29 protein-coding genes and 1 pseudogene are annotated in these 43,107 nt (G+C 69.6%); 9 read left to right on the top strand and 21 right to left on the bottom strand.

Annotated features, from left to right (window positions below):
• Nucleotides 1–450: 450 nt before the first annotated feature.
• The 4 genes from ONA70_RS11370 (at nucleotide 451) to ONA70_RS11355 (ending at nucleotide 3,945) form a co-directional block, all read left to right on the top strand.
• Entirely contained in the window at nucleotides 451–705 is a 255-nt protein-coding gene (locus ONA70_RS11370) for a UxaA family hydrolase (RefSeq protein WP_265006346.1), read from the top strand.
• Nucleotides 684–1,844 (top strand): UxaA family hydrolase, encoded by a 1,161-nt coding sequence (locus ONA70_RS11365; RefSeq protein ID WP_265006345.1) that lies wholly within the window; start codon nucleotides 684–686, stop codon nucleotides 1,842–1,844. Before ONA70_RS11370 ends, ONA70_RS11365 begins: the two co-directional genes overlap by 22 nt.
• A gap of 98 nt (nucleotides 1,845–1,942) precedes the next feature.
• Entirely contained in the window at nucleotides 1,943–2,920 is a 978-nt protein-coding gene (locus ONA70_RS11360; RefSeq protein WP_265006344.1) for an NAD(P)-dependent oxidoreductase, read from the top strand.
• Nucleotides 2,917–3,945, top strand: a complete 1,029-nt coding sequence (locus ONA70_RS11355; protein WP_265006343.1) for an Ldh family oxidoreductase — start codon at nucleotides 2,917–2,919, stop codon at nucleotides 3,943–3,945. Before ONA70_RS11360 ends, ONA70_RS11355 begins: the two co-directional genes overlap by 4 nt.
• Before the next feature lie 64 nt (nucleotides 3,946–4,009).
• Here ONA70_RS11355 and ONA70_RS11350 read toward each other — a convergent pair whose 3' ends face one another.
• The 12 genes from ONA70_RS11350 to ONA70_RS11295 all read right to left on the bottom strand — a co-directional run bounded on the left by ONA70_RS11350 (nucleotide 4,010) and on the right by ONA70_RS11295 (nucleotide 23,284).
• Nucleotides 4,010–4,921 carry a dihydrodipicolinate synthase family protein gene (locus ONA70_RS11350; protein WP_265006342.1) on the bottom strand — a complete coding sequence of 304 codons (912 nt, stop codon included), beginning with the start codon at nucleotides 4,919–4,921 and terminating at the stop codon, nucleotides 4,010–4,012.
• Nucleotides 4,915–6,084 carry a galactonate dehydratase gene (dgoD, locus tag ONA70_RS11345; protein ID WP_265006341.1) on the bottom strand — a complete coding sequence of 390 codons (1,170 nt, stop codon included), beginning with the start codon at nucleotides 6,082–6,084 and terminating at the stop codon, nucleotides 4,915–4,917. The genes ONA70_RS11350 and dgoD overlap by 7 nt, the downstream gene beginning before the upstream one ends.
• A complete protein-coding gene (locus ONA70_RS11340) occupies nucleotides 6,081–7,199 on the bottom strand; it encodes an ABC transporter ATP-binding protein (RefSeq protein ID WP_265006340.1) in 1,119 nt (372 codons plus the stop codon). The genes dgoD and ONA70_RS11340 overlap by 4 nt, the downstream gene beginning before the upstream one ends.
• Nucleotides 7,199–8,032, bottom strand: a complete 834-nt coding sequence (locus tag ONA70_RS11335) for an SDR family NAD(P)-dependent oxidoreductase (protein WP_265006339.1) — start codon at nucleotides 8,030–8,032, stop codon at nucleotides 7,199–7,201. The genes ONA70_RS11340 and ONA70_RS11335 overlap by 1 nt, the downstream gene beginning before the upstream one ends.
• The gene (locus tag ONA70_RS11330; RefSeq protein ID WP_265006338.1) at nucleotides 8,032–8,844 is read right to left on the bottom strand and encodes a carbohydrate ABC transporter permease; all 813 of its coding nucleotides are present in this window, start codon (nucleotides 8,842–8,844) and stop codon (nucleotides 8,032–8,034) included. Before ONA70_RS11330 ends, ONA70_RS11335 begins: the two co-directional genes overlap by 1 nt.
• A 92-nt stretch (nucleotides 8,845–8,936) precedes the next feature.
• Nucleotides 8,937–9,782, bottom strand: a complete 846-nt coding sequence (locus ONA70_RS11325; RefSeq protein WP_265006337.1) for a carbohydrate ABC transporter permease — start codon at nucleotides 9,780–9,782, stop codon at nucleotides 8,937–8,939.
• 217 nt (nucleotides 9,783–9,999) lie between these two features.
• Nucleotides 10,000–11,319: an ABC transporter substrate-binding protein gene (locus tag ONA70_RS11320; RefSeq protein ID WP_265006336.1), complete on the bottom strand. Its 1,320-nt coding sequence runs from the start codon at nucleotides 11,317–11,319 to the stop codon at nucleotides 10,000–10,002.
• 455 nt (nucleotides 11,320–11,774) lie between these two features.
• On the bottom strand, nucleotides 11,775–14,447 hold the full coding sequence (locus tag ONA70_RS11315) for a LamG domain-containing protein (protein WP_265006335.1): 2,673 nt from the start codon (nucleotides 14,445–14,447) through the stop codon (nucleotides 11,775–11,777).
• A 319-nt stretch (nucleotides 14,448–14,766) separates the two neighbouring features.
• A complete protein-coding gene (locus ONA70_RS11310; protein WP_265006334.1) occupies nucleotides 14,767–18,072 on the bottom strand; it encodes a glycoside hydrolase family 2 protein in 3,306 nt (1,101 codons plus the stop codon).
• Between the two features lie 73 nt (nucleotides 18,073–18,145).
• Nucleotides 18,146–20,161 (bottom strand): alpha-L-arabinofuranosidase C-terminal domain-containing protein, encoded by a 2,016-nt coding sequence (locus tag ONA70_RS11305; RefSeq protein ID WP_265006333.1) that lies wholly within the window; start codon nucleotides 20,159–20,161, stop codon nucleotides 18,146–18,148.
• 105 nt (nucleotides 20,162–20,266) lie between these two features.
• Nucleotides 20,267–22,675 carry a glycoside hydrolase family 2 protein gene (locus ONA70_RS11300; protein WP_265006332.1) on the bottom strand — a complete coding sequence of 803 codons (2,409 nt, stop codon included), beginning with the start codon at nucleotides 22,673–22,675 and terminating at the stop codon, nucleotides 20,267–20,269.
• Nucleotides 22,676–22,813: 138 nt separating this feature from the next.
• A complete protein-coding gene (locus ONA70_RS11295; protein ID WP_265006349.1) occupies nucleotides 22,814–23,284 on the bottom strand; it encodes a YeiH family protein in 471 nt (156 codons plus the stop codon).
• Between the two features lie 20 nt (nucleotides 23,285–23,304).
• Here ONA70_RS11295 and ONA70_RS11290 point away from each other — a divergent pair, with 20 nt between their 5' ends.
• Nucleotides 23,305–23,580, top strand: a complete 276-nt coding sequence (locus ONA70_RS11290; RefSeq protein WP_265006348.1) for a LysR substrate-binding domain-containing protein — start codon at nucleotides 23,305–23,307, stop codon at nucleotides 23,578–23,580.
• An 11-nt stretch (nucleotides 23,581–23,591) separates the two neighbouring features.
• Here the strand turns inward: ONA70_RS11290 and ONA70_RS11285 are convergent, their stop codons facing one another.
• Together ONA70_RS11285 and ONA70_RS11280 are read right to left on the bottom strand one after the other, a co-directional pair.
• The gene (locus tag ONA70_RS11285; protein ID WP_265006331.1) at nucleotides 23,592–24,458 is read right to left on the bottom strand and encodes an SMP-30/gluconolactonase/LRE family protein; all 867 of its coding nucleotides are present in this window, start codon (nucleotides 24,456–24,458) and stop codon (nucleotides 23,592–23,594) included.
• 76 nt (nucleotides 24,459–24,534) lie between these two features.
• Nucleotides 24,535–27,897: a glycoside hydrolase family 2 TIM barrel-domain containing protein gene (locus tag ONA70_RS11280; protein WP_265006330.1), complete on the bottom strand. Its 3,363-nt coding sequence runs from the start codon at nucleotides 27,895–27,897 to the stop codon at nucleotides 24,535–24,537.
• Between the two features lie 88 nt (nucleotides 27,898–27,985).
• Here ONA70_RS11280 and ONA70_RS11275 point away from each other — a divergent pair, with 88 nt between their 5' ends.
• Nucleotides 27,986–30,274 carry an NEW3 domain-containing protein gene (locus ONA70_RS11275; RefSeq protein WP_265006329.1) on the top strand — a complete coding sequence of 763 codons (2,289 nt, stop codon included), beginning with the start codon at nucleotides 27,986–27,988 and terminating at the stop codon, nucleotides 30,272–30,274.
• Between the two features lie 148 nt (nucleotides 30,275–30,422).
• On the opposite strand, the gene ONA70_RS11270 is transcribed toward ONA70_RS11275, so the two are convergent.
• From ONA70_RS11270 to ONA70_RS36935, 3 genes and pseudogenes are all read right to left on the bottom strand, one after another.
• A complete protein-coding gene (locus tag ONA70_RS11270) occupies nucleotides 30,423–31,454 on the bottom strand; it encodes a hypothetical protein (protein WP_265006328.1) in 1,032 nt (343 codons plus the stop codon).
• A 119-nt stretch (nucleotides 31,455–31,573) separates the two neighbouring features.
• Nucleotides 31,574–32,833, bottom strand: coding sequence for an Nramp family divalent metal transporter (locus ONA70_RS11265; protein WP_406601183.1), 1,260 nt, complete (start codon nucleotides 32,831–32,833; stop codon nucleotides 31,574–31,576).
• A gap of 317 nt (nucleotides 32,834–33,150) precedes the next feature.
• Nucleotides 33,151–33,336, bottom strand: a pseudogene (locus tag ONA70_RS36935) (RHS repeat-associated core domain-containing protein); the annotation flags it as partial.
• Nucleotides 33,337–33,736: 400 nt separating this feature from the next.
• Between ONA70_RS36935 and ONA70_RS11260 the strand changes: the two are divergent.
• Nucleotides 33,737–35,161, top strand: coding sequence for an alkaline phosphatase D family protein (locus ONA70_RS11260; RefSeq protein ID WP_265006327.1), 1,425 nt, complete (start codon nucleotides 33,737–33,739; stop codon nucleotides 35,159–35,161).
• 163 nt (nucleotides 35,162–35,324) lie between these two features.
• On the opposite strand, the gene ONA70_RS11255 is transcribed toward ONA70_RS11260, so the two are convergent.
• Together ONA70_RS11255 and ONA70_RS11250 are read right to left on the bottom strand one after the other, a co-directional pair.
• Nucleotides 35,325–35,741 (bottom strand): YeeE/YedE thiosulfate transporter family protein, encoded by a 417-nt coding sequence (locus tag ONA70_RS11255; RefSeq protein ID WP_265006326.1) that lies wholly within the window; start codon nucleotides 35,739–35,741, stop codon nucleotides 35,325–35,327.
• On the bottom strand, nucleotides 35,741–36,397 hold the full coding sequence (locus tag ONA70_RS11250) for a YeeE/YedE family protein (protein ID WP_265006325.1): 657 nt from the start codon (nucleotides 36,395–36,397) through the stop codon (nucleotides 35,741–35,743). Before ONA70_RS11250 ends, ONA70_RS11255 begins: the two co-directional genes overlap by 1 nt.
• Nucleotides 36,398–37,413: 1,016 nt before the next feature.
• Between ONA70_RS11250 and ONA70_RS11245 the strand changes: the two genes are divergently transcribed.
• A complete protein-coding gene (locus ONA70_RS11245) occupies nucleotides 37,414–40,272 on the top strand; it encodes a M36 family metallopeptidase (RefSeq protein ID WP_265006324.1) in 2,859 nt (952 codons plus the stop codon).
• A 125-nt stretch (nucleotides 40,273–40,397) separates the two neighbouring features.
• Here the strand turns inward: ONA70_RS11245 and ONA70_RS11240 are convergent, their stop codons facing one another.
• Together ONA70_RS11240 and ONA70_RS11235 are read right to left on the bottom strand one after the other, a co-directional pair.
• Complete coding sequence (locus ONA70_RS11240) at nucleotides 40,398–41,321, bottom strand: LysR substrate-binding domain-containing protein (RefSeq protein WP_265006323.1); 924 nt, start codon at nucleotides 41,319–41,321, stop codon at nucleotides 40,398–40,400.
• Between the two features lie 51 nt (nucleotides 41,322–41,372).
• Entirely contained in the window at nucleotides 41,373–42,458 is a 1,086-nt protein-coding gene (locus ONA70_RS11235) for a YeiH family protein (protein ID WP_265006322.1), read from the bottom strand.
• 208 nt (nucleotides 42,459–42,666) lie between these two features.
• Between ONA70_RS11235 and ONA70_RS11230 the strand changes: the two genes are divergently transcribed.
• A partial coding sequence (locus ONA70_RS11230; protein WP_265006321.1) for a low temperature requirement protein A occupies nucleotides 42,667–43,107 on the top strand: 441 nt, incomplete at its 3' end.

The raw sequence follows: 43,107 nt of genomic DNA, 5'->3' as shown, positions 1-43,107 counted from the left end.
CTGGCCGGGGCCAGCGGCGAACCCGCGCTCCCCAGAGCCGGAAGGACGCGGCGCTGGCGACCACTGCGCCGCCTGCCGCCGGTCAACCGCCGACAGGCGATCACGCTCTCGGAACACCTTCATCATCACGCTTCCTCGCGGCTCGACATCATGCCGCCACCATTAGCCGTCATATCCCATCGGTTTACTAGGGTATCCCGAACGATAGGACGCCCGGCCGGGATCCCGAGGCGGGGAAGCCGGCACAGATCGTGGTCGAGACCAAGCGGGCCACCAGGAACACACCCTGCCGCGACCGTTTCACACATCGAAGGCCGGCTCCGTTGACAGGCAAACGACAGGGCGAATAATGTAGGCCCTCCTGACGGAGGTCAGACCACTTACCGCGACGATGGGATGGGGATGGCACACACGAATCCGGACTTCTTGGCACACCTGGGGGGTGATGCCGTGGCCGTAGCCGTGAAGGACGTCGAACCGGGCCAGGCCCACGTGGCCTACCTCGATGACAGCGCGCCTACGACTATCGACGTCAACGCACCGATCCCACTGGGGCACAAGGTGGCACTGCGGGCCGTCGCCGCCGGCGACGACGTCACCGAATACGGGCTGCGCGTGGCCATCGCGAGTGCCGACATCAGCAAGGGCGACTACGTCCACACCCACAATGTGAGGAGCGCCCGATGGCACAACAGCGTCGCCTGACCGGTTACCGCCGGCCCAACGGATCGGTCGGCATCCGCAACCAGGTGGCCATCCTCCCCGTGGACGACCTGTCGAACGCCGCGGCCGAGGGCGTGGCCAAGCTCGTCCCAGGAACGCTGGCCCTGCCGCACGCCTTCGGGCGCCTGCAGTTCGGTGAGGACCTGGACCTGACGTTCCGCACCCTCATCGGGGTGGGCTCCAACCCGAACATCGCGGCGGTGATCGTGATCGGCATCGAGCCCAACTGGACCAACCGCGTCGTGGAGGGCATCGCCAAGACCCGCAAGCCGGTCGAAGGCTTCTCCATCGAGGGATCCGGCGACCTGAAGATCATCGAGCGGGCGTCGCGGCTGGCCAAGACGTTCCTGCAGGACGCGAGCGAACTGCAGCGCGAACCGGTCGAGCGTTCCGAGATCCTGCTGACCACGAAGGACGGCGAGTCGGACACGACGACCGGACTCGGCTCGTGCCGGATCACGGCGTACCTGAGCGACCGGTGGGTCGACGCCGGCGGCACCATGATCTTCGGCGAGACCAGCGAGCTGACCGGCGGTGAGCACCTGATCGCCGAGCGCTGCATCAACGACGAGGTCCGCGCGCGCTTCCAGTCGTTCTACGACGGCTACATCGAGATGATCGAAGCGACCGGCGCCAACCTGCTGGGATCCCAGCCCACGCAGGGGAACATCGCCGGCGGCCTGTCGACCATCGAGGAGAAGGCGCTGGGCAACATCGTCAAGACCGGAACGGCGCCCATCGTGGGTGCGCTCGCGCCGGCCGAGGCTCCGGAGCGGCCCGGCCTCCACTTCATGGACACGTCATCGGCCGCGGCCGAGTGCGTGACCCTGATGACCGCCGCAGGCGGTGTCCTCAACCTGTTCCCGACCGGTCAGGGCAACGTCATCGGCAACCCGGTCCAGCCGGTCATCAAGATCACCGCGAACCCCAAGACCGCCGCGTCGATGGCCGACCACATCGACGTCGACTGCTCGCCGCTGCTGACCCGTGGCCAGTCGGTCGAGGAGGCCGGCGATCAGCTCATCGACCTCGTCGAGCGCACGATCAACGGCCGCCTGACCGCCGCCGAGTCGCTGGGGCACCGCGAGTTCACCTTCACCAAGCTGTACCGCAGCGCGTAAGCAGGATTCCGTTTTCCGACTACCCGAGCCCGCGACACGTCTCGCCCGAGCCTGGCGTGGCGTGTCGCGGGCTTCCGCCTACTACAGGAAGACTTACCGTGAGCGCACCTGCCCCCGATGTCGTCGTCACCGAGGACGTGTGGGACGAACCCCTGCAGAAGCTGGCCACCGAGCTGGCCATCGATCGCCGGCCGGATGCCTGGCGGACCCCCGAACTCCTCCCCGAGATCCTGACCGGAGCACGAGCGGTCGTCGTCCGCAACCGCACCCGGGTGACCGCGGACCTCCTCGCCGCCTGCCCCGACCTCCAGGTGGTCGCCCGCGGGGGCGTCGGGCTGGACAACATCGACGTCGACGCGGCCAACGAGCTCGGCGTGGTCGTCGTGGCGCCGCTCGGCGCCAACGCGATCAGCGTCGCGGAGCACACCATCGGCCTCGCGCTCGCACTCGCCCGTCAGACGGTGCCGCTGGACCGCGCCAGCCGCGCCGGCCAGTGGGACCGCCGGGCCGGCCGCGAACTCTCCGGCCGGACCTGGGGGCTGCTGGGAGCAGGGGCGACGGGGCGCGCCTGCGCCCGGGCCGCCGCCGCGCTGGGCATGCGGGTGGTGGCCTACGACCCGTACGTCGCGCCGGACCATCCCGAGGTCAGCAAGCTGGGGATCCGCCTGGTCGGACTGGCGGAGCTCGCGGCCGAGGCCGACGTGCTGAGCTGTCACCTCCCGGCCACCCCGGAGACGATCGGGCTGATCGACGCCGCGTTCCTCGGCGCGATGCGACCGGACGCCCTGCTGATCAGCGTGGGCCGGGGCGAGGTGGTGGACGAGGAGGCGTTGGCCGACGCGCTCGCCGCCGGGCGCCTGGGCGGTGCCGGGCTCGACGTCCGAGCGACGGAACCACCGGCACGAGGCAGGCTCGAGGAGTTCGACAACGTGATCCTGACCCCGCACATCGCCGGCATCACGGTGGAGAGCCAGCGCCGCATCATCGGTATCCTGGCCGCCGAGATCGGCACGATCCTGGGCGGCGGCCTCGCCCGGTACGCCGTCGGCTCGCACAACCGACCGGGGCGCTCATGAGTCTGACAGTGGGACAAGCACGGTACGCCGCCGGCGCCTTGCTGGAGGCGGCCGGGATGAGCCGGGAGAACGCCGAGGTGACCGCCCGGGCCATCGTGCTCGCCGATGTCTGGGGCGTCGGATCGCACGGGTTGCTCCGCCTCCCCTACTACCTCGAGCGTTCGTGTGCCGGCGGATATCCCCCGGCCGCAGACCTGCGGGCGGTGACCGACAGCGGCCCGCTCGTGGTGTGGGACGGCGGCGGCGGGCTCGGCCACTGGCAGTTGTGGACCGCCGCGACGGTCGCCAGCGAGCGAGCCGCCCGGTACGGGATCGCCGCGGCCGCGGTCGGGAACTCGGGGCACTGCGGGGCGCTGGGCGTCTACACGCTGCCGGCGTTGGAGCGTGGCCTGCTCGCGCTCGTCTTCTCCAACGGGCCCGCGGTCATGCCGGCGTGGGGCAGCGCGACGCCGTTGCTGTCGACGTCCCCGCTCGCCGCCGGGATTCCCTGTGCTCCCCGGGCCGCGATCGTGGACATGGCCACCAGCGCCGTCTCCCGGGGCAAGATCGCCTCGTACGCCCAGCGCGGTGAGCCCCTGCCGGCCGGCTGGGGCCTGGACGCGCAGGGCAATCCCACCGAGGATGCCCAGTCAGCGCTGATGGGCATGCTGTCGCCGCTGGGCGGGGCCAAGGGCTTCGCGCTGGCGTTCCTGGTCGAGTCCCTGAGTGCCGGGCTGGTGGGCCCGACCCTGTCTGCCGACGTCGCCGACATGTTCGACCCGGCGGACGCGAAGACGCCGCAGAGCATCGCCCATCTGGTCGTGGTTCTCGATCCGAGCAAGTTCGACGTGGCCGGCGGACCGGAGGCCGGCCGCCGTCTGACGGATCTGGCCGACCGGGTCCGGTCGTCCGGTGCCCGCGTGCCCGGGGCGGCCCGCAGGCTGCCGGACGAGATCGACGACGCCGAGGTCCTGAGCCTGGCCCCGAGCCTGGAAGCGGACCTCAGGTCCTGGGCCGTACGCCTCGACGTTCCCGCCTTCTCCTGACCGCTGGAAGCCCAAAAGGCTCCCTGGCCGAAAACGGCCAGGGAGCCTTTTGCCGGATGCGGGGCTATGTGTCTTCCGCCAGGAGACCGGCGGCCCGCAGGTCGCCCCGCATCTGGTCGAGCGCCGCGTCCGGCAGGTGCGAGGCCGGCGGGACGAGATACGGCGAACAGACGCCCACCAGGTGCAGCGCGGCCTTCCAGCCCGCCGGCGGACTCCCCTTGCGGCAGGCGGAGACGATGGCCGTCAGCTCCCGCTGGAGTTCCAGGGCGCGCCCGAGATCCGACGACATCAGCTCGAGGATGCGGACGCCGAGATCGGGTACGAGATTCGCGCTGGCCGCGATCGTCCCGTGCGCGCCGGCGAGCGCGCTCGGGACGAGCATGGTGTCCGTACCGGTGTAGACGACGAACTCGCCCGCTTGGGCCTTCTCGCCGGCGACGGTCACCACCGCCTGCAGATACTCCAGGTCCCGGCTGCTGTCCTTGATTCCGGCGATGTTCGGGTGGTGCATGAGGTGGGCCACCACGTCCACCGGGAGGGGCGCCCGGGAGAACGCCGGAATGTTGTACAGGACCAGGGGAACGGGCGATTCGTCGGCCAGTCGCGTGTAGAGACGGAGGATCTCGTCGGCGGTGAGCGGGAAGAACGACGGCGGGGCGACCAGCGCTGCCCGGGCGCCCAGTCGCCCGACCTGGTCCAGCTCCGCACGTGCGTCCTCGAGCGACCCGACCGGGACTCCCGGAAGGACCGGCAGCCCGCCCGCCTGCGCCACCACGCGGCGGGTGATCTCCAGTCGCTGTGCCGTGGTCAGCCGGGGGCCCTCCCCGGTGGAACCCACCGGGGCTATCCCGACTACCCCACCGGTCAGGACGCGGTCGACCAGCCGCTCCAGCGACGCCTCGTCGAGGCTTCCCTCCGCGGTGACCGGGGTGGCCAGCGCGACGAGGGCCCCCGAGGGCAGCACTTCGCTCACCATTCGGCCAACCTTCCGTCGGCGTGGCGCCAGTCCGGGTCGTGCAGCGTCCAGTCCGGCGACTTCGTGACCTTCGCCTCGTCGATGTCGATTCCCAGGCCGGGGCCGCTGGTGACGGAAAGATGGCCCGCCGTCGGAGTCAGCGGGGCCGAGTCCACCAGATAGTCGAACATCTCGGCCGCCGGCAGCCCCTCGAAGCCCTGGTTGTAGTGCAACCCGAAGCTCTGCTCCTGGACCACGACGTTGTTGGCGGCGAAGCCGACCTGCAGCGAGGCGGCGAGCGAGATGGGACCGTTGGGGCAGTGCGGAGCCATGGCGACGTCGTAGGCCTGCGCCAGGTGGCCGAGCTTCGCCAACTCGAAGAGACCGGTGAGTGAGACGTCGGGCTGGATGATGTCCACGACCCCGTGCTGCAGGAGCTTGCGGAAGTCGGTTCGGGAGGTGAGCCGCTCCCCCGTCGCGATCGGGATCGAGCAGTCGGGCGAGATGACGTGGCTCAATTCGTCCTCCAGGCCCGGCCCGAGCGGCTCCTCGATCCAGATCGGGTGGAAGGGCTCCAGCTCCCGGATCAGGGTCTTGAGCATGGCGCGATGCACCCGCCCGTGGCAGTCGAGGGCCACGTCGATGTCGTACCCGACGGCGTCGCGGATGCTGGCGATCCGCTCGACCGCCTTCGTGACGCTGGCCCGGGAGTCGAGGTAGTCGAGCTCCTCGGCGGCGTTCATCTTCACCATGGTGAATCCCTGGGCGATGCGTTGCCGTACGTGCTCGACGACGCCCTCGGGCCGGTCACCGCCGACCCAGGCGTAGATGCGGGTCCGGTCGCGGACCGCGCCGCCCAGGAACTCGTAGACGGGTAGCCCGTACCGCCGGCCCTTGACGTCCCACAGCGCCTGCTCGATACCCGCCGCCGCGGTCGCCAGGATCGCGCCGTCCCGGAAGAAGCCGCCGTTGCGCATGCGAAGAGTCAGATCCTCGATGCGATCGGGGTCGGCTCCCAGGATGTTGCCGGCCAGGTCCTCGATCGCGCCGCGCACCGCCCGGGCGCGTTTCGGCACGATGGCCTCACCCCACCCGACCAGTCCCTCGCTCGTCGCCAGTCGGACGAAGATCCATCGCGGGGCCACCAGGTGCGTCTCGATCGAAACGATCCGGTCGCGGCTCACCGGCGGTCCTCCGGACGCAGGGCCACACCGGTGTCGGCATCGAAGACGTGCAGGCCGCCGGTCGGTTCGATAGCGAGCGTGATCTTCTGGCCGACGTCCACCTGGCTGGTTCTCGGCAGCTTGGCGACCAGACCGACCCCGGCGGAGGTGAGCAGGACGTGCTTCTCCGAGCCCAAGGGCTCGATCACGTCGACGATGCCCTGGAGCCAGGACTCGCTCTCGTCCTCGGTGAACGAGTCGGCGACCAACCGGAGCGCCTCGGGCCGTACGCCCACCACGACCTCGCTCGTCCCGGCGGGCAGAGCGCCTGCCAGGTCGCTCGGGAGGCAGACGTGCAGGCCTTCGCCCGTGACCTTCGTCGTGCCCGGCTGCCGGCGCACGGCTCCCGGCAGGAAGCCCATCGGCGGGGTTCCGATGAAGCCTGCCACGAACCGGTTGACCGGCCGGTCGTAGAGCGCCTCCGGCGTGTCGACCTGCTGGATCACCCCGTCGCTCATCACCGCGATCCGGTCGCCCATGGTGAGGGCCTCGACCTGGTCGTGCGTGACGTACACGGCGGTGGCGGTGACCGTGCGATGCACCTTGAGGATTTCGCTCCGCATCTGGGTCCGCAGGTGGGCGTCCAGATTGGACAGAGGTTCGTCCAGCAGGAAGACCGCGGGATCCCGGACGATCGCCCGGCCCAGCGCGACCCGCTGCCGCTGCCCACCGGACAGCTGGCGGGGCTTGCGGTGGAGCAGGGCGCCGATGCCCAGCATCTGCGCCGCCTCGTTCACCTTCCGGTCGATGTCCTGCTTCGGGATCTTCCGGCGTCGCAGGCCGAAGGCCATGTTGTTGTACACGGACATGTGCGGGTAGAGACCGTAGTTCTGGAACACCATGGCGATGTCCCGGTCGCCGACGTCGATGTCGTTGACCAACCGGTCCCCGAAGTAGATCTCGCCGTTGGTGGCCTGCTCCAGTCCGGAGATGATGCGCAGCAGCGTCGTCTTCCCGGACCCCGACGGGCCCACCAGGACCAGGAACTCCCGGTCGGAGATCACGAGATCGCAGCTGCGGAGTGCCGTCTCCGCACCGAACGTCTTCTCGATTCCACGGAGCGTGATGCTCGTCATCAGTGCACGTCCTCAATCTGCCCAGGATAGGTGCTCATGCCCGCTGCCAGCGGATCTGGTCGGCGGCTCAGGCTCCGCCCGCCGTCAACGGTCAGGGTCGCCCCGGTGATGTAGGAGGCCTCGTCCGAGGCCAGGAACGCGACGGCGTTGGCGACGTCCTCCGGTCGGCCGGGCCGCTGCAACAAGGTGGGACTGCTGTTTTGGTCGGAGCTGGTGCCCAGGCCGGCGCTGAGCCGTTCCGTGGCCATGGTCGGCGTTTCGATCACACCGGGGGCCACGGCATTGACCCGGATGCCGACCGAGCCGAGTTCGACCGCCAGGACTCTGGTCAACGCCGTCAGCCCGCCCTTGCTGGACACGTACGAGACGTGCGTGGTCAACGGCAGCCGCTCCTGGATGCTGGTCACGTTGATGATGGAGCCGGCGCGGTGCTCGGTCATGGCCCGAGCGGCGTCCCGGCTGAGGAACACCGCCGCCGTCAGGTTGGTGTCCATGACCCGGGACCAGTCCTGGGCGGTGAGGTCCACCAGGCGCAGGCGGGTGCCGACCGACGCCGCGTTGTTGACGAGGACGTCCAGGCGGCCCCAGGCGCTCAGCGCCTTGGCCACCAGCTCGTCGCGTCCGTGCGGATCCGCGAGGTCGACCCGCTCGAAGCGGCAGGACCGGCCCGCCTCCGTGAGCCGGGCGGCGAGGGCGGTGCCCGCGTCGCCGTCGATGTCCGCGATCGTCACCAGCGCGCCGTCGGCGGCCAGCCGCTCGACGATCGCCCGACCGATGCCGGCCGCGCCGCCGGTGACGAGCGCCGCCCGCCCGGCCAGTCGCTGCGAGCTCATCACGTGCCTCCCAGCGCGCCGGCCGTCATGCCGCGAACCATGTACTTCTGTACGGCGAAGAACGCGATGACCAGCGGCAGGCTCGTGACGGTCGTCGCGGCCATCATGCCGCCCCAGTCGAACTGGAACTGGCCGTTGAACGTCTGCATGAGCCCCGGCGGCAACGTGAGCTTCTCCGTATCCGTCACCAGCGTCAGGGGATACAGCAGGTTGTTCCAGGAGTTGATGAAGATGATGACCGCGGTCGTCGACAGGCCCGGCAGGCTCAGCGGCAGGACCACCCGGAACAGGATCCCCAGCCGGGAGTAGCCGTCCACCCTGGCGGCCTCCTCGATCTCGCGGGGAACCGAGTCGATGAAGCCCTTCATCATCCACGCGCCGAACGGGAGCGCGAACGTGGTGTAGCCGAGGATGAGGCCGGTGTACGTGTTCAGCAGGTGCAACTTGAGCATGAGCAGGTACAGCGGGCCGATGAGCACGGCGAAGGGCAGCATCTGCACGGCGAGGATCGACAGGCTGAAGCCGCTCCGCAGCCGGTAGGCGCCGCGGGAGAAGCTGTAGCCGGCCAGGGCACAGATGAAGGTCGCGCCGATCGCCGTGACCACGGAGGTGACGACGCTGTTCAGGAAGAAGTCGGTGAACGGCATGCTGCCCGTGATCAGGCCGGTGTAGTTGTCCACCGTCGGGTCCTGCGGAACCATCGTCGGATTCAGCGCCGTGACCTCGGTCTTGGTCTTGAACGACGCGGTCACCATCCAGTACAGCGGGCCGGCGACCGTGGCCAGGCCGATCGCGATGACGATGGTGGACACCGCGGGAATGGTGCGGATCCGCCGGAGCCGGCGCTCATCGGGCCGCGGCGAGGTGCGTTGCGTGTCTCTCTGCTTTTCCTGCAATACCTGGGTCACCGGCTGACGCCTCTCCTTCGGCGGAGGAACCACCCCGAGATGAACATGAGCACGACCAGCCAGATGACGCCGATGGCGGAGGCATAGCCGAGGTTGTAGCTCACGAAGACCAGCCGGTACAGATAGATGGTCAGCGTGGTGCTGCTGTATCCGGGGCCGCCCTGGGTCATGGCCCAGATGAGCGGGAACTGGTTGATGTTCTGAATGGTCATGATGACCGCGGCGATGACGCCCGGGCCGGCCAGGAACGGCAGCTTCACCTTCCAGAGCATGACCCAGGCGCCCGTCCGGTCGATGCGCGCCGCCTCGATGACCTCGTTGGGTACGGACCGCAGCGCGGCGGTGAACACCAGCAGGAAGAACGGGGCGGTCTGCCAGATGTTCGCCACCGTCGTCGCGAACAGGGACCATTGGGTCGAGCCGAGCCACGGTACCGGCGAGTGCGCGAGCCCGCTCTTCATGAGCAGGTCGTTCACCAGCCCGCCCCGGTCGAGGAACAGGAACTGGAAGAGGAAGGCGGTGACGATCACCGGGACGGCCCACGGCGTGAGCAGCACTGCGCGCAGGAACCGCCACGGTCCCTGCAGGTTCTCGGTGGCGAACGCGAGAGCGAGACCGCCCAGTCCGCCGCCGACAAGCGAGACGACCGCGAAGATGGCGGTGTTCTTCAACGACTGCCAGAACACCGGATCGTGCCCGATCTTGGAGAAATTCCCGGTGCCGACGTACGTCGCGCCGGCGTCCCCGGTGATGAGGCTGTAGTCGAAGACGGACAGCATCACCGCCCGCACGATGGGGTATCCGATGACCACCACCAGGATCACCATGGCGGGTACTGCCATCCAGTCAAGCCACGGGTAACGGCTACGCCGCTGGCCCGGCCGCGGATACTTCGCCCGCAGCGAGGTGGAAGTCACTTCTTCGCCTTTCCTTTCCGAGCCTTGTCGATGGGCCCGCTTTCCGTGTCGGACGGCTGTCGCCACCGGCCGGCCCATGCGACCAGTGATGGCACGCGAGTGGCCCCCCACCACGAGGGCGGGCGGGCCGCCGGCGTCGGATCTACTGGAGGGCTCCCTGGAGCTTCGACTGCATTTCGTCCGCGACCGCGGTGACCGGCTGGTTCCCGGTCATCATCTGCTGCACGCCGACCATGATCGGGTCATACGCCTTGGCGTACTTCGGTCCCCACGGCGGCCGCACCATGGTCGGCGCGACATCGTCGCGGAAGGCCTTCAGCGCGGAGTCCTTCTCGACCAGGGCGTTGACCGCATCGCTGGGCTTGGACACGGGCGGCAGCGCGCCCTTGTCGGCGACCACGTGGTTCAGCGCCTTCTCGTTGCGCGTCATCCACTGGATGAAGGTCCAGGCCGCGTCCTTCGCCTTGGAGCTCTTCATGATGGCGAGCTGGTGGTCCTGCGGAACGCTGAACTTCTGGCCGCCCGGCCCGGCCGGGAGGGTGGTCACGCCCCAGGTGTCCTGGAACGTCTTGTCATCCATCTTCGAGGCCGACTTCATGGTCGGTTCCAGGATCGGCTGGTCCCAGCTGAAGGCCACCTTGTTCTGGGCCGCCAGCGGGCGGAAGTAGCCGATCTTCTGGTTCACCTCGGTGTAGTGCTCGGTGGCGAGGGTCCGCATGAAGTTCAGGTAGTTGGCCATCTCCGGGGTGGTCGCCTGCGCGCCGCTGCTCGCGATCGGCTCGGCGCCGAAGGTACGCATCCACGACCAGTTCACGTCCAGCCCGAAGACCCGGTTCGTCGAGTCGACCCCGAGCGGGATCACGCCCGGCAGCTTCGCCTTGATGGCCTTGAGGTCGGTGAGCAGTTCGTCGATGGTCTTCGGCGGGCTCTGCGGATCGAGGCCGGCCTGCGCCATCAGCTTCTTGTTGTACCAGAAGCCGACCGGCTGAACCGCCCACGGAACCGCGACCAGCTTGCCGTCGACGCGGCTGACATCGGCCACGTTCTGCGGGATCTCCGCGAGGTAGTCCTGCCCCGCCCTGGTGTCCAGCGGCTCGAGCGCCCCCGCCGCGTTGAAGTCCGCGGTGTAGTTGCTCGCCGTCTGGACGACGTCCGGCGCGCTGCCGGACTGAACCTGGAGCAGTACCTTCTGCTCGATGTCGCTGAACGGGATCGGCGAGATCGAGACCTTGATGTTCGGGTGCTCGGTCTCGAACTGCTTGACAAGATCTAGCGTCGACTGCCTGGTCGCCGGCTCCGCGGCGTCCCAGGAGGCGAAGGTGAGCTTCGTTGTTCCATCCGAGGCACCGCTACCACCACCGCAGCCCGCGAGGCTCAGGGACGCGACGGCCAGGGCAGCGGCCATGGCCGTCATGCCGATCCGCCAGCGCCGCAGCGGCCGGCTCGTCCGGAGGATGGTCATGCGAGCCGAGGGTCGAATCGTCATCGGACCTCCACTGTCATCCAGAGGCCTTTGGTCTGACCTCTGGTCTCGGTAGACTGCACAAATATCAGCTAGATGTCAATGGGCCGCCGCCAAGGCGACCGATTGTGACGTTCAGGTGTCCTGCATGCGGGACGGATCGGGCCGATTGTCGGCGCCTGACGTCCGCGATTGCTGAGGTCATACCTCAGTTACCAAGAACTTCTGGCCTGCGGACGGCACGCGGCCTCGGGCCTGCCTGGCCGCCCGAGCAGCCGGGCAAGGCGTTCCCGGGCGGCCGGGCAAGGCAGCGAGGGCAGGCGGGCAGGGCGCCGGCTGCCCGCGCGGCAGCCACGCGTCGGCGCGAGCGACGCGTGGCTGCCGTCACCGGCGACAACCGCCGGAACCTGGAGCTGGAAGCACCGAATCCGCTCGTGCGGAACCGGCTCGACCTGTCATTCGTCGGTCAGCCGCACTCCGGACCCGTCGCTGACGATCGTGTAGGACTGGCCGTTCAGGGTGACGCCACGGAGTCTCGCGTCGACCCCGCGCGGCGTGGCCGGATCCCGCAGCGTCACGCCCTCGCCGTCCGGCGAGTATCCGAAGAAGTCCTGCAGGATGACCGAGGTGAAGGCACCGCCGTTGTTCTCGTTGTACTGCTGCCGTGAGATTCGCGGAATCACCCGGCCTGACCGCCCGAACGCGAGGGCGCCGCCGTTCCGGCCGGCTGCCCAACGACCGCCGACCACGCTCTGGACGGTCCCGGTCACGACGTCGATCGTGTCGTCGCCGCTGCCCTCGTCCATCGGCAACCGCAACACCAGCGCCGGGTCGTCGGCACCGTGGGCGGCGTCGGCCGCGTACAGGTCCGCGATCTCGGCCGCGGACAGACTCCGGTTGTACAACCGCACCTCGTCGACGGCCCCGGTGAACCTCGACTCCGGGTCCACCGGATCGGCACCCACGATCAGGTTCGTACCCGGCGCGGGCCCGAGGCTGCCGCGGGCCGCCGTCGTACCGCTCAGCACACCGTCCACGTAGACGGCGACGCGCTGCCCGTCGAAGGTTCCGACGACCTGGTGCCACTCCCCCACCGGTACGGTGGCCGTGCTGACCGCCTGCCGGAAGGTGGTACCGACGGCGACGGCGAACGAGATGACACCGGCGCCGCCTCCGCGCAGGGCGTAGCCCAGGCTCGGCGCCGTCTTCGGGAACCACGCTCCGGCGAAGCCGACCTTGGCGACGATGCTGCCCGCCGACGTCTGCGCCGGCCAGACTTCCGCCTTGATCCAGGCGACGACCGTCACGCCGCCCACCGGGTTGAGGTCGGCTCGATCCCACACGACGACCCGGCTCGGCTCGGACACCAACTGGTGGGACTGGGAGAACGGACCCTCCGCGCCGACGCAGTCGAATTCGGTCAGCAACCGGCGCATGAGCTCGTAGTTCCCGAATCGGCCGGCGACCCCGGCCGCCAGCGCGGGCCAGGCGTCGTACGCACCGTTGGAGCCGTGGTCGGGCCGCAGGGAGTCCGGCGCGTTCGGGTCGGACGGCGAGAGGGCCCGCAACCAGCCGCCGGCGAGCAGCTCACCGGTGAGGAACGCGGTCATCTCGGCGCGCATCGTCGGCGTGAGATCGTCGGCCAGCAGCCTGCCGATGGTGTCGCAGTCGTAGATGTGCCGCACCGCGACCCGGGTGCCGTCGTTGTGCACGCTCTGCCACACGCCCTCCCCCGGTACGTACAGGTCGAGCACCCGAGCGGCCAGGTCGTCCGCCTGCGCGCGCAGCTGGCCCGCCACGCCGGTCTCCCCGCGCCGCTCGCGTAGCTGGGCGACCTGCCGCATCATCCACACATTCGCGGCGTTCAACGACGGCACCTGGTTGACGTAGTTCGACACCTGCTCGAGCAGGTTTCCGCGGGCCCCGTAGTCGGCCAGGCCGGTCGCGGCCACAACCCGTTTCTGCCAGCTGAGCGCGATGGCCTGCAGGTGGTCCAGGACGGCGAGCCCGGCGACCGGCTCGTCGAGGAAGGCGAGATCGCCGGTGAACGTCACGTAGGTCAGCAGCATCGTGAAGACCGACAGGTCGTTGGCGCTGTACCACGGCCCGACCAGTTCTCCGCTCACGGCGTCGACGGCATAGCCGTCCTCGATTCCCAGCTCCAGCCACCGGGTCACTTCCGCTCGCGCCACGGCGGGGTCGAGCAGCACCAGGAGGGGCGCGAAGAGCGCGGTGTCCCAGAAGTACACCGTCGCGACGCCCCATTGCGGGCCGGCGGTGACGTACGTGCGCGGCGAATGCTGCGGGTAGTTCGTCCGCTCCAGGGCGAGGACCGAGACCACGCCCCGGTAGTAGAGGTCGTGCAGCGCCGGGTCCGCCGTGTCCAGGACCGGCAGGCTGCCGGAGAAATGGTCGTTGTCGGGCTTGAACGCGTCCGCGAACCGCTGCTCCCAGCGGACCTTGGCCTGCGTGAACAGTGCCGGGTACCGGGTCCGCGCGGCGATCGCGGCCGCGGTGGCCCCGTCCGCGTCCCCGGCCGCCGCCACCACGATGCGGATGGTGCGCCGCTCGCCGCCGTCCAGCGACAGGGCCCAGCCGGCCGATCCGGAGCTGCCGGCCGGAGCCAGCTCGTCCGGTTGGTCGGGGAAGGCGAAGGCGGTCGCGGCGGCGCTCTTGCTGTCGGTCACGGTGAGCACCCGTCCGCCGTCGGCGAGCTGCCCGCTCCAGGCGGAGAAGTTGCCGTACTGCCGCGGAATCGTCCACTCCCAGGTGCCGGGGTAGGAGCGCAGGTAGCCGCCGAGGTCGAGATCGACACGTGCGTCGGCGGGTCCGGCACCGGCGTTCGTCAGTTCCAGCTCGAGGAGGACGAGCTGCTGTTCGAAACCCATGCGTACGGTGGCCCGCAGTTCGATGGTCCCGACCGTCGTCCGGCGGACCACCTGGTAGGGATACCACCGGCTCTCGTGCGCCTGGACGTTGACGCCGTTGAGCGCCAGACGGGCGCACTCGCCGCCGAGGGAGAGCGGGGGGAAGGACAGTTCGGTGAACGACAGCAGGTTCGTCGCCGCGTGCAGCGAACCGGAGAAGTTGTTCACCGAGGGCAGGTTGAGCAGGGTAGCGGTCGACATCCACTCCCCGGCCAGGGCATCCAGGGTGGGGACGGCGCGGCCGGGCGTGCCCGGCGGCGATCCGGCCGCGGCCGGCGCCTGGCCGAGCGCCGCCGGGGCCGCGAGTCCGGCCGCGGTGATCGAGAGAGTTCGAAGGAATGCCCGGCGGGTGATTTCGGCAGGCCATCGCACGAGGGGTACCAGCCTTTCGCGAACGGTGGGGCCGTGACGTCACGGCCGGGGATGCGCGCCGGGGCGCCGCTGGCGGATCCCTGGCAACGCAGGACGAAGAGGCAGCCTGCGCGGGCTGTCGGGCCCGCGCAGGCTGTCCATCCAGGTACTAACCACCGACTCCGATCGCGAAGACGTGCACGCCGCGGATCCGGCCGTTGGGCGCGACGATGCAGCCGTCGATGAGCGCGACCGCGGCGACCTCCTTGCCGCTGTCGATCGGAACGCTCTGGTAGAAGACGTACATCGGGTTCTTCTTCACGCCGTTGTCGGAGTTGTAGTACGCCGTGGTGGCGATCAGGTCGGTCCCCGGCATCGGCGCGAAGGTGTTCCGGTCGATCATGAAGGAGAACTTCGTGCTGGTGCCGTCCGTGTACAGGACCTTCCCTCGCGCCACGCCCGTTCCGTAGGAGCTCGCCGCGAGGAACCCGAGGGTGGAGCCCCGGCCGGACACGGCGACGGTGTTGCCCAGCGCCAGCATGTTGTCCGGGCGCCCGGGCTCGGTGTCCGGCCAGGTGAACGTCACGCCGTCGTGCGTGACGGTCGCTCCGGGGGCGAGGCCCACGGCGGCCAGCGCTTCCCGGGAGTAGCTGTTCCCATTGTTGTCGAAGTCGGCGGCCGAGGGGTTCGCGTCGGCACTGATACCGGCGTTGTCGTACGCCTCCGGCGCCGTCGTGGCGAGGTACACCGGCGCGGTCATCTGGGTGGCGCTCGCCTGCCCCCGGATGGCGTAGGCGGCCTGGGCGGTCAGCGTGGTCGGCGCCGCGGGGGTGACCGCCGCGGGCGCGGTCACCCGCCACTGCCGCGTGGCCGAGAAGCCGGGAGCCACGTCCGAGGACACTCGTCCGGCCAGCTCCTCGACCGTCCATCCGTCGGGCGTGCGCAGCGACAGCTCGGTGTTCTCGAGCACCTGGGACGGTAGGCCGCCCGGATTCGGGTGTACCTCGCCCTGGGGGGACGCGGCGGTGATGCGTACGGAGCCCACGCCCAGCGTCGGGTGGCTCGCCCGCACCGTGATCTCCCCGGGGAGCCCGGCCAGCGTGCGGACGTAGACGGCTCCGGCGCCGCCGTTGTCGCCGAACGGGAAGGCCGCGTTGGTCACGGTCGCGGTGACCGTGGCCTGCTCGCCCGGACGGACGAGCTCCGGGGTCGACTTCACCTCGAGGGTCACGACCTCGCCCACGTACGCGCCGGGCCCCACCACGTCGAGGGTCACCAGGCCGTCGGCGTACGGCCGGGGCGCGCCGTACTTGTCGACCGCGCGGAAGCCGACGCGGGTGCCGTCGGATCCGTCGGCCACCAGTTCCGTGTCATCGGCCCACACCAGGAGGCGATCGCCCGCGGGATCCCCCGCGAAATTCCGGGAGAGCACCAGGTTGCCCGCCACGTAGCCGTCCAGCCGCAGTTCCGGCTTGGCCGACCCGTCGATTCCAGTGGTGTCGAGGTAGAACGGCGGATAGGCCAGGTACGGGAATCCCGCGGCGTCGGGCGTGAGGGTGGCGTAGTGCGTCCCGTCCAGGTACGCCTCCAGCCGGTCACAGTTCGACCAGATCGTGGCGGCGGTCCCGAGACTGGTGACCGGTGACGTGGGCCCGAAGTCCCAGTAGAACGAGGGCTGGATGACGGGCCGTACGTCGGGGCTCACCTGCGACTGGTAGAACGCGGCCCCGGGCTTGGGAATCCGGAAGGTGTCGGCGACACCCGGCCACTTCATGCTCTGGAACGTGTTACCCGCCAGGGAGTCGTAGTCGAAGCCGCACCAGCCGAGCAGGCCGGTGTACCCATTCCTGGACCGGGCGGTGTTGTGCACCTGGGCGTGCAGGCGGGCCTGCGCCGCCTGGACGGCCTGGGTGTCGAACCGGCGGTAGCCGGGCGGACCGGCGAGCGCGCCGACGGATTCGCTCACCAGGTAGGGAATGCCGGCGGGCGGCGCGGAGATCGTCGCGTTGCCTCGCGAGTTCCCGTAGTCGTCGTAGGAGAGGACGTCCTGCACCCAGTTGGTCAGACTGCGCGACGTGCTCGACCCGGAGGTCTGGCGGGTGCCGTCCAGCGCGTACGTCAGGTTCTTCGTCCGGGTGTAGAGCTCCGGGTTGCGGTCCGACTCGTTGACCTGGGGAGCCCAGATGATGATCGAGGGACGGTTGCGGTCCCGGATGACCATGTCGTGGACGTTCTGCACGACGAGTTCCTGGAACGCCTCGTCATCCGGGAGATAGCCCCACCCGGGCGTCTCCTCCCACACCATGATGCCGAGCTCGTCGCACGCGTCCAGGAAGGCCGCCGCCTGGGGGTAGTGGGAGCAACGGACCATGTTGACGTTGAAGTCGTGCTTGAGGATCAACGCGTCCTGCCGTTGCACCCGGTCCGGCATCGACATGCCGCCGTACGCGTAGACCTGGTGACGGTTGAGGCCGAACAGCTTGAGCCGGTTCCCGTTCAGGAAGAAGCCGTCGGTCCGGAAACGCGCCTCGCGGAAGCCGATGCGCCGGGCGAAGTCGTGTACCGGCTGGCCCCCGATGCGCAACGTGACGACGACGTCGTAGAGGTTCGGGTGGTCGGGGTCCCAGAGCTGGACGTCGGTGAGCCCGCCCAGCGTGAGGTTCGCCGTCACCTGGCCGGACTGGCTGATCTGGACCGGCGCCGAGACGCTGCCCACCTGAGTCCCGCGGTAGCTGAGGACGACGTCGAGTTGCGCCGGGCCGGGCAGGCCGAAGGCGGCGTCGACCGTGCACTCGACCTCCACCCGGCGGGAGGCGGGGACCAGGACGTCCATCGGCTTGGCGAACACGTCCGCGATGAAGACCTGCGGCACCATCCGCAGGGACACGTTCCGGTACAGGCCACCCGGCTCGAAGTAGTCGACCGTGGGAGCCCCACCGTCGTTGCCGTCCGGCGGGACGTTCTGCCAGGTCGCATCCAGGTCCACGGCGAGGACGTTGTCGCGGTCCGTCAGGAGGTCGGTCAGTTCGTAGCTGAACGGCAGGTACCCACCCTGGTGTGCGGGCAGGGCGTGTCCGTTGAAGGTCGGCCGGGCAGTGGTGAGTGCTCCGGCGAAGTCGACGAACGTCCGCATCTGGCCTGAGTTCGCCGGCGCGTCGAAGTGTCGGCGGTAGGTCCACACCTTCTGCCACTTCGTGTAGTCCCACTGCCGCCAGCCGAGCGGGGCGACGCAGTGCGGAACGTTGACCGGGGCGAAACCACGGTCGTCGAAGGAAGGCTGGGCGCTGCCCTCGGACGAAAGCCCGAACAGCCAACCGAAGTTGAGCGACATCGTCCGGGCGGCGGAACCCTGAGCCGCTCCGGAGCTGCCGCCGGTGCCGGTGGCGGCATCGGCGCGGCCGCCGCCGAGATAGCCCCAGCCGGCTACGGTCAACGCTCCGAGGGCGGTCGCCCGGAGGAATCCACGGCGGGCCATCTTCTGCCCCGTTGACTGCTCTGGGGCTCCATTCGTTTCGGCACTCACGGGAGAAACACTCTCCTTACACTGGTCAGTCGACCGGGACGGGGTTCAGCTGGAACGTCAGCTCGATCAGGCTCACGGAGTGAGCGGGGAAGGTGGCGGTGACCTGGCCGGAAGTCGCTTCCAACGGCCTCCGGTGCAGAGACACCGCCGTGGGGTTGTCTGGTGTGTTGTAGGAAAGTGCGGAGTCCGCGTTGAGCGTCGTGACGGCGCCGCGGAGAAGCTGAGTGCCGGCGGCCGTGATGGTGGTGGGCACCGCCGTCCGATCGGACTGGTTGATGACCACGAGCGTGATGGTGTTGCCGCTGTGGGCGGCGACGGTTTCCAGGACCGGAAGTTGGGTGCCGTCCCGGAGTGAGAGCGCGGGTATCGCGTCGGACTGCACGGTGACCTGTTGTTGACCGCCGAGCGGCCGGAACAGTTGTTCCACCAGGGCCGCCGGCTCGACAACGGTGTCGGGGCCGGGCCCGACTATCGCGGAGTTCACGTTGACGTTTCCGTTCGGCACGGTGGAGCCGAACGGCGAGCCGGCGAGCAGGTACTGCTCGGCGAGCGGGACCCCGAGATCGACCCATTCCCGGAGCAGACCGGCGAGAAGCAGACTCTGTTGCAGGGTGAGGTGGTACTTCGGCTCGAAGGTCGGATTCGAGCTCTGCAGTTGACCGAACTCGGTGAGGACGATGTCCACCTCGGCGGCCCTGGGCCCGGCGGCCTGGTCGATCTTCGCGCGTAGCTTCCGCACCTGATCGGCCAGGACGTCGGGCATGGCGAGCAGTTCGGAGTTGTAGTCCGCTTCGGGAAGGCTGTTGGAGATCTGGCCCTGCGCACGGCTGTTCCCAGGGCGGACGTACGGGTGGGTGGCGACGCAGTCGTAGGGGTAGGTGGATCCGAGGTTCTGGAAGTAGGCGCCACCGGCGGTCGGGTCGCTGGACGAGCCGAGGCACACGTGGATGGCCGGGTTCACGGCCTTCATCTCGCGGTAGAAGTCCACGAACCCGGGATGGGGTCCCGAGTCGTAGCTGGCCGTAATTGAGGATCCGGCCGGAGGAATGGCGCCGTGGACGCCGTCTCCGAAGACAATCTGACCCGTTGCGGCGTCGAGGCGGTAGACCGTCGCGGTGGACGCGGCGTCGGAGAGCGATGCCACCTGCGTCCACGGCTGGCCGCCGACGGAGACGGTGACGCTGGATGGTGCCACCGGCGGATAGTCGACGTACTTCTCCTGCGCCGGCTCGCCCGTACTGACCGACGCGGCCTGGCTGCTGTCGGCCCCGTCCCCGACGGGCTCGTCGGTGAATCGGGTGGTGCCGCCGAAGTCGTAGAGACAGGCCTTCACGTTGTCCACGGGGCAGGCACCGTTGGCGTACGACACGAGCGACCCGCCCAGCCATCCGGCATTCGCCTGGGTGTTCACCTCATTGCCGACCTCCCACCACGGGATGTCGTAGGGCGCCGGGTGACCGTTCTTGGCCCGCAGGCCGGCCCAATACTTTGGGTCGGCGGGGTCGGTGATCGGCCGGCCCGGTGCCGGCAGCGTCATGTAGGCCACGTAGTCCCGCGCGTCCTGCAGCGACTCCGAGTGGTTGAGGATCACATTGCCCGTGGCGCCGGTGAGCTCCATCAGTTGCCCGAACTCGTCCGGTCCGAGCTGCGATTGTTGCGAGCCGTTGCCGAAGAAGGTGTTCGGCTGGCGGTCCTGGAGTGGCCCGATCGCCCGCTTCCAGTGGTAGAAGGAAGCCAGTGTGCCACCGGGGAAGCGCTGAGCGCCGTACCCGACCTCCCGCACCTGGGTGAGGAAATGCGGGTAGAACAGCGTGGTATCCGGCTTCATGAAGTCGGACTGGGCGTTCCAGCCCACGTTCGAACCGAACAACTGCGGGTGGATGAACCGGATCGGACTGTTGATGTCGACCTGGAGGCTGGCCTGCCCACCGGCTCGCGCCGGAGCCGGCGGTCCGATGACGGTGAGCAGAACGACACTCAGCGCGGTGCCGACGGCCAGCGCCGCGACGCCCGGGCGGGGCCGGCGGTGGAATTTGACCATGGATACTGCTCCGCTCGATGGGGGTAGGGGAGCTACGGGATCAGCCCGAGCGCGAAGATGTGGATGTGGTTGGCGATTCCGGGGTGCACCGCGGGGGCTACCGGGTCACGGTGTGCGCTGGACAGTGATCGCGACCTCCTGGGTGCCGAGCGTGGGATGGGTGACCCGGAGCAGGACGCTTCCCACTCCCCCTTCCCGCGAACGGATCCAGATGGCGCCGGCGCCGCCCGCGTCCCCGAAGGCGAACGGGTTGTCGCCGATCAGCTCGGCCGGTCCGTCGATGGCGAAGGCCACGTCGCCGGTGACGAACGGCCGGGGCGCGGCGTACCGGTCGACCGCACGGAAGACCACCCGCGTGGCGTCGATGCCATCCCCGTCGATCTGCTCGTCGTCGACCTCGACCGCCAACTGGTCGAGTGAGCGGTCGGCCGAGAAGCGGCGAGAGATGACCCGGGCACCGCCGATGAAGCCGTCGATCCGCAACTCAGGTAGCCGGTTCGCCCCGTCCTCGACCGTCAGGTCGGCGAAGAACGGCGGGTAGGCAAGGTTGGCGAACGACTCGCGGGCCGGCTGGACGGTCGCCAGGAGCTGGTCGTCGACGTAGACCTCGAGCGTGTCGCAGTTCGACGCGATCAGGGCGTTCGCGCCCGGGCCGTCCGGTGACTTGGGGCCGAAGTCCCAGTAGAACGCCGGTTCCAGCACGATGCGCTCGCTCGGCTTGACCTGCGACCGGTAGAACGACGCCCCCGGCTTGGGAATCCGGAAGAGGTCGCACACGCCGGGGGTCTTGACGTCGCGGATCGAGTTGCGCGGGGAAAGGTACTCGAAGGCGCACCAGGCGATGAGGCCGGCGTACCGCGGATCCGCTCCCGCGGCGTTGTGGACCTGCGCGTGCCGCAGCGCCTGGGCCTGCTGATCGGCGACCGGGTCGGTGCGCAGGTACGTCTGGGTGAAGTCGCCGAACGGCCGCTTCTGCCCCACCGCCTCGCTGATCAGGTAGCGCGGGGCGCTCGGCGGGGTCAACGTGTTCATGTCGTCGCGGTAGTCGTTCTGGCCCCGGACGTCGACCTGCAGTTTCTGGGAGCCGTTGTACGCGCCGGTGGTCTGCCGCGACGGGTCGAGCCGGTGCGCCAGATCGTTCAGGCGGGTCTCGAACGCCGCGTTGGCCGCGCCCTCGTTGATCCGCACCGCCCAGAGGATGACCGACGGGTGGTTCCAGTCCCGACGGATCATCGCCTCGACGTTCTCGGCGGCCACGTCCTGCCAGGCGGCGTCCCCGACATACTGCCACCCCGGCATCTCGTCCCAGACCAGGAGCCCGAGCTCGTCGCAGGCGTCCAGGAAGTGCGGCGACGGCGGGTAGTGCGAGCTCCGGATCATGTTGACGTTGAGCTCGTGGCGCAGGATCTCGGCATCGCGGCGCTGCACCCGGGCGGGCATCGCGTAGCCCACATACGGGAAGCTCTGGTGGCGGTTGAGCCCGAACAGCTGCAGGCGCCGCCCGTTCAGGAAGAACCCCTGCTCGGTGAACTGCGCCTCCCGGAAGCCGACCCGGGTGGTGTATTCGTGCACCGGCTTGCCGCCGTCGTTGTCCGCCACCCCCTCACGGAGCCGGACGTGGACGTCGTAGAGCCGCGGGGCGTCGACGTCCCACAACTCGACATCCCGGAGCCCGTCGATCGAGAACTGGACCGTGTCCTGTCCGGGAGGCACCGTCGCGGTGGCCTGGCCCAGCAGCTGCTCGCCGTCGCGGAGGTCGGCTTCCACCACGAGCGGTCCGTCCAGCTCGCCCTGCAGGTAGCACCGGATATCGAGGGCCCGGTCCTCGGTCAGCACGCGCACCGGCCGGGCGTACACGTTCTCGAGGAACGTCCGCGGCATCAGGCGCAGCGAGACGCTGCGGTAGAGGCCGCCGAACGTGTCGAAGTCGACCCGTACCCGGGCGGGGTCGTTGCCGAACTTGCCGCCGAACGGCGGGATGTCGGCCCGGGTACGCCGTGAGTCGACCTCGACCGCCAGGACGTTGTCGCCCTGCCAGTCGACGTACGGCGTCAGCTCGAAGGTGAACGGGGTATAGCCGCCCCTGTACTCGCCGAGACGCTGGCCGTTGACGGTGACCGTCGAGGCCGCCACCGAGCCACCGAAGTCCACGAACACCCGCTGGCCGCGGGCGTCGGGCGGCAGCGTGAAATGGCGGCGGTAGATGGAGATGAACTCGTACGGCGACCGTCCACCCGCGTACTCCCCGGGAAAGTCCGGCGGCCGTACGTCGTGCCACGACAACCGGGTGTTGGAGTGCGGCAGGGTGACCAGCTCGAACCGGGAGTCGTCGAACCCGGGCAGCACCGACCCGGCGACGGCTTCCCCGCCGAACAACCACTCGTGGTCGAGCGGGATCACCCGCCCGGCGGGGCCCCGCGACACCGGGCTCGTCGCGGCCCACGCCGACGACGAGAGCGCCGCCGCGCCCAGGAGTCCCACCCCGCCGGCCCGTAGGACGTTTCGCCTGCTCACCGGTCTATCAGAGATCCACTTGTCTCGCATAGGTGCCTCCTGGGCCGTGTCGATCAGAAGTCGAGCGTGTTAGGTAATCCTCATGGTCTGTGGTCAGTGGTTATACCTCTCGGCCCGGCAGGGGTCAAGAATGTCGATCTAGCGCACGAGCGCCACCCCGCCGAGCGCGACCAGCGCGATGAGAACGGAGGACACCGCGCCCAGGGCGACGCCCGGCCACCCGGTCCGCAGCAGCGCGCGCAGGCGAACCGCGGATCCCATGCCGAACAGCGCGGCGGTGAACAGCACCGCCTGGATCGTCTTCAGCGGCGCCAGCAGGGCGTCCGGGACGGTGCCCACGCTGCGCAGCACCATCATCGCGAGGAAGCCGGCGACGAAGAGCGGGACGACGGGCGGCCTCCTGGTCCCCGAGGTCTCCGCCGTGCGCCGCCGCCACAGGCTGACGCCGGCGATCAGGGGAGCCAGCAGGATCACCCGGGTCAGCTTGACGACCACCGCGGTGGCGAGGGCAGCCGAACCGACCGCTCCCGCCGTGGCGACGACCTGCGCGACCTCGTGCACGCTCGCGCCGGCCCAGATCCCGAAGGACGCCTCGGAGAGATGGAGCAGTCCGTCCGCCAGGGGACGCCCTGGAACGCGCCCTGGGGGTACGGCGCAACGCCGCCGCGCCGGCGCTGCAACTGTCCTCGAACGCCGCGGTGAAGGTGGCCGTGGAGGCGGGTGTCGCGCCGGCTGTTCTCAGCGGGCTCGCGGTCGCCGCCGAACTGCGCGAAGGCCGCCTGGTCGAGGTACCCGTTGCGAACCTCGACCTACGGCGGCCCTTGCGCGCGGTCTGGCGTGGCCGGACCCGGCTGGCCGAACCCGCCGCCCGGCTGATCCGGATCGCGCGGGGATCGGCCGCCTGAGGGGGCTCTCCTCAGCCGCGGTAGGAGTGGGGCGACAAGCCGGTCACTCCGGGCCTGCACCGGAACAGCGCCCCTGCGTACGGCTGCTCCGCCAAGTCGTCGCTCGTCAGCCCGGAACGCGCTGAGGTGATGTACAGCTCGTCGAGCCCGGAACCGCCGAAGGTGCAGCTCGTGACCTTCTGGACCGGCAGCCGGATCACCCGGTCGAGGACACCGTGCGCGTCATACCGCCGCACCGACCAGCCCCTGGCCATCGCGATCCAGATGCCGCCGGCGGAGTCCACCGTGAGCCCGTCGGGCCGACCCTCCGCCTCCCGCAGATCCACCAGGACCCGCCGGTTCGTGATCGAACCGGTCTCAAGATCGAAGTCGAAGGCATCCACGGTACGGGCCGGCGTGTCGATGTAGTACATCGTGTGGCCGTCCGGGCTCCAGCCGAGACCGTTGGACAACGTTACCGAGGTGAGGACCGGCACGATGCGACCGTCGGGCTCCAGCCGGTAGAGCCCAGCCTTGCCGGGCGACGACTCATCGATCATGGTGCCGGCCCAGAACCGTCCTGCGGGGTCGCACTTGCCGTCGTTCATCCGCTCACCGCGGTCGACCGCACCGAGCCAGGTGGTCTGGCCACGCTCCTCGCTGTGCAGCGCGAAACCCCGGTCCGCGGCCAGCACGAGTCCGCCGTCGGCACAAGGTGCCACCGCCCCGACCGGGACGTCGAGTTTGAGGACGACGCTGTCGTCGCCGTCGGGCCGATAGCGATGGACCTCCCCGGCGAGGATGTCCACCCAGAGCAGCGACTGCCGGTCGGCATCCCACATCGGGCACTCCCCGAGCATCGCCCGGCCGTCGACAACCACCTCGACCTCGTCGCTCATTTCGCCTCCCGCCCAGCCAGACGCGTGGCGGCCAGCCCCACGCGTACGACATGAGTCTGCCGGACCGTCATCCGCGTCACGCCATCCCCATCGCGAAGACATGCATACCGCTGGTGCGCTGGCCTTCGCCCACCACACCCCCGATGGGCAGGGTGACCGCCATGACCTGCTTGCCGGGCGTGATGTCGACAGCGACGGCGTTTACGTAGACGGTCTGCTGACGCTGGCCGCGGGGGCGCCCACCGATGCCCTGAGAGTTGACGTACGGCATCGACGCGATGGCCTCGTTGTGCGTCGGCGGGTACCACCAGTTGTCGAGCGTGACGGTGTAGGTGCTGGTCGTGCCGTCGGCGTAGTAGATGGTCCCCTGGCCGCCCGCGTCGTCGGGGCTGCTGCCGCCGAGGAACACCAGCTTGTGGCCGGAGCCGGACAGCAGGATGATCTGGCCGGTAGCGACGACGTTGTCGGGGCTGCCGGCCGGAACGTCGGGCCAGGTGACGGGCACGTCTGCGTACCGCAGCTCGGCGCCGGGGTGGATCCCCGCCGCGGCGAGGGCTTCGACCGAGTAGCTGTTGCCGGCCCCGTCGAGGTTGGCGGAGTCCACGTCGGCGTTCTGGCTGATGCCGACGTTGTTGCGTGCGGCGGCCAGCGACGCGTACGGCACGATCAATGGAATGGCGCTGGTGCTGACGCCCCGCTCACCGTGCGCGGTGTAAACCGCCTCGACGACGACGGTGGCCGGACCTTGCTTCGCCGTGCTCGGGACCGCAAGCTGCCAGGACGCCGCCACCTGCTGCCCGCTGGTGACCCCGGTGAACGAGGTGCCGCCCGTTGCCTGGGCGGTCCACCCATCGGGGAGCCGCAGCCTCAGCTCGACGCTCGTCAGGTTGGGCAGGCCGTTGTTGGTGAAGCTCGCGTTGATCGTGCTCGTCCCGCCTGCCTCGGCGAGGACGGAGCCGGGGGTGGCCTGCAGAGTGCCGTACGGGGCGGGAGCGCCACCCGGTGCGGGAACCGTCGCCCGGGTCGTCGCGGTGGCCGTCCCGAGGGTGGGGTGCGCCACGGTGACGGTGATCTCACCGGGGGTGTTGCGGATCGTCCGCAGCCACACCGCGCCCACACCCCCGGCGTCGGCGAACGCGAACGGATTGTCGCCGACCAGCACCCCGGGTCCGTTGACCGAGATCGTCACCGCTCCGTCGACGTAGGGGCGTGGCTGCCCGTACCGGTCCACCGCCCGGAACACCACCCGCGTCGCGTCCGCGCCGTCCCCGGTCAGGTCGGCGTCGTCGATGGTGACCGCCAGCCGGTCGCCCGAGGGGTCGGCGGAGAACGAGCGGGAGGCGACCTTGGTCGAGCCGAGGTAGCCGTCGATGCGCAGCTCCGGCCGGCCGCTGCCGTCCACGGCGCTGAAGTCGACGAAGGACGGCGGATAGGGCAGGTTGCCGTAGTTGGTGGTGTCGGGGGTGACCGTGGCGAGGTGAGCCCCGCCGACGAAGACCTCCAGCCGCTCGAGGTTCGAGCAGATCATGGCCTGGGTCAGCTCGTTGACCGGCGAGAACGGGCCGAAGTCCCAGTAGAAGGCGGGCTGGATCACCGGACGGACGCGCGGGTCGACCTGGGACTGGTAGATGGCCGCGCCCGGCTTCGGCACCCGAAACAGGTCGATGACCCCGGGGTACTTGATCTGCTGGTAGCGGTTTCCGCTGCCGGATTCGTAGTCGTAGCCGCACCAGGCCAGCACCCCGCAGTGCCGGTTGTCGCCGCCGGCGATGTTGTGCACCCGGGCGTGCGCGATGGCCTGGCCCTGCTGCGCGTCCTGCCGGTCGATGCGGCGGTAGAAGATCGCCGGGCCGGACAGGGTGCCCACCGCCTCGGTGACCAGGTAGGGCAGGTCGGTGCGCGGCGACATGAGCCCCGGAAGCTTCCGCCCATCCGGTCCGATGCTGTTGGAGTAGTCGTTCTGGGCGAAGACGTCCTGCTGGTAGTTGGTGGTGTTGTGCCGACCCGCCATCGCCCCGGCCGTGGGCCGGCTGTCATCCAGCGAGCGGGCCACCTCTTGGGTGCGCGTGTACAGCGTCCGGTCGTCGGCTGTCTCGTTGAGGCGGGCGCCCCAGATGACGATGGAGGGATGGTTGCGGTCGCGGCGGATCATCTCGGCCACGTCGCGCACGGCCAACTGTTTCCAGTCGTCGTTGCCCAGGTAGCCCCAGCCGGGCACCTCATCCCAGACCAGGAGCCCGAGTTCGTCGCAGGCGTCGAGGAAGGACTCCGCCTGCGGGTAGTGCGAACAGCGCACCATATTGCAGTTCAGGTCATTACGCAGGATCTCAGCATCCTTGCGCTGTCCCCGTGCGGCGACCGCGCCCCCGGCGAAGGGCAGGAACTGGTGCCTGTTGAGCCCGAAGAGCTTGACCCGCCGCCCGTTCAGGAAGAAGCCATCGAGCTCGAACCTGGCCTCGCGGAAGCCGATGCGTACCCGGTAATCGTGGATGGCCGTACCGTCGACGGACAGGGTGACGATCACGTTGTACAGGTTGGGGTCGTCGATGTCCCACAGCCTGATGTCGCCCAGCCCGCCCAGGGTGGCGTTGACCGTGATCTTGCCCGTGCCGTCGGCCTGCACCGGGACGGTGGTCGAGGTGACCTTCCGGGCGCCGTCCCGAAGGTCGACGGTGAGCGCGACGCTGCCCTGGGGGACGACGGCGGCGTCCAGCGTGCACTCGACCTCGACGCTGCGCCGCGCCGCGTCCAGCACGTGCGCCGGCTTGGCGAACACGTCGGCGATGAAGACCTGCGGGACGATTCGAAGGTTGACGTCGCGGTAGATCCCGCCCGGCTGCCAGAAGTCGACGCTGGACGAGGCCGCGGACCCGATCCGGTTGGGCGGGACGTTGAGGTTGAACCGGGAGTCCAACACGACGGCCAGGACGTTGTCCTTCGGCTTGAGCAAATCGGTGAGTTCGACCGAGAACGGCAGGTAGCCGCCCAGGTAGCCGGGCACGTCGTGGCCGTTGACGGTCACGCTGGAACCGGTGAGTGCCCCTTCGAAGTCGCAGAAGACCCGCATGCCGTCGAAGCCCGGCGGGGCGTCGAAGTGCTTGCGGTACAGCCAAACCCGCTCCCACATGCTCGGGTCCCAGTTGCGCCAGGACAGCGGGGTGACGTTGTGCGGCAGGGTGACCGTGGCGAGGTCCGCGTCGGGGAATGCGGGGGCGGCTCCCCCGGGCACGGACGGCCCGAACAGCCAGTGGGCGTTGAAGGGGATCCGCACCGCGGCCGGTCCGGTGACGGCGCCCGCCGCGTGGGCGGGGCCGCCGTCGAGGAAGCGCCACGCGACCACGGCGCCGAGGCCGACTGCGGTGGTCCGCAGCAGCTGGCGCCGGGAGAAAGAGCCGCCACGTGGCGTCGGCGCGGCCGGGTCGAGTGAGGGGCGGGCCATCGCGACGCTCCGATCTGGTAGAGGTCAGACCTCAGGCATACTTCCGTCACAATGTCGCGGCTGTCAACCCCCGGTGGGCGTCGCCCCGATGTGGGACGTCGATCGATCCTCCCCGGGTGCGAGACCCGGGCACGGTTCATTGACGGCGTTCAGGGCGAGGGCTAGCGTCGCGGCCAGACCTCTGTCATCTGCCAACCCCGGAGCTAGACTTCGCGGAGGGACAAGCATGATGTTGATACGGAAGGCGGCCGCAGCCGCCTCGGCGTGCGTGCTGGCCGTAGGCCTCAGCCTCGTCGGCACCCCACAGCCCGCCGCCGCCCTCGACAACGGGTTGGCGCTGACCCCGCCGATGGGCTGGAACCCCTTCAACCACTACAAGCGGGATGCCACCGCCGAACTCGTGAAGGCCCAGGCCCGCGCCATGGTCGACTCAGGCATGAAGGACGCGGGCTACACGTACGTGAACCTCGACGGCGGCTGGAACCTGCCGGAGCGCAACGCCGCCGGCGAGCTGCAGCCGGACCCGAAAAAGTTCCCCGACGGCATCAAGCCCGTTGTCGACTACGTCCACTCCCTTGGGCTGAAGTTCGGCATCTACAACGGCGCCGGCCTCATGAACTGCGCGCGCACGAGCGCCGGCAGCTACGGGCATTACGAGCAGGACGCCCGGCTGTTCGCCTCGTGGGAGGTGGACTACCTCAAGTTGGACTGGTGCGTCGTGCCGTACGAGAACCACCCCGACATGACGCGCGAACAGGTCGACCGGATGCTGGCCGTGCAGATGCGCGACGCGCTGGCCGCGACCGGACGGCCGATCGCCTACAGCCTGAGCGGCGGCGGGGGGTCGGGCCTGTGGAGCATGAGCGAGGTCTGGCGGTGGGGTTCGGAGTACGCGAACCTGTGGCGCACCTGCGGCGATATCGGCGACAACTACCGCAGCATGGTCAAATGCTTTCAGCTCACCGTGGCTCACCACGAGTACGCCGGGCCGGGCGGTTGGAACGATCCGGACATGCTGCAGGTGGGCAATGGCGGCATGACCACCACCGAGTACCGGAGCCACTTCAGCCTCTGGGCCCAGATGGCCGCCCCGCTGCTGGCGGGCAACGACCTCACCACCATGTCCGCCGATATCCGGGAAATCCTCACCAACCGCGAGGTGATCGCCGTTGACCAGGACCCACTCGGCCGACCCGGCTATCCGGTGGCCAACACCGACGGCCACTGGGTGCTGAGCAAGCCACTGGCGGACGGCGGCCGGTCCGTGGTGCTCTTCAACGACACGGCGACCCCCGCGCTCATCACCACCGGCGCCACCGAGGTGGGCCTTCCTGCCGCCCCGGCCTACCAACTGCGCGACCTGTGGCAGCACAGCACCACGGAGACCGCCTCGACGATCAGCGCCGTCGTGCCGCCGCACGCTGTGGTGATGTACCGGGTGAAACCGATCGCCAACCCCACGTCGGCGCCGCCGCACATCCTGACCGGGCTGTCCCCCGAGGCCGCCTCGGTCACCGCGGGCCAGCCCATGAAGATCAGCCAGACCTTCACCAACACGGGAGCGCTGCCCGCCACCGACGTCGAGTTGCGGCTGAACACCCCGGCCGGCTGGGCCGTACAGGCCGGCTCGGCGACCCGGTTCCCCATCGTGCACACCGACGAGACCGTGCAGGTGAACTGGACCGTGGTGCCACCCGCATCACCGGACCCCGTCACCACGGCAACGCTCACCGGCACGGTCGGCTACTGGTACGAGCCGAGAACAGAACAGGCAAGCGCCTCCGGCGATGTCACGGTCACCGTCGTCGGGTCCGTGACCGAGCCCTACCGTGCGTTCGCCTCCACCCCGGCGCATCTCGGACAGTCCGGCTCCCGCTTCACCATCAAGGCGGACGGTGCCGACATGTGGACCACCCGCGACGACTACGGGACGGTCTACGTTCCCGGTGCCCTGGGCACGACCGGCACCGCCACCATGCAGGTCACCGCTCAGCAACCGGTCGACGGTTGGGCGAAGGCAGGCCTCATCATTCGTAACGACCTCACCCTGCCCCGCTCCTCCCCCGGGTACCTCATCCTCGCCGTCACGGCGGAGCACGGCGTGGTGCTCCAGTGGGACTCCAACGCCAATGGCTACATCGACATCGGTACCCCGAGCGGGGGTGGCGAGCCGGTGGCGTTGCCGGTCTGGCTCAAGGTGGTACGGGACGGCGATTCCTTCACCGGCTACTACTCCACCGACGGCGGCTCGTGGACATCCGTCGGTACGGTGTCGGTTCCCGGGACGACACTCAGCCAGGACGTGGGCATGTTCGCGACCTCGCACCGCCTGGGCACCATGGGCCGCGCCGATTTCACCGACTTCATGGTGAGCTGACCCCAACCAGCCTGGCCCGGCGTCCGACGTGCGGCAGCCCGCCGCACCGGCCGCCGGGCCGGCTGGTGGTGGATGCGGGCAACGCACCCGGCACCCCATGGCTGGCCCACCGATCAAGATCGACCAGCCATCACAAAGGTAGGACGGCCTACGCGCAGGTGCCGCTGACGGTGAACCAGCAGGCCGTGTGCGGAGAACTCTTGAAGAAGCGGAGCAGCAGGGTCCCCACCTTCTGCCGCCCGGAAGTGGACGGGTGCGTCCCGTCGGAGCCGAAGTCCGACCGCTCCCAGATGAGCCCGTCGGAGCGCGGCTGGAGACCGTCGGCCCAGAGGTACGGGCCCCAGGCTGCCCACGCCACCGTGCCGTTGTAGTCCAGGTTGCCGGCCCGAGGGTCGATGCCGCCGCCCGACATCTGCGTGATCTGGGCCTGGATCACCCACTTGACGCCGAAGCCTGTCTCGTAGGCGTACGGCTCGGGATTGAGGGTGGTCGTGGCGTAGCCGGCGTAGATCCGGCTGGAGAAGAAGACCTGCTGCAGGTTGGGGTAGCGCCTCTTCAACGCCCGGAGGATGCTGCCCTGTTGGGCCACGAGTTGGTACGCGTCGGCGTTGGACGCGGGCAGGGACACCGACGGGTTCGCGTTGGCGACCTTCACCCAGGCGATCTGCACCTGCCGCTCGGTCAGGCCGAGGGGCGCGAGTCTGGTGTCCCGGACCCGGTCGTAGTTGGCGTCGGTCGGGGAATCCCAGGTGCCCGCGGTCTGGCCGCCCGCGGCGCCGTCGACGATGACGAGTTTGTCGTGGTTGACCTGCGGGTCCGCGGCGGCTTGGCCGATGAAGGAGTGCGGTGCGCACTGCCCGCTGCCATCGGCGGAGCAGAACTCCTGGGTGGTGTTGGACATGCCGATGGAGAGCAGGACGTACTTGCCGTTGGCGCTCGGCGTGCCGGTGGTGTCGACCGGGCGTACGCGGAGGGCCCGATCGATGCCGGCCGCGCCATGGGTGGCGGGCATCGTGTTCCGACCGGCGGGGTAGAGCCCGCCCTGGAAGCCGAGGTACGTGCCACCACCGAGGTCGTTGATGGGCAGTTGACCCGCAGCGACCGCGTCGGGGATACCGACGACAGTGGCCGCCACGAAGGCGGTCAGCGCTGCCAGAAGCCGACGAACATTGATAGTCATGACGCGGAACCTAGGAGCAAGAGTGGCGTTGGTCAATGCCCTGTCGGCGTTTACCAAGCGACGAGAGCGGGCCCAGGGTGACCTCGTCCCACGTCGGCCGGGAGCCGGAGCAAGGCCGGTCAGGTGACCAGTTGCCAGAGCAGGAACGCGTTGAGTGCCACCACGAGGGCCGTGATCACCAGTGCGGCGGCGGTGGTGGCCGGGCGGTTCACCAGGCTGCCCATGAGGTCCCGGCGGCGGGTGAAGGCCACCACCGGGATGAGCGCGAACGGGATGCCGAAGCTGAGCACCACCTGCGACAGCACGAGGGCTCGCGTCGGGTTGACGCCGACGGCGAGCACGGCCAGCGCGGGCAGCAGGGTGACCAGCCGGCGCACGGCCAGCGGGATCCGGCGGCGCAGGAAGCCCTGCATGATGACCTCGCCGGCGTAGGTGCCGACACTGGTCGAGGCCAGGCCGGAGAGGAGAAGGGCGACGGCGAAGCCGAGCGCCGCCCCCGCGCCGAGGGTGCCGGCCAGGCCGGCGTGCACGCCCTCGAGGGTGTCGGTGCCCGGAATCGCGGTGCCGTGGAAGGTGGTCGCCGCGATGAGCAGCATGGCGAGGTTGACCACGCCGGCGGCGCCCAGGGCGATCAGCACGTCGACCCGAATGCCCTTCGCGATGGTCCGTCGCGCGGACTCGCTCGTCGCCGGGATGCGGTTCGGGGTCAGCGCCGAGTGTACGTAGATGACGTGCGGCATCACGGTCGCGCCGAGGATGCCCGCGGCCAGCACCATGCTGTCGGTGCTCTGCATCCGGGGCAGCAGCCCGCCGGCAGCGGCGGACACGTCCGGCTGCGCGGTGAGCAGGTTCACCGCGAACGCCAGGACGATCACCCCGAGCAGGACGGCGATGGCGATCTCGAAGGCCCGGAAGCCGCGGGCGCGCAGCGCGAGCACAGCGAACGCCGCCGCGCCCACGATGAGGCCGCCGGGCAGCAGCGGGATACCGAGGAGCAGGCGTAGGGCGACCGCGCCGCCGATGACCTCGGCCAGGTCGGTGGCCATGGCCACCAGTTCGGCCTGGACCCACATGACTCGGTTGACTGTTCGAGGCAGGTGCTGCCGGCACAGCTCGGGCAGGCTGTGTCCGGTCGCGAGGCCGAGCTTGGCGGTGAGCGTCTGCACCAGCATCGCGGCCAGGTTCGCCGCGACGACGACCCACACCAGCAGATAGCCGTACCGGGCGCCGGCGGTGGAGTTGGTCGCGAAGTTGCCCGGGTCGACGTAGGCGACGGCGGCCACGAAGGCCGGTCCGAGCAGGATGAGGCGCCCTCGTGCCCGGCCGCGGGTACGGGTGGTCCCCGGCGGCGACGCGATGGTGATGTCGTTCGTGACCACGGTTGTGCTCCTTGGCGGCGGGCCGGGTGGCAGCGCGAAGACGGCCAGCTTGGTGTGCGGCGACGCCGCTCACCATCGTTGTGACCAGAAACCCGCGATTCGTTGCTTTGGTTCGGCGTCACACGACCGTGTCCGCGTGGCGAGCTGAACTGACCGAGGCCGGCGAGCTGCCGGACCGCGATGATCGCCGCGGCGCTGAGGCAGCTGGTCCCACCCGGGGGCTGGGCCAGCCGGAGCAGGCCGGCGGCGAGCCGCAGGTCGAGCGCCACCCGCAGGGCCGTCCGGCCGTCCCGGGTGACGGTAAGGGCCACCAGCCCGGCGTACGCGTACCCGTTCATCTGCTGCGGATCGTTGTAGCCGATGAGGGGGTCAACGGAGATGAACCGCCCGTTGTCGGGGTCGTACTCGCGGGCGCCGAGGTGGGTGAGCCCGGTGGACTTGTCGACGGTGCCGCTGACGTACCCCTTCTCGGTCGGCCAGTTCGCCGCCGTGCCGCGCTGCTCCTCCTACGTCCTGGGGTGACATCGCCCGCGCGATGTCGCTGACCGTGGACACCCGGGCCGGGAACGATCCGCGGTTCCGCTGACCCGCCCGCAAGCGCGAGACGGCCTGCTCCAGAGCATCTGGAGCAGGCCGTTCGGGTGCGCATTCGCCCCACCGGCGCCGTGATCGCTACGGCTGCCGACCGATGTTCATCCCGGCTTACCCCGTGCGAGGCGTAGGAGTCAGCACCAGGTCCACCAAGATCGTGAGCCTGGCGCACGGTATGGACCCACCATTCCCGAGTGGGTCTCCCGTGAATCGAGGACGCCTGCCTTGTCCAAGGACCCATCCACAGACCCCACCCCCTACGCGGTCACCAACGAGCCCAGTCGCCGATCGTTTCTGATCCTGTCCGGTGCGGTGGCGGCCACGGCCGCGGTCGGGCCGGCCACGCCCGCCGTAGGCGCACCCGTTGGTGGCCTCGGCCAGTTCAGCTCCTATCCGTTCTCGCTGGGCGTCGCGTCTGGTGATCCACTGAATGACTCGGTGATCCTCTGGACCCGCCTTGCCCCACAGCCGTTGGTGATCGGATCTGGGATGCCGAACCAGCCCGTTCCGGTCCACTGGCAGGTAGCCGACGACGAGGCTTTCACCACGATCGTCCGGGAAGGCGAGACGTTCGCGCTACCGGAGAACAACCACTCCGTGCACGTCGATGTCCGGGGCCTGCAGCCGGATCGCTGGTACTTCTACCGGTTCCGTTGTGGCTCCGAGCTGAGCCCGGTCGGACGAACGCGCACCTTGCCGGCGCTCGGCGCGTCCGTCGCGTCGTTCACCGTCAGCCAGATGAGTTGCCAGAACTGGCAGACCGGATACTTCACGGCCTACCGCTATATGGCCCAGGACGGCATCGACCTTGGACTCCATCTGGGCGACTACATCTACGAGGGTTCGATCACCGCGGTCGCGCCCCGCGACGGCGCGACGGTGCCGGACGAGATTCGTGACCCGTGCCAGTCCGTCGACCAGTACCGCCTGCGCTACTCGCTGTACAAGACGGACCCGGACCTGCAGGCCGCGCACGCGGCCTTTCCGTGGGCGGTGATCCGCGACGATCACGAGGTCAGCAACGACTACCGCGGTGGCGTCGACCAGGGGCCGCAGCAGCTGGCCCGCCGCGCCGCCGGGTACAAGGCGTGGTGGGAGAACATGCCCACCCGCTGCGCCCCGCCGGTCGGGCCGGACCAGCGCATCTACCGGCGGTTCGCCGTCGGCAGCCTGGCCCAGTTCGACCTGCTCGACAGCCGCCAGTACCGGACCGCCGACAACGACCCGCTCGTCTCCAAGCTCGGTAACGAGCAGGAGGCGTGGCTCATCGACGGCATCAACTCCTACGACACGACGTGGCACCTGCTCGCCATGGGCCAACAGCTGGGCGGTGTGGCGACAAGCAGCCCCACGCGGAACCGTATCTACCAGGCCTACTATGACAGGAACGTCAGCCCGGTCATCCTGGCCGGCGACCTGCACTGGACCCTGGTTTCGGACGCGCTGCTCGCGCTACCGGATCCGACCAGCCCGATCGTGGGGACGCAGTTCATCGGCACGTCCATCACCTCGACCGGTGACGGACCGGGTAGCCAGGCCACCAAGGACGGCTGGCTGAAATACCCCTGGGTGAAGTACGCCGATGGCTACCGCGGCTACCTCCGCACGGTCATCACGCCCACGGGCCTGTACAGCACGCAACGCGACGTCCAGTTCGTCACTCAGCCGAACGCGCCCGTGTGGGACGCCCAGAGGTTCTACATCGCGGCGGGAAAACCCGGCGTGCAGCTGGTGTAGCTGAGACAGGGCGCCGCTCGGGTTGGCCTTCGCCGCCTGACTGTAGAACCTTGCCGGTCCGAAGGCCTGGGCACAGCCGGATGTGTGCGCCGCAGGTGCTGTGCCCAGGCCGGTCGGCTGCACGTCGCCTGCGCTCGACGCGCCCAACCACCCTCGCGATCGGCTACCGCTCGCAGGATCCGCTGTCGAGGTGGAAGTACCTGGTGTTGGCCCAGCGGCAGAGCCTTATGCCGACGACTATGCCGGCGATCGTGACCAGTGCGGGGAGGTATCCGCTGGCGACCTGCACGATCGGGATCGCCGGACAGCCACCCGAGATCGCCCAGCCGGTGCCGAACAGCACCGCGCCGGGGACCACGCCGGCATGGATGCGCCCCGGGGCGCGGCGGACGCGCACCACGGCGAACACCACGACGATGATCGCTACGGCGCCGGCGAACGCCAGGAACATGCGAAGATCCTGGAAGGTGAACATGCGGTTCAGTTCGGCGTAGTCAGCGAACCCGATGTTCGCGACGGTGTAGCCGAGAGCCAGCCCAGCGATGATGTTGGCGACGAGTATCGCGCCTCGGGTGTGCATCAGATCACCTTCCACAGCAGGAACGACACGAGGACGCCGGTGCCGAAGAAGACGGCAGTCGCGACGATGCTGACCGGCTGTAGCCGGCCACAGCCATTGAGCCCGTGACCGCTGCTGCATCCTCCGGCGAGACGGGTGCCGAAGCCGACGAGTACACCGCCGACGAACAGCGCGCCGATCATCGCGATCGGTTTGTCGGTCACGATCTGGCTGAAGGCGTCGCCCATGTCGAGCCGGAGCTGGAATCGGCCGGCGGTAGCCGCCGCTACCCACCCGCCGACGAAGACCGACAGGAGCAGGGCGACCTGGCTGACCAAGGGCGCCGGGAGCAGCCTCGCCATTGAGGAACTCCCCGCCGCTGGCGGTGGCACGTCCTGTCCCGGAGCCCGCGCGTCGCCGTGCGGAGCGGGACGCGCGGCAGGTGCAGCCGAACCGGCTCCGAACTGGTCGGCGGTGGCTACGGCGAGAGCCTCGATGAGGACACGTTCGTCAGCGAACTGGGCGTTCACTCGTTCGACACGGCGTTCAGCGCGCCAGTGCAGCACGCGGTCCCACGCCCCGGACACCCCGAAGGATCGATCGGTCGTGACGGCGTAGTTGATGGTGGTGAGGGCGAGTCCGGCAGCCCCCGCCCACCAGGGCCAGTATTCAGTCATGCGGGACCTTCAATCCATTCTGCGAGTCGGGCCCACCAACGGGCCCGTCGAGGCGCGGGTGGGGTCGATGCGGTTCCGGTGGGGTGCGGGCCGTGTGCGGGTGACCCGGTGTTGAAGCCTTGGGCGGCTGCCGGTGCCGGGTTGGGCTCCCGGGCCGGCGCCGGCTCGAACTGCTGCGAAACCGCCGGATCGAGCCGTGACGGGGGTGTCTGGCTTGCCGTGTCCGGCCCGTCACCGGCGGGTATGCGTCCCAGATATATCGCGTCGGCTCCATTCGGCAGGAGCGTGATCGGTACGAGCTGGCCCGTCCGGGACAGCTCGTACCGAGCACAAGTCCGCCAGCCCTCCGCACTGTCGCAGTAGTAGTTACGCCAGTCGCGCAGGCTTGCGTTGAGCAGGGGGAAGAGGGGGCACTCCCGAGCGTGTAAGCAGCCCATGTCACTCCGATCTGGCCAGCCTCACCGGGACGATTGGGCGGGATGGCATGAGTTGGAGGGGTAGGTCTCGGTCAGCGAGCATACATACCGTATGGATGAATAGCGATCCCGAGGTGATCATGCCCGAGGTCCCTTCCAGCGGCCTGCCGACAGGTAATCGCGCACGACGAGCCCCCGCGTGCCGTCCTTGTTGCGATGCGGCTGTCCCCGCCGATGTGCAGTGCGACAGGCAACCAGCACCGGCACGGGCGCAGGCATGTTCAGACCCGCAGAGGAGTCTTGATGGGTATTCGTCGACCGTTCGCGGTCGGGGCCGCATTCGCCTTGGTTCTCACACTCAGCCCTGCTGTCGCCTCGGCCGTCGTCGATGTCGGCTCGCCCGGCGTCGACGGGCTTGATGTCCGGCGTGCGGGGCCATCCGTACAGCCCACGGACGGGCAAGTCAGCGCGGCGCGCGAGTTGGTCGCCGCCGCGGGTGCCGGTACTCGGGTCAGTTGGGACGGACGGTTCGGCACGCCGCGGACGATCCGCAAGGACGGCGGCTGGCTCACCGGGCCCAGGTCGGGAGATCCCGTCTCGGTGGCCCGGTCGTTCATCGACGTCAACCGTGATGCGTTCGACCTCACGGCGGCGGACGTCGCGTCGCTCGCCGTCGTACGCGACCACGAGCTCGTCGGTACCGGAACGCATGTGGTGAACTTCGCGCAGACGTACGCGGGCCTGCCGGCGGTGCGCGGTGGCCGCCTCGGCGTGGCGGTGACCAGCGACGGCAAGGTTCTCTCCTACGCTGGAAATTCAGCCCGTAGCGGCGCGCTGCTGGCCACGCACAAGCTCTCCGCCGCCAAGGTGCTGGAGGACGTGGCGGGCAAACTCGCCCCCGGGGTGGCCTTCACCGCTCTGCCGGCCGGCGACCGCGCCGGCTTCCAGGTGTTCGCCAAGGGGCCGTTCGCCGGCGAGTCCTACGTGCAGAAGGCGACGTTCCCGACCCGGGACGGCGCCCGGCCCGCCTACCGGGTGCTGTTCATCAAGGCCCTTGACGAGGCGTGGGACACCGTCGTCGACGCGGCGACCGGGGAAACGTTGTACCAGGCGTCCCTGGTGGCGCACGACGCCGAAGGCACCGTCTACGAGAACTACCCGGGTGCTCCGGCCGGCGGCGCCCCGGTGGTCAAGTCGTTCGGGCCGACCGCCCAGTCTCGCTCGGGTTACGTCGATCCGACCGGGCTGGTGGGCCTGGCGGGCCCGACGACGGCCGGCAACAACGCCAACACCTACGCCAACTACTCGAACTTCCTGGTCCCCGCCGACCAGGGGCCGCGGCCGGTGAGCCTCACCGGGCAGTTCAACTACGCGTACGCCGCGAACTGGGCGCGCAGCAAGGGCCAGTCCGTGCCGCCGGCCTACCTGTCGGATCTCGATCCGGCGGCGACGAACCTGTTCTGGCACCACAACCGGATCCACGACGAGTTCCGGGCGCTGGGCTTCACCGAGTCCGCCGGCAACTTCCAGGTCAACAACGGCGGCCATGGCGGGCAGGGCGGCGACCCGGTGCTGGGTCTGGTCCACGCCGGGGCGGCCACCGGTGGCGCGCCCACCTACACCGGCCGAGACAACGCCTACATGCTCACCCTCCCCGACGGCATCCCCGCCTGGAGCGGCATGTTCCTGTGGGAGCCGATCAACGACAGCTTCGAAGGGCCGTACTCCGACGGCAACTTCGACGCCTCCGTCATCGAGCACGAGTATGCGCACGGGCTGTCCAACCGGTACGTCAGCGGCGAGGACAACGCCCTCAACACCCACCAGTCCGGCTCGATGGGCGAGGGCTGGGGCGACTGGTACGCGTTGAACTACCTCTACGGCAACCAGCTCGCCACCACGGCCGTGGTCGGCCAACACGCCACCGGCAACACCGAGCGCGGCATCCGCAATTGGAGCTACGACCAGAACCCCACCAGCTACGGCGACATCGGATACGACCTCGGTGGCCCAGAGGTCCACTCCGACGGGGAGATCTGGACCGCCATCGTGTGGGACATGCGCAAGGCCCTCGTCGCCCGGTACGGGGAGGCCATCGGCGGTGAGATCGCGGCACGGCTGATCACCGACGCGATGCCGCTGTCCCCGGCGGACCCGTCGTTCATCGACATGCGCGACGCCATCCGCACCGCCCTGGACAACCGCTACCACAGCCGCTCCGACTACGCCGCGCTCGTGGAGGTCGTGTACGGCGCGTTCGCCAAGCGGGGCCTGGGCCTGCACGCCGTCAGTGACGGCGGCGACGACACCGACCCCATCCCCTCCTACGAGCACCCGAACCCGGCCCGCAACGGCACCCTGACCGGCACCGTCGTCAACGCCGCCACCGGCAGACCCATCCCCGGCGCGCGCGTCATGCTCGGCGTGTTCGAAGCCAGGGTCACGCCGCTGCGGACCTCGTCGACGGACGGCGGGTTCTCCGCGCCGGTGGCCGCCGGCACCTACCCGGTGACAATCGCGGCCGACGGCTTCGGGGCCCGGACCTTCCCCGGCGTCAAGGTCACCGCCGGCAAGACCTCGGCGTTGCGGTTCGCCCTCGCGCCCAACCTGGCCTCGGCCGCCAACGGCGCCACCGTCGTCTCCGCCACCACGACGGGCGCCGCCCGCCTGATCGACGACACCGAGGCCAGCAGCTGGAAGACCGCCCCGGGCACCGGCAACGCCGTGATCAAACTGGCCGCCCCGGCCCAGATCTCGTCGATCCAGGTCAGCGCATTCACCACCGCCCGATTCGAGGGCCTGCGCGGGTTCACGCTGCAGATCTCCACCGACGGGACGACCTGGCAGACCGCCCTGACCAAGGCCGACGCCTTCAGCTACCAGACGCCTCGGCCGACCGCGCCTGACCTGCACTACAAGCAGTTCACCCTGCCGAAGCCGGTGCAGGCGCAGTACGTGCGGTTCTGGGCCGACACCGCGCTCGGCGAGACCAAGACGGACGTGCAGACCGCCGAGCTGCAGGTCTTCTCACCGGCCGCGACCGGGGTCGAGCCGCTGCCGCCGTCACCGCCGGACGCGCCGGTGACCGAGGCCGGGGTGATCGTCACCGGAAACCCGTCCACCGGGACGGCCGACGACGCCACCGGCGTCACGGCCACGGCGTTCAAGACGGCCTGTGCGGTGCCGGCGGCGCCGGCGCAGGGCGCGGACGGCTGGGTCACCCAGTTGCCGGACAGCTTCGGCGACGGCGCCCACGAGGTGCACGTGAGCAGCGACAGCGTTGCCCCGTACGACTTCGACCTGTACTTCTACGACGAGTCGTGCACCCTGCTCGGTTCAGCGGCCTCCTCGGCCGCGGACGAGTCCGGCACGATCCCCAGCGGAACCCGATACATCCTCACCCAGCTGTGGCTGGGCGCCGCGGTCCCGTTCACCCTCACCGCGACCGACACCAAGTGAACTGACCGACTACCAGATCCCGGATGCGGGGTGGTGCCCGCCGGCAGGCCGGCCGCACCACCCCGCCGCCGTGAGCCAGCCCCGCGGACCGGACACCCATCCTGCCGGGAAGATCACCGGAACTGCTATCGCCCTGCGGAAGGAGCGGCGGCGATCGCCAACAGTTCCGCCGCGAGGGCGGTCGGGGTACGGCCCAGCCAGAGGGCGTGCAGCGGGCGGGTCAGCGGGAGGCCCTCGACCCGAAGCTCGACCAGTTCTCCCGCGGCGACGGCGGGCGCGGCTGCGCGCGCGCTGATCACACCGACGCCACCACCGGCGCGGACCGTGGAAAGGATCGTGGTGGTCGAGCCGAGGCTGATGGCGTGCGGCAGCGACGGCGCGAAGCCGAGGGCATGCTCGATCGCGTTCAGGAACGTGTCGCGGGTGCCGGAGCCCGGTTCACGCAGCAGCAGGGGCTGATCGGCGAGGTCGGTCGGCCGCAGTCCGCGCCAGGCGTGCGCGGCGAGCGGATAACTGGCGGCGACGACCAAGGCGAGCCGGTCGTCGCCCACGATGCGGGCACTCAGGTCGGCAGGGATGTCGGGTGATTCGACGAACCCAAGGTCTACCGCGCCCGAGCGGACGGCCTCGACCACGCCGTGGCTGTTCGCGACGTCAGCCGAAATGCCCAGCTCGGGATGGGTGCGGCGCAGGCTCAGCAGCCAGGCCGGCAGCAGGTACTCGGCCACGGTGAGGCTCGCCGAGATACGCAGCCGCGCCTGCCGGTCGGCGCGCAGCGTCAGAACTCCGTCGGCGAGGTTCTGCGCGGCGTCGATGACGTTGCGCGACCAGGTGACGACCGCCTCGCCGGCGGGCGTGAGAAGGCTTCCGCGTCGCGACCGCACCAGCAGCGGTACGCCCAGCCGGCGCTCCAGCTTCGCAAGCCGCGCGCTGGCGCTGGGCTGGGTGATCCCGTGCGCCCGCGCCGCGCGCCCGACGCTTCCCGTCTCGGCGACGGACAGCAGCAGGTCGAGCGCCGGCAGATCGCTTATCCAGGGCGGCAGTGGCATCCCGCGCAGTCTGTCACAGACGCTTGGGTGTTCGACCCGTCCCGTGCCTCGTCACCTGTCCAGCAGGTATTGCAGACCCAGGCTGGTCGAGCTGACCGCGACCCAGAGGATCAGGCCGAGCAGCAGCGGCCGGGCACCGGCGCGGCGGAGGGCGGCCACGTCGGTGGAGAGGCCGACGGCGGCGAGGGCGATCGCGATGAACAACAGCGCCACCTGGTGCAGAGCGGCCTGGGCGGCGGCGGGAATGAGCCCACCGGTGTTCAGCGCGGCCACGGCGAGGAATGCGACCAGGAACCAGGGCACGAGGGTGGCCGCGAGTCGGGCCTTCGACGCCTCCGGCAGGTGCGCGCGGCGGCGGGTCAGGGTGGTGAGGACGAGGACGATTGGAATGATCATCAGGGTGCGGGCGAGCTTGACGACGACGGCGTATTCGACGGCGTCCTGGCCGTAGGCGCCAGCGGCGGCCACCACCGAACTGGTGTCGTTGACGGCGGTGCCGGCGAAGAGCCCGAACGCGTGCGCGCTCAACCGCAGCGCGTGCCCGAGCGGCGGAAAGATCAGGACGGCGGCGACGTTGAAGAGGAAGATCGTCGAGATCGCGTACGCCACGTCGTTACTCTTCGCCCGAATCGCCGGTGCCGTGGCCGCGATGGCGGACGCGCCGCAGATACCGGTGCCGACACCAATCAACGTGCGCAGATCGCGGGGAACACCGAGCCGCCGGCCCACCAACCAGGCCAACAGCAGGCACACCCCGAGCGTGCCCAGCATGACCGGCAACGACCCCGCGCTCACCGACAGCACCTCGTCGAGCGACAGCTGAGCGCCGAGAAGCACGACCGACAACTGCAGCAGCAGACCCTTGGCCAGGCTCAGCCCCGGCTTCAGCGCCTCGGACCGGCGCCGCGCCAGCGGGCTCACCAAGACCCCGACGACAACGGCGAAGACGGGCGCACCGACCACGGGGACCAGCGTGCCGGCAACCGCCGCGGCGAGTCCCAGCAACACCGCCGCGCCGAGCCCGGCAGCCTGGACGGGTACGCGGCGGCGGGTGCGCACGTCAGCAAGAACGATCACGATTCCAGGCTTCGCCTGCGCGGCACCCCCCGGTAGCGAACATTCCCGGACCACCGTCATAGGCAGCACCTATGACCGAATTCGCCACTGTTCCGGCCCACTGGCCGGCTTGGCCGCCATCCCGGCGGGCACTGAAGTGACCCGCTGAGAGATGCCAAGCCAGGAGGTATCCGGTCTCAGCCGGCGGTCGCCGGTGACGGCTTCCTTCTGGGGTGTATGACGTCAAACCCGCGGTGAGCCGAGGTGATGCCCGGCGACTATGAGCGGTATGGGACTGCGGGAAGGCGGTGGACCGGGTCAGGACTTGTTACAACGTCGTGAGGACGTGCGGCAGGCCAACTTTCTGGAACTGTTCGTCGACCTGGTGTTGGTGTTCGCCCTGGCCGGGGTGGTCAGCCGGGTCGCGCGGGACCTGGTCAGCGATGACGTTATCGTCCGGTGGCGGGCGATGGCCTACATGCTCGTGCTGGCGCTGCCGCTGATCTGGTTGTGGATCACGACAGCGCACATCACCAGCTGGTTCGACCCACGCCGCCCCAAGATCCAATGGATCGTGCTGGCCAGCGCGTTCGGGCTGCTGGTCATGTCGTCGTCGCTGCCGTCCGCGTTCATCGGCCGCGGGTTGGCATTCGTGGTGCCGTACGTGATGCTGCAGGTGGGCCGGCCGCTCATCCTGATGCCCGCGCTGCGCGGACACCCCCTGCTCGCG

This window comes from Micromonospora yasonensis (genome assembly GCF_026013475.1).
Lineage (GTDB): Bacteria > Actinomycetota > Actinomycetes > Mycobacteriales > Micromonosporaceae > Micromonospora > Micromonospora yasonensis.
Note: the sequence above shows the minus strand (reverse complement) of the source record. Positions and strands in the feature narration are given on the sequence as shown.

Coding starts and splice junctions, on each gene's coding strand:
- ONA70_RS11365 (WP_265006345.1), top strand. CDS start 684: ATGGCACAACAGCGTCGCCTGACCGGTTACCGCCGGCCCAACGGATCG.
- ONA70_RS11355 (WP_265006343.1), top strand. CDS start 2,917: ATGAGTCTGACAGTGGGACAAGCACGGTACGCCGCCGGCGCCTTGCTG.
- ONA70_RS11350 (WP_265006342.1), bottom strand. CDS start 4,921: ATGGTGAGCGAAGTGCTGCCCTCGGGGGCCCTCGTCGCGCTGGCCACC.
- ONA70_RS11340 (WP_265006340.1), bottom strand. CDS start 7,199: ATGACGAGCATCACGCTCCGTGGAATCGAGAAGACGTTCGGTGCGGAG.
- ONA70_RS11335 (WP_265006339.1), bottom strand. CDS start 8,032: ATGAGCTCGCAGCGACTGGCCGGGCGGGCGGCGCTCGTCACCGGCGGC.
- ONA70_RS11325 (WP_265006337.1), bottom strand. CDS start 9,782: ATGGCAGTACCCGCCATGGTGATCCTGGTGGTGGTCATCGGATACCCC.
- ONA70_RS11320 (WP_265006336.1), bottom strand. CDS start 11,319: ATGACCATCCTCCGGACGAGCCGGCCGCTGCGGCGCTGGCGGATCGGC.
- ONA70_RS11315 (WP_265006335.1), bottom strand. CDS start 14,447: ATGTCGACCGCTACCCTGCTCAACCTGCCCTCGGTGAACAACTTCTCC.
- ONA70_RS11310 (WP_265006334.1), bottom strand. CDS start 18,072: ATGGCCCGCCGTGGATTCCTCCGGGCGACCGCCCTCGGAGCGTTGACC.
- ONA70_RS11305 (WP_265006333.1), bottom strand. CDS start 20,161: ATGGTCAAATTCCACCGCCGGCCCCGCCCGGGCGTCGCGGCGCTGGCC.
- ONA70_RS11285 (WP_265006331.1), bottom strand. CDS start 24,458: ATGAGCGACGAGGTCGAGGTGGTTGTCGACGGCCGGGCGATGCTCGGG.
- ONA70_RS11280 (WP_265006330.1), bottom strand. CDS start 27,897: ATGGCCCGCCCCTCACTCGACCCGGCCGCGCCGACGCCACGTGGCGGC.
- ONA70_RS11275 (WP_265006329.1), top strand. CDS start 27,986: ATGTGGGACGTCGATCGATCCTCCCCGGGTGCGAGACCCGGGCACGGT.
- ONA70_RS11270 (WP_265006328.1), bottom strand. CDS start 31,454: ATGACTATCAATGTTCGTCGGCTTCTGGCAGCGCTGACCGCCTTCGTG.
- ONA70_RS11255 (WP_265006326.1), bottom strand. CDS start 35,741: ATGCACACCCGAGGCGCGATACTCGTCGCCAACATCATCGCTGGGCTG.
- ONA70_RS11250 (WP_265006325.1), bottom strand. CDS start 36,397: ATGACTGAATACTGGCCCTGGTGGGCGGGGGCTGCCGGACTCGCCCTC.
- ONA70_RS11240 (WP_265006323.1), bottom strand. CDS start 41,321: ATGCCACTGCCGCCCTGGATAAGCGATCTGCCGGCGCTCGACCTGCTG.
- ONA70_RS11235 (WP_265006322.1), bottom strand. CDS start 42,458: ATGACGGTGGTCCGGGAATGTTCGCTACCGGGGGGTGCCGCGCAGGCG.